This window comes from Micromonospora sp. BQ32 (assembly GCF_059358895.1).
This window is the reverse complement of the sequence record NZ_JCADBI010000020.1, coordinates 55,759-111,322: the sequence shown is the minus strand read 5'-3', so window position 1 is coordinate 111,322 and position 55,564 is coordinate 55,759. Positions and strand designations below refer to the sequence as shown.

At 71.2% G+C, this 55,564-nt stretch carries 55 protein-coding genes, 1 tRNA gene and 1 pseudogene (2 of these 57 running past the window's edge); 32 read left to right on the top strand and 25 right to left on the bottom strand.

Going from position 1 to position 55,564, the window contains the following annotated elements:
- Positions 1-661, bottom strand: partial view of a phosphoketolase family protein gene (locus AC5L30_RS29015; protein ID WP_494871134.1) — the 5' end (the start) only. It extends 1,733 nt beyond the left edge of the window; only the first 661 of its 2,394 coding nucleotides appear in the window; its start codon is at positions 659-661; its stop codon lies beyond the left edge, outside the window.
- A gap of 66 nt (positions 662-727) precedes the next feature.
- Positions 728-1,588, bottom strand: coding sequence for a universal stress protein (locus AC5L30_RS29010; protein WP_494871106.1), 861 nt, complete (start codon positions 1,586-1,588; stop codon positions 728-730).
- 152 nt (positions 1,589-1,740) lie between these two features.
- On the opposite strand from AC5L30_RS29010, the gene AC5L30_RS29005 reads away from it, so the two are divergent.
- From AC5L30_RS29005 to AC5L30_RS28975, 7 genes are all read left to right on the top strand, one after another.
- Positions 1,741-1,977, top strand: coding sequence for an HTH domain-containing protein (locus tag AC5L30_RS29005; RefSeq protein WP_007457155.1), 237 nt, complete (start codon positions 1,741-1,743; stop codon positions 1,975-1,977).
- Positions 1,977-2,555, top strand: coding sequence for a Clp protease N-terminal domain-containing protein (locus AC5L30_RS29000; RefSeq protein ID WP_494871132.1), 579 nt, complete (start codon positions 1,977-1,979; stop codon positions 2,553-2,555). The genes AC5L30_RS29005 and AC5L30_RS29000 overlap by 1 nt, the downstream gene beginning before the upstream one ends.
- 93 nt (positions 2,556-2,648) lie before the next feature.
- Positions 2,649-3,653 carry a diacylglycerol/lipid kinase family protein gene (locus tag AC5L30_RS28995; RefSeq protein ID WP_494871105.1) on the top strand — a complete coding sequence of 335 codons (1,005 nt, stop codon included), beginning with the start codon at positions 2,649-2,651 and terminating at the stop codon, positions 3,651-3,653.
- Positions 3,646-4,647: a YihY/virulence factor BrkB family protein gene (locus tag AC5L30_RS28990; RefSeq protein ID WP_494871104.1), complete on the top strand. Its 1,002-nt coding sequence runs from the start codon at positions 3,646-3,648 to the stop codon at positions 4,645-4,647. The genes AC5L30_RS28995 and AC5L30_RS28990 overlap by 8 nt, the downstream gene beginning before the upstream one ends.
- Positions 4,648-4,716: 69 nt before the next feature.
- Complete coding sequence (locus tag AC5L30_RS28985; RefSeq protein WP_494871103.1) at positions 4,717-6,207, top strand: phosphatase PAP2 family protein; 1,491 nt, start codon at positions 4,717-4,719, stop codon at positions 6,205-6,207.
- Between the two features lie 9 nt (positions 6,208-6,216).
- Positions 6,217-7,026, top strand: a complete 810-nt coding sequence (locus AC5L30_RS28980; protein WP_494871101.1) for an endonuclease/exonuclease/phosphatase family protein — start codon at positions 6,217-6,219, stop codon at positions 7,024-7,026.
- Between the two features lie 64 nt (positions 7,027-7,090).
- Complete coding sequence (locus tag AC5L30_RS28975) at positions 7,091-7,918, top strand: hypothetical protein (protein WP_494871099.1); 828 nt, start codon at positions 7,091-7,093, stop codon at positions 7,916-7,918.
- A gap of 138 nt (positions 7,919-8,056) precedes the next feature.
- Here AC5L30_RS28975 and AC5L30_RS28970 read toward each other — a convergent pair whose 3' ends face one another.
- Both AC5L30_RS28970 and AC5L30_RS28965 read right to left on the bottom strand, forming a co-directional pair.
- Positions 8,057-8,932 carry an alpha/beta fold hydrolase gene (locus AC5L30_RS28970; protein ID WP_494871098.1) on the bottom strand — a complete coding sequence of 292 codons (876 nt, stop codon included), beginning with the start codon at positions 8,930-8,932 and terminating at the stop codon, positions 8,057-8,059.
- Positions 8,929-9,891: a TIGR03557 family F420-dependent LLM class oxidoreductase gene (locus AC5L30_RS28965; RefSeq protein ID WP_494871097.1), complete on the bottom strand. Its 963-nt coding sequence runs from the start codon at positions 9,889-9,891 to the stop codon at positions 8,929-8,931. The genes AC5L30_RS28970 and AC5L30_RS28965 overlap by 4 nt, the downstream gene beginning before the upstream one ends.
- A gap of 374 nt (positions 9,892-10,265) precedes the next feature.
- On the opposite strand from AC5L30_RS28965, the gene AC5L30_RS28960 reads away from it, so the two are divergent.
- Positions 10,266-11,624, top strand: coding sequence for a cellulase family glycosylhydrolase (locus AC5L30_RS28960; protein ID WP_494871096.1), 1,359 nt, complete (start codon positions 10,266-10,268; stop codon positions 11,622-11,624).
- Positions 11,625-11,679: 55 nt separating this feature from the next.
- Here AC5L30_RS28960 and AC5L30_RS28955 read toward each other — a convergent pair whose 3' ends face one another.
- The 7 genes from AC5L30_RS28955 to AC5L30_RS28925 all read right to left on the bottom strand — a co-directional run bounded on the left by AC5L30_RS28955 (position 11,680) and on the right by AC5L30_RS28925 (position 19,501).
- The gene (locus tag AC5L30_RS28955) at positions 11,680-12,000 is read right to left on the bottom strand and encodes a DMT family transporter (protein ID WP_494871095.1); all 321 of its coding nucleotides are present in this window, start codon (positions 11,998-12,000) and stop codon (positions 11,680-11,682) included.
- A 378-nt stretch (positions 12,001-12,378) separates the two neighbouring features.
- On the bottom strand, positions 12,379-13,641 hold the full coding sequence (locus AC5L30_RS28950; protein WP_494871131.1) for an RNA polymerase sigma factor: 1,263 nt from the start codon (positions 13,639-13,641) through the stop codon (positions 12,379-12,381).
- A gap of 4 nt (positions 13,642-13,645) precedes the next feature.
- Entirely contained in the window at positions 13,646-14,038 is a 393-nt protein-coding gene (locus tag AC5L30_RS28945) for a YciI family protein (protein WP_494871129.1), read from the bottom strand.
- Between the two features lie 113 nt (positions 14,039-14,151).
- Positions 14,152-16,287, bottom strand: coding sequence for an alpha-galactosidase (locus tag AC5L30_RS28940; protein WP_494871094.1), 2,136 nt, complete (start codon positions 16,285-16,287; stop codon positions 14,152-14,154).
- A complete protein-coding gene (locus AC5L30_RS28935; RefSeq protein WP_494871093.1) occupies positions 16,284-17,198 on the bottom strand; it encodes a carbohydrate ABC transporter permease in 915 nt (304 codons plus the stop codon). The genes AC5L30_RS28940 and AC5L30_RS28935 overlap by 4 nt, the downstream gene beginning before the upstream one ends.
- Positions 17,195-18,151: a carbohydrate ABC transporter permease gene (locus tag AC5L30_RS28930; protein ID WP_494871091.1), complete on the bottom strand. Its 957-nt coding sequence runs from the start codon at positions 18,149-18,151 to the stop codon at positions 17,195-17,197. Before AC5L30_RS28930 ends, AC5L30_RS28935 begins: the two co-directional genes overlap by 4 nt.
- A 21-nt stretch (positions 18,152-18,172) precedes the next feature.
- The gene (locus AC5L30_RS28925) at positions 18,173-19,501 is read right to left on the bottom strand and encodes an ABC transporter substrate-binding protein (RefSeq protein WP_494871089.1); all 1,329 of its coding nucleotides are present in this window, start codon (positions 19,499-19,501) and stop codon (positions 18,173-18,175) included.
- A 283-nt stretch (positions 19,502-19,784) separates the two neighbouring features.
- On the opposite strand from AC5L30_RS28925, the gene AC5L30_RS28920 reads away from it, so the two are divergent.
- Complete coding sequence (locus tag AC5L30_RS28920) at positions 19,785-21,776, top strand: beta-galactosidase (protein ID WP_494871088.1); 1,992 nt, start codon at positions 19,785-19,787, stop codon at positions 21,774-21,776.
- Between the two features lie 37 nt (positions 21,777-21,813).
- Positions 21,814-22,590: a DeoR/GlpR family DNA-binding transcription regulator gene (locus AC5L30_RS28915; protein WP_494871086.1), complete on the top strand. Its 777-nt coding sequence runs from the start codon at positions 21,814-21,816 to the stop codon at positions 22,588-22,590.
- A gap of 7 nt (positions 22,591-22,597) precedes the next feature.
- Here the strand turns inward: AC5L30_RS28915 and AC5L30_RS28910 are convergent, their stop codons facing one another.
- Entirely contained in the window at positions 22,598-22,816 is a 219-nt protein-coding gene (locus AC5L30_RS28910) for a hypothetical protein (RefSeq protein WP_494871085.1), read from the bottom strand.
- A gap of 186 nt (positions 22,817-23,002) precedes the next feature.
- Here AC5L30_RS28910 and AC5L30_RS28905 point away from each other — a divergent pair.
- Both AC5L30_RS28905 and AC5L30_RS28900 read left to right on the top strand, forming a co-directional pair.
- Positions 23,003-23,143: pseudogene (locus AC5L30_RS28905) on the top strand (Scr1 family TA system antitoxin-like transcriptional regulator); the annotation flags it as partial.
- Positions 23,140-23,349: a DUF397 domain-containing protein gene (locus AC5L30_RS28900; protein WP_494871083.1), complete on the top strand. Its 210-nt coding sequence runs from the start codon at positions 23,140-23,142 to the stop codon at positions 23,347-23,349. The pseudogene AC5L30_RS28905 and the gene AC5L30_RS28900, both read left to right, overlap by 4 nt.
- Here the strand turns inward: AC5L30_RS28900 and AC5L30_RS28895 are convergent.
- Positions 23,346-23,960, bottom strand: coding sequence for a TetR/AcrR family transcriptional regulator (locus AC5L30_RS28895; protein ID WP_494871081.1), 615 nt, complete (start codon positions 23,958-23,960; stop codon positions 23,346-23,348). The genes AC5L30_RS28900 and AC5L30_RS28895 overlap by 4 nt on opposite strands.
- A 47-nt stretch (positions 23,961-24,007) precedes the next feature.
- On the opposite strand from AC5L30_RS28895, the gene AC5L30_RS28890 reads away from it, so the two are divergent.
- Positions 24,008-25,159: a glycosyltransferase gene (locus tag AC5L30_RS28890; RefSeq protein ID WP_494871079.1), complete on the top strand. Its 1,152-nt coding sequence runs from the start codon at positions 24,008-24,010 to the stop codon at positions 25,157-25,159.
- A 163-nt stretch (positions 25,160-25,322) separates the two neighbouring features.
- Entirely contained in the window at positions 25,323-26,264 is a 942-nt protein-coding gene (locus AC5L30_RS28885; RefSeq protein WP_494871077.1) for a sporulation protein, read from the top strand.
- Positions 26,265-26,328: 64 nt separating this feature from the next.
- Here AC5L30_RS28885 and AC5L30_RS28880 read toward each other — a convergent pair whose 3' ends face one another.
- A complete protein-coding gene (locus AC5L30_RS28880; RefSeq protein WP_494871075.1) occupies positions 26,329-26,706 on the bottom strand; it encodes a hypothetical protein in 378 nt (125 codons plus the stop codon).
- Between the two features lie 178 nt (positions 26,707-26,884).
- Complete coding sequence (locus AC5L30_RS28875) at positions 26,885-28,927, bottom strand: glycerophosphodiester phosphodiesterase family protein (RefSeq protein WP_494871074.1); 2,043 nt, start codon at positions 28,925-28,927, stop codon at positions 26,885-26,887.
- Positions 28,928-29,118: 191 nt separating this feature from the next.
- On the opposite strand from AC5L30_RS28875, the gene AC5L30_RS28870 reads away from it, so the two are divergent.
- Positions 29,119-29,538: a hypothetical protein gene (locus AC5L30_RS28870; RefSeq protein ID WP_494871072.1), complete on the top strand. Its 420-nt coding sequence runs from the start codon at positions 29,119-29,121 to the stop codon at positions 29,536-29,538.
- A 106-nt stretch (positions 29,539-29,644) separates the two neighbouring features.
- Here the strand turns inward: AC5L30_RS28870 and AC5L30_RS28865 are convergent, their stop codons facing one another.
- Complete coding sequence (locus tag AC5L30_RS28865; RefSeq protein WP_494871070.1) at positions 29,645-31,942, bottom strand: HelD family protein; 2,298 nt, start codon at positions 31,940-31,942, stop codon at positions 29,645-29,647.
- A gap of 147 nt (positions 31,943-32,089) precedes the next feature.
- On the opposite strand from AC5L30_RS28865, the gene AC5L30_RS28860 reads away from it, so the two are divergent.
- Entirely contained in the window at positions 32,090-32,716 is a 627-nt protein-coding gene (locus tag AC5L30_RS28860) for an SGNH/GDSL hydrolase family protein (RefSeq protein WP_494871069.1), read from the top strand.
- Positions 32,717-32,783: 67 nt separating this feature from the next.
- Here the strand turns inward: AC5L30_RS28860 and AC5L30_RS28855 are convergent, their stop codons facing one another.
- Complete coding sequence (locus AC5L30_RS28855) at positions 32,784-33,911, bottom strand: LolA family protein (protein ID WP_494871068.1); 1,128 nt, start codon at positions 33,909-33,911, stop codon at positions 32,784-32,786.
- A gap of 96 nt (positions 33,912-34,007) precedes the next feature.
- Between AC5L30_RS28855 and AC5L30_RS28850 the strand changes: the two genes are divergently transcribed.
- Both AC5L30_RS28850 and AC5L30_RS28845 read left to right on the top strand, forming a co-directional pair.
- Positions 34,008-34,664, top strand: coding sequence for a response regulator transcription factor (locus tag AC5L30_RS28850; RefSeq protein WP_124816037.1), 657 nt, complete (start codon positions 34,008-34,010; stop codon positions 34,662-34,664).
- A 74-nt stretch (positions 34,665-34,738) separates the two neighbouring features.
- A complete protein-coding gene (locus AC5L30_RS28845; RefSeq protein WP_494871128.1) occupies positions 34,739-36,163 on the top strand; it encodes an ATP-binding protein in 1,425 nt (474 codons plus the stop codon).
- A 403-nt stretch (positions 36,164-36,566) separates the two neighbouring features.
- On the opposite strand, the gene AC5L30_RS28840 is transcribed toward AC5L30_RS28845, so the two are convergent.
- Both AC5L30_RS28840 and AC5L30_RS28835 read right to left on the bottom strand, forming a co-directional pair.
- The gene (locus AC5L30_RS28840; RefSeq protein ID WP_494871066.1) at positions 36,567-38,276 is read right to left on the bottom strand and encodes a tetratricopeptide repeat protein; all 1,710 of its coding nucleotides are present in this window, start codon (positions 38,274-38,276) and stop codon (positions 36,567-36,569) included.
- Positions 38,277-38,333: 57 nt separating this feature from the next.
- Positions 38,334-38,795, bottom strand: a complete 462-nt coding sequence (locus AC5L30_RS28835) for a MarR family winged helix-turn-helix transcriptional regulator (RefSeq protein ID WP_494871126.1) — start codon at positions 38,793-38,795, stop codon at positions 38,334-38,336.
- Positions 38,796-38,844: 49 nt separating this feature from the next.
- Here AC5L30_RS28835 and AC5L30_RS28830 point away from each other — a divergent pair, with 49 nt between their 5' ends.
- Both AC5L30_RS28830 and AC5L30_RS28825 read left to right on the top strand, forming a co-directional pair.
- On the top strand, positions 38,845-39,366 hold the full coding sequence (locus AC5L30_RS28830; RefSeq protein WP_494871064.1) for a VOC family protein: 522 nt from the start codon (positions 38,845-38,847) through the stop codon (positions 39,364-39,366).
- 24 nt (positions 39,367-39,390) lie between these two features.
- Entirely contained in the window at positions 39,391-40,275 is an 885-nt protein-coding gene (locus tag AC5L30_RS28825) for a hypothetical protein (protein WP_494871063.1), read from the top strand.
- Positions 40,276-40,345: 70 nt separating this feature from the next.
- Here AC5L30_RS28825 and AC5L30_RS28820 read toward each other — a convergent pair whose 3' ends face one another.
- Positions 40,346-40,525 carry a DUF4236 domain-containing protein gene (locus AC5L30_RS28820; protein WP_030333600.1) on the bottom strand — a complete coding sequence of 60 codons (180 nt, stop codon included), beginning with the start codon at positions 40,523-40,525 and terminating at the stop codon, positions 40,346-40,348.
- A gap of 258 nt (positions 40,526-40,783) precedes the next feature.
- On the opposite strand from AC5L30_RS28820, the gene AC5L30_RS28815 reads away from it, so the two are divergent.
- The 7 genes from AC5L30_RS28815 to AC5L30_RS28785 all read left to right on the top strand — a co-directional run bounded on the left by AC5L30_RS28815 (position 40,784) and on the right by AC5L30_RS28785 (position 46,237).
- Positions 40,784-40,861 (top strand): putative leader peptide, encoded by a 78-nt coding sequence (locus tag AC5L30_RS28815; RefSeq protein ID WP_349881247.1) that lies wholly within the window; start codon positions 40,784-40,786, stop codon positions 40,859-40,861.
- 131 nt (positions 40,862-40,992) lie between these two features.
- On the top strand, positions 40,993-42,024 hold the full coding sequence (locus AC5L30_RS28810; protein WP_494871060.1) for an ABC transporter substrate-binding protein: 1,032 nt from the start codon (positions 40,993-40,995) through the stop codon (positions 42,022-42,024).
- The gene (locus AC5L30_RS28805; RefSeq protein WP_494871059.1) at positions 42,021-42,866 is read left to right on the top strand and encodes an ABC transporter ATP-binding protein; all 846 of its coding nucleotides are present in this window, start codon (positions 42,021-42,023) and stop codon (positions 42,864-42,866) included. Before AC5L30_RS28810 ends, AC5L30_RS28805 begins: the two co-directional genes overlap by 4 nt.
- Positions 42,859-43,725, top strand: a complete 867-nt coding sequence (locus AC5L30_RS28800; RefSeq protein ID WP_494871057.1) for an ABC transporter permease — start codon at positions 42,859-42,861, stop codon at positions 43,723-43,725. The genes AC5L30_RS28805 and AC5L30_RS28800 overlap by 8 nt, the downstream gene beginning before the upstream one ends.
- A 12-nt stretch (positions 43,726-43,737) precedes the next feature.
- Positions 43,738-45,072, top strand: a complete 1,335-nt coding sequence (locus AC5L30_RS28795) for an LLM class flavin-dependent oxidoreductase (RefSeq protein ID WP_494871056.1) — start codon at positions 43,738-43,740, stop codon at positions 45,070-45,072.
- The gene (locus tag AC5L30_RS28790) at positions 45,069-45,629 is read left to right on the top strand and encodes a flavin reductase family protein (protein ID WP_494871054.1); all 561 of its coding nucleotides are present in this window, start codon (positions 45,069-45,071) and stop codon (positions 45,627-45,629) included. Before AC5L30_RS28795 ends, AC5L30_RS28790 begins: the two co-directional genes overlap by 4 nt.
- The gene (locus AC5L30_RS28785) at positions 45,626-46,237 is read left to right on the top strand and encodes a malonic semialdehyde reductase (protein WP_494871052.1); all 612 of its coding nucleotides are present in this window, start codon (positions 45,626-45,628) and stop codon (positions 46,235-46,237) included. Before AC5L30_RS28790 ends, AC5L30_RS28785 begins: the two co-directional genes overlap by 4 nt.
- 12 nt (positions 46,238-46,249) lie before the next feature.
- Here the strand turns inward: AC5L30_RS28785 and AC5L30_RS28780 are convergent, their stop codons facing one another.
- Together AC5L30_RS28780 and AC5L30_RS28775 are read right to left on the bottom strand one after the other, a co-directional pair.
- Entirely contained in the window at positions 46,250-46,705 is a 456-nt protein-coding gene (locus AC5L30_RS28780) for an RrF2 family transcriptional regulator (protein WP_030333674.1), read from the bottom strand.
- A 7-nt stretch (positions 46,706-46,712) separates the two neighbouring features.
- The gene (locus AC5L30_RS28775; RefSeq protein ID WP_494871050.1) at positions 46,713-47,702 is read right to left on the bottom strand and encodes a helix-turn-helix transcriptional regulator; all 990 of its coding nucleotides are present in this window, start codon (positions 47,700-47,702) and stop codon (positions 46,713-46,715) included.
- Between the two features lie 203 nt (positions 47,703-47,905).
- On the opposite strand from AC5L30_RS28775, the gene AC5L30_RS28770 reads away from it, so the two are divergent.
- Complete coding sequence (locus AC5L30_RS28770; RefSeq protein ID WP_430500756.1) at positions 47,906-48,682, top strand: glucose 1-dehydrogenase; 777 nt, start codon at positions 47,906-47,908, stop codon at positions 48,680-48,682.
- A 118-nt stretch (positions 48,683-48,800) separates the two neighbouring features.
- On the opposite strand, the gene AC5L30_RS28765 is transcribed toward AC5L30_RS28770, so the two are convergent.
- Positions 48,801-49,232 (bottom strand): SsgA family sporulation/cell division regulator, encoded by a 432-nt coding sequence (locus tag AC5L30_RS28765; protein WP_007457244.1) that lies wholly within the window; start codon positions 49,230-49,232, stop codon positions 48,801-48,803.
- A 294-nt stretch (positions 49,233-49,526) separates the two neighbouring features.
- Between AC5L30_RS28765 and AC5L30_RS28760 the strand changes: the two genes are divergently transcribed.
- Positions 49,527-50,153 (top strand): PGPGW domain-containing protein, encoded by a 627-nt coding sequence (locus tag AC5L30_RS28760; RefSeq protein WP_494871124.1) that lies wholly within the window; start codon positions 49,527-49,529, stop codon positions 50,151-50,153.
- A gap of 50 nt (positions 50,154-50,203) precedes the next feature.
- A tRNA-Val gene (locus AC5L30_RS28755) sits at positions 50,204-50,275 on the top strand.
- Between the two features lie 908 nt (positions 50,276-51,183).
- On the opposite strand, the gene AC5L30_RS28750 is transcribed toward AC5L30_RS28755, so the two are convergent.
- Positions 51,184-51,951 (bottom strand): SDR family oxidoreductase, encoded by a 768-nt coding sequence (locus tag AC5L30_RS28750; protein ID WP_494871049.1) that lies wholly within the window; start codon positions 51,949-51,951, stop codon positions 51,184-51,186.
- A 139-nt stretch (positions 51,952-52,090) separates the two neighbouring features.
- Here AC5L30_RS28750 and AC5L30_RS28745 point away from each other — a divergent pair, with 139 nt between their 5' ends.
- Positions 52,091-52,666 carry a TetR/AcrR family transcriptional regulator gene (locus tag AC5L30_RS28745; RefSeq protein ID WP_494871048.1) on the top strand — a complete coding sequence of 192 codons (576 nt, stop codon included), beginning with the start codon at positions 52,091-52,093 and terminating at the stop codon, positions 52,664-52,666.
- Between the two features lie 420 nt (positions 52,667-53,086).
- Here the strand turns inward: AC5L30_RS28745 and AC5L30_RS28740 are convergent, their stop codons facing one another.
- On the bottom strand, positions 53,087-53,701 hold the full coding sequence (locus AC5L30_RS28740; protein WP_494871047.1) for a TetR/AcrR family transcriptional regulator: 615 nt from the start codon (positions 53,699-53,701) through the stop codon (positions 53,087-53,089).
- A 106-nt stretch (positions 53,702-53,807) separates the two neighbouring features.
- Between AC5L30_RS28740 and AC5L30_RS28735 the strand changes: the two genes are divergently transcribed.
- Positions 53,808-55,564, top strand: partial view of an MMPL family transporter gene (locus AC5L30_RS28735; RefSeq protein WP_494871046.1) — the 5' portion only. The gene runs 469 nt beyond the window's last position; only the first 1,757 of its 2,226 coding nucleotides appear in the window; it begins with the start codon at positions 53,808-53,810; the stop codon falls past the right edge of the window.

The window sequence follows — 55,564 nt, the reverse complement described above, 5'->3', positions numbered from 1 at the left end:
GGGACAGCACGGTCGGGTTGGCGATCTTGTAACCGTTGAGGTGCAGAATGGGCAGCACCGCGCCGTCGCGCGCCGGGTTGAGGAACACGTCGGAGAGCCAACTGCCGGCCAGCGGCCCGGTCTCCGCCTCGCCGTCGCCTACCACGCAGGCCACCAGCAGATCCGGGTGGTCGAACGCGGCGCCGTAGGCGTGGCTCAACGCGTACCCCAGCTCGCCGCCCTCGTGGATCGAACCCGGCACGTCCGCCGCGACGTGGCTGGGGATGCCGCCCGGAAAGGAGAACTGGCGAAAGAGCCGGGCCATCCCGGCCTCGTCGCGCGCCACGTCGTGGTAGCGCTCCGACCAGGTGCCCTCCAGCCAGGTGTTGGCCACGATGGCCGGGCCGCCGTGGCCGGGGCCGGTGACCAGCATGGCGTTGACGTCGCGCGCCACGATCACCCGGTTGAGGTGGGCGTAGATCAGGTTGAGGCCGGGGCTGGTGCCCCAGTGCCCGAGCAGGCGGGGTTTGATGTCGTCGGGGGTCAGCGGCTCGCGCAGCAGCGGATTGTCCAACAGGTAGATCTGCCCGACGGTGAGGTAGTTCGCGGCGCGCCAGTAGGCGTCCAGCCGGCGCAGCTCGTCGTCGGTGAGGGCGCGGTGCACGTCGAGAGCGGTGTCCATCATGCTGCCTCTCGCGGGTAGGTGTGGGGCGTCCGACGTTCAGCCTGGCCGCCGCGGCGCCCGAATTCAGGGCCGTTGGTCCTGCACCGGGTGGGCGTCAGGCCCGGTCAGCGGCGCCTCGGCCAGGCCGCGGACGACGACCACCGGTGCCGGGGAGTGGTAGAGCAGGGACTGGGCGACCGCGCCCAGCATGGCCCGGCCCGGTTCGTCGCCGCGGGCGGCGACCAGCGCCACCTGCGTGTTGCGGGACGTGTCGATCAGCACTTCGGCGGGGTCGCCGCGCACCACCCGGCCCTCGGTCGGCACCGCGCTGTGTCGGTCGGTGTGCCGGGCCAGTGCCTCGCTGAGCTGCTCGGCGACCGCGTCGGTGTCCTCGTCGTACTCCACCACCCGCAGCGCCAGCAGTCGGGCGCCCCGGCGGGCGGCGCACTCCACGGCCCATTGCAGGGCGAGGTGTGAGCTGGGGGAGCCGTCCACGCCCACCAGCACCGGACCCTGCGGCGGCGGCTCACGCCGGACCACCAACAGGGGGCAGCCGGCCCGTGCGGCCAACTGCACGGCGGTCGTCTCGGCCGGAACGCACTGGCCGCTGCCCGCCATGCCGCTGTCGCCGACGGCCAGCAGGAAGGCGACCTCCGAGCGGCGGATGAGGGTGGGCAGCATGGCGCTCTCGACGATCTCGGCGCGTACGGTCAGCCCCGGCTCGGTCTGGTGGGCGAGCTGGGCGGCGCGGGTGATCAGCTTCTCGGCCTGGTCACGGGGTACGGCGACGGTGTCGGCGGCGAAGGCCGCGCGCCAGTCGAAGGTGTGCAGCAGGTGCAGCGGCCGGCCGTGGCCGGCGGCCTCCTGCGCGGCCTGTTCGACGACCGGGAGGTCGAGTTCCGACCCGAGGCCGACCAGCACCGCTGCGTCGGCGGGTGCGGCCATCCGATATCACCTCCCGGGCGTCGCGCCCGGCACGACCAAGCTGTCCCTGACCGAGGGTAGTCGGATGAGCACGGCGGCGGGTCAGATCGGCTGCGACGACCTCTCGTCAACCAGGGTTGACACCCGGAGGGTCGTCAACGTATGTTGACGGCATGAGTCAGGCGACAGAACTCGCGGCGGCAGCCGGCAGCACCGACCCCCGGGTCGGGCTGCGCGCCGTCCGCGCGCTACGCCGGCTGCTCGAGCGGCTTGAGGTGGTCCAGGTGGACAACGCCCGACGACAGGGCTGGTCCTGGCAGGAGATCGCCGACGCGCTCGAGGTCAGTCGGCAGGCAGTGCACAAGAAGCACGCCGGGCGACCGGCGGTCAACTCATCCTGGGAGGCGTGATGTTCGAACGGTTCACCGACCGGGCGCGCGACGTGGTGCGCCGGGCGCTGGAGGAGGCGCGGGCCGAGGGCCAGCGGCCGGTCGGCACCGAGCACCTGCTGCTCGCCCTGCTCGCCGACGAGGCCGGGCTGGCCAGCCGGGTGCTCGCCGACGCCGGGGTGCGCGCCGACGACCTGCGCGAACGCGTCCGGCGGCACACCGCCAGCGGCGGCGCGGGCCTCGGCGACGCGGACGCGGCGGCGCTGCGGGAGATCGGCATCGACCTGGCCGCGATCGTGGCCCGCATCGAGCAGTCCTTCGGCCCGGACGCGCTACGGGAGGCGGTGCCGGCGCCACGCCGCCGCTGGGGGCGTAAGCGGTACCTCGGCGGCCCGTTCTCGCCCCGCTCGAAGAAGGTGCTGGAGCTGTCCCTGCGGGAGGCCCTGCGGCTGCGCCACCGGCACATCGGCACCGAGCACATCCTGCTCGGGGTGCTCCGGGAGGGGAACGGGCTGGGGGCGTTGGTGCTCACCGAGTCCGGGGTCGACCTCGACGATCTGCGCCGGCGAGTGGAGCTCGCATTGCGGGCGGCGGCCTGACGGGTGGCCTCGTCCTGAAACCTGTCTGTGGCACTTCCGACGCCTGCCGGTCGCCGGGTCGCTGAAGCCGTCCGGGTGCTGCACACTGACGCCGTGAATGCTGGACAGGACAGGCGGCCCTCAGGCGGCGACGGCCGGTTGCGCTCCGCCGTGGTGGTCAACCCAGTCAAGGTCGACGATCTCGACGAGTTGCGCCGTACCGTCGACGACGCCCTGACCGCGGCCGGTTGGCCCGCGCCGCAGTGGTACGAGACGACGGTCGACGACCCGGGTCGCGGTCAGACCGAGCAGGCCGTCAAGGCCGGCGTCGACCTGGTCTTCGCCTGCGGGGGCGACGGCACCGTGATGTCCTGCGTCAGCGGGTTGGTCGGCACGGATGTGGCCCTCGCCGTGCTGCCGCAGGGCACCGGCAACCTGCTCGCCGCCAACCTGGGGCTCTCCACCGACCTGGCCGCCGGGTTGCAGGTCGCCGTCGAACGCGGTCGGCGGCTGCTCGACGTCGGCGCTGTCGAGGACAAGTACTTCACTGTGATGGCCGGCATGGGCTTCGACGCCCAGATGCTCGAAGCCACCAACGAGACCACCAAGGCCCGCATCGGCTGGCCGGCGTACGTGGTGGGTGCCGCCCGTCACCTACGGGACCGGCCGATGCGGGTGCAGATCCGCATCGACGACCGGCCGCCGCTGCGCCGCCGGGCCCGTTCGGTCCTGATCGCCAACGTCGGCCGGCTGCAGGGCGGTGTCACCCTGCTGACCGAGGCCGAACCGGACGACGGCTGGCTCGACGTCGCCGTGCTCACCCCGCGCAACCTGCGGCACTGGCTGGCGCTCGGCTGGGCGGTGATCCGCCGCAACGGCCGGGTGCCGCAGCTGGAGGTGTTCCGGGGCCGGCGCGTGGTGGTCACCAGCAACCGGGCGCAACCTCGGGAGTTGGACGGCGACCTGATCTCCCCGGGCCGGCAGCTGCGGGCGGAGGTCCGGCCCCAGGCGCTCTGGCTCTGCGTCCCCCAGCCGGAGGCATCCCCGGACCTGGCCGTCGACGCGCAGGGCGCCGGAGAGCGGGGCGAGCAGCTGATCGAGGAAGCCCGCCGTGAGTAGCACCCGGATCGTGCCGGAGACCCGGCTGATGGCCGACGAGGAGTTGTCCGCCGACGATGCCTGGCACACCCTGCGCGGGCAGGGCGGCTGGCACCTGCTGCGGGACGCGTTCATCCGGTTCCGCTACGGCGACGGGTTCAGCCACTCCCGGGCCTTCGCGCTGCAACTCTGCCTCGCCGTGGTGCCGTTCCTGATCGCCCTCACCGGCCTGATCAGCGAGTTGGGCGTCGAGGAGGGCGGCCAGGTGGTCGCCGACACCGTCCTGGCGCTCACCCCCGGCCAGAGCGCACAGATGGTCGCCGAGCTGCTCGGGGAGGGCGAACGCGTCGAGGACGCGGGAGAGTTGGCGCTCACCCTCGGTCTGCTCACCGGCCTGTTCACGCTCACCACCACGATGGCCCAGATCGAGCGGGGCGCCAACCGCATCTACGGCGTCGAACGGGACCGCCCGGCGCTGCGCAAATACCTGCGCGCCGCCGTGTTGGCCGTCACCGCCGGCCTGCCCGCGCTCGCCGGCTTCCTGATCCTGGTCGGCGGCGGCGCGATGGGAGACTCGGTCCGCGAACACTACGAGTGGGGCGCGGTCGCCAACGGCATCTGGGATGTGATCCGCTTTCCGCTGAGCCTCGCGCTGACCGTCGTCGCCGTCGCCGTGCTGTTCCGACACGCGCCGCGCCGCAACCAGCCCGGCCTGTCCTGGCTGTTGTTCGGCGCCGGCATCGCCACGGCGCTGTGGTGGCTGGCCAGCCTGCTACTCGCCGCGTACGTGCGGTTCAGTGACGGCTTCGGGCAAACCTACGGCGCACTGACCGGCATGATGGCGCTGCTGCTCTGGGCCAACCTGACCGGGATGGCGCTCTTCGGCGGGCTGTCCTTCGCCGCCCAACTGGAGGCGCTGCGCATCGGTGCGCGGGAGCCCGCCCAACCGGATCTGTGGGAGCCCGACCCGGACCGCGCCGAGCTGTACGACACCGGGGACATGTCGGCGCTCTAGGGGCAGCGGCGTGTACGACGGACGCGGATCGGGTAAAGCGCCTCGCCAGACAGATAAGGGAGGTGCGGAGTGACCGCGGTCAAAGAGGTGGCGCGCCGTCCGATCGGTCATTTCGCCGAACGGAGCATTGCCGGTCTGGTGGCCGTCACCGGTGCCGGGGTGGCCTTCGGGCTGCTGTTGTTGCTCGTCCGGGTGCGGTGGAGCCCGCTGCAGGATGCCGACCACGCGCTCGCCGAGTGGTTCAACGGGCTCGTCGCCCCGCACCACGCGCTGGTCACCGTGCTCCAGGCGGTGACGGATCTGGGCGGCCGGCCGATCCTCATCTGGCTGGTCACCATCGCCGTGATCGGGCTGCTGATCCGGCGGCAGCCCCGACTCGCCGTCTACCTGATCATCACCGGGGTCGGTGGCCTCATCCTCGACCCGTCACTGAAGACGCTGGTCGGCCGGCTCCGCCCGGTCGTGGACGTGCCGATCGCCAGCGCGCCCGGCAACAGCTTCCCGAGCGGGCACGCGCTCGGCTCGTTCGTCGCGTACGGAGCGCTGCTGCTGGTGTTCCTGCCGGCGATGGCGCCCCGCTGGCGCAAGCCGGCCATCGTCGGCGTCGGTGTGCTGGTGGTACTGGTCGGCCTGACCCGGATCGCGCTGGGCGTGCACTTCGTCTCCGACGTGCTGGCCGCCTGGCTGCTCGGGGCCGCCTGGCTGGGCGTCACCGCGTACGCCTTCCGACTGTGGCGCCGGGAGCGGGGCAGGCCGGTGTCGCCGCTGACCGAGGGCCTGGAGCCGGAGGCGGGGCACGACATCGCCCCCGCCCCGGCCGAGGAACACGTGTTGGCCCACCCCCGCTCGGCGGTGGCCGAGCTGCTGGTCGGCTGGGTGATCGTGTTCGGCGCGCTGTACGGCTTCGGCATGTACGTCAGCTACCACGCCAAGGGCACCTTCTTCGACACCCTCGACACCGAGGTGCCGCAGTGGTTCGCCGAGCGGCACACCGAGGTGCTGACCGAGGTCAGCTGGTGGTGGAGCAAGTTCGGTGACACCCACGCCATCCTGTTGATCTCGCTGGTGTTCTGCCCGCTGGTGCTGGCGGTGTGGCGGCGCTGGCGCCCGGTGCTCTTCGTGGCGCTGGCGATGGTGGGTGAGCTGACCCTCTTCCTCGCGTCGGCCCGCGCGGTCGACCGGCCGCGTCCGTTGGTGGAGAACCTGGACGGGCCGATGCCCACCTCGTCGTTCCCGTCCGGGCACATCGCGGCCACGATCTGCGTCTGGCTGGCGATCACCCTCATCGTGTTCCCGCGTACCGACCGGTGGTGGCGTTGGGTCTTCGTGGCACTGGCCGTGCTCATGCCGGTCGGGGTGGCCACCTCCCGGATGTACCGGGGGATGCACCACCCGACCGACTTCATGGGCGCGATCATGCTCTCCGCGCTCTGGATCGGGCTGCTCTACCTGGTGATCCGCCCGAACGAGGACCTGAAGGAAGGCAACCAACCGGCCATCGAGTCGGAGGACGTGGACACCCTCGACGACGAGCTGGCGCGGGCCGGCCGAGCCGACTAGGGGGCCGTCGTGCTGCGGGTGATGACCTGGAACATCCGCACCGGCGGTCGGGATCGCGGCGGCCCCGACCGGCTGGATCAGGTGGTCGGGGTCGTCAACGAGCAGGCACCGGACGTGCTGGCCCTTCAGGAGCTGCGCGGCTTCGACCGGGACGGGCTGATGGCCGCCGTGGCGGGCCGGGTGGGGATGGTTCCCCACCTGGCCCGGTCCTGCTTCGGGCAGCCGGTGGCGGTGCTGGTCCGGCCGCCGTACCGGGTCGTCGACGCGGGGTCGGTGCGCCGCCCGTTCCACCACGCCGCCGCCCGCGTCGCGGTGGCCACGTCCGCCGGCCCGTTCACCGTGCTGGGCACCCACCTCTACCCGTACTCCGGGGGCCGGCGGCGGATGGAGGTCGACTGGTTGGTCGCCGCCATGCGCCGCAACCAGGGGCCGCTGACGGTGGTCGCCGGTGACCTCAACTCGCTCGACCCGACCGTCGACCACACCGCCCGGCTGGCCGGCATGCCCACCCTCTACCGGCGGCGGCACCTGCGTCGCTCCGGCAACGCCGTGGACACCCGCGCGATCGCCCGGTTGCTCGCCGCCGGCCTCGTCGACCTCTGGCCGTCGGTCAACGTCGACGCGCCCGAGGTCGCCGGCCACACCGTGCCCACCCGACTGGGCGGGGCGGAGTTCGCCGGGATGCGGCTGGACTACCTGCTCGGCAGCGCCGAGGTGGCGCAGCGGACGCACGACTGTCGGGTGATTCGCGACGGTGCGGCGGCCACCGCCTCCGATCACTATCCGCTGTTCGCCACGCTGGACCTGTCCGCCGGCTGACGCGGCCTCTCGGTCTCACGCCGCCGGCCCCCACCGCGTGGCGCGGGCCGATTACCGTGCCACCGTGACCGACCGCCGCACCCTCCGTCCGCCGCTGCCCGGTCCGCCGAACGATCACCGGGCCGTGCCACCGAAGGCTCGTCCGTCCGCCGACCCGCTGGCCTCGGGCACGGCGCAGCCGGCCGCCGTCGCGCTTCCGCCCGTCGCGGCCGTCGCGCGCGGTGTGGCGCTGGTCGTGGTGCTGCCGGTACGCCTGCTCTGGGAGCTGATCACGGCTGCTGGCCGGCTGCTGCACCGGTACCTGCTCCGCCCGGCGGGCCGGTTCCTGCGCCGCTGGTTGCTGGCCCCGCTGGCCTGGGCTCTGCACCGGCTGGTCTGGCTTCCGCTGGTGTGGGTCGCCCGGCACCTGCTGTGGCTCCCGCTGGTGTGGGTCGCCCGCGAGGTGATCTGGCCCGCGCTGGTCTGGTTGGCGCGTCGTGGGCTGCGTCCGCCTCTCGTCGTGTTGGGGCGGGTGCTGGTCTGGCTGGCCAAGTTCCTGGTCCTGTGGCCGCTGCGATGGTTGGGCACGGTGCTCACGCCCGTCGGTCGGCTGGTCGTCGCCGCGGTGGTCGGCGCGTGGCGGACGGCCGGTCGGGTGCTGCGACTGCTCCACCGACTGCTGCTGCGCCCGCTCGGGCGAGGGTTGCGCTGGCTGTGGCGGCACGCCGTACGCCCGCTGCTGTCCGGAGTCCGGTGGGTCTGGTCGGTGACGGTCGTGCCGGTGGCGCGGGGCTTCAGGGCGACGTGGCGGGCCACCGTCGCGCCCGCGGCCCGCTGGACCCGCCAAACGGTGCTCGACCCGGCCCGGCTGGCCGTCCGGGAGGTGCTCAGGGCGCTGGGCCTGAGCCGTTGAGGGGTGCGCGGGCTCAGAGCACCAGATTCAGCAGGACGGTCAGCACCACCGAGGCCACGATCGAGAAGAGGATCATCAGGAGGCAGCCGAGGCCCCCGCCGAGCGGGCGGATCTCCGTGTTGCCGAAGCGCATGATGTTCACCTGTCCGTGAGTGCGGGTTGAGGGGCGAGCATTTGCCGGATCGCGTCCGCGACCGCCGTCGGGGCGGTCGTGACCACGTTGTGCGCGGCACCGGAAACGACCACCAGGGCCGCCTCCGGCACCAGTCGTGTCGCCTCGTCCCGCCACCGTTGCGGCACGACGGGGTCGCGGTCGCCGGTCACGACGACAGTCGGCGCGCTGACGCGGACGAGGTCCGCCTCGATCGCGTTCCGCACCGAGTGCGACAGCGTGGCGAGGACCCGCCAGGGCCGGGCGTTCCAGACGTCCCGCACCAGGATCGGGGCCTGTAGCGGCGCCTCGCGCAGGCTGTCCACCAGCCAACGACCGAACTGGCCCCGCCGGGACCGGGCCGCCGGGTCGCTTGTCGGCCCGGCCAACACCAACGCGCGTACCGCGTCGGGGTGGGTGGCGGCGACCGCGGCGGCCACCTCCGCGCCGAACGAGTGCCCCAGCAGGCAGACCGGCGGCAGTTGGTACGCGGCCAGCCAGGCGGCCAGATGGTCGGCGTGCCGGCGGACGTCGTACGCGCCCCTGGGGTGTTCGGACAGCCCGAAGCCGGGCAGGTCCGGCACGTACACCTGATGGGTGGTGGAGAGCGCGACGGCCAGCGGGGTGAGATACCGGTGCGAGACCGCCAGGCCGTGTACCAGCACCGCGGGTGGCGCCCCGGTCCCCGGGTCGGCGCTGCGGCGGGTGTGGGTGCGCAGTCCGTCGACGACCCGCCACTCGCTGGTCAGTCCGCCGGCCGGCCGGGGCGCGGCCATGGCGAGCCGCAGCTCGGCCGGCCCGAACCGGCCGACGGCGCTGCGGCGCGGCGACGCTGGCGGCCGAGGTGCCGCGGTTCGGTTCACAGCTCGCGCAACCGGGGCAGCAGCTGCTCCTGCGCCCAGTCCAGGAACATCGGCTGGCTCTCCCCACCGACCTGGATGATCGCCACGTGGGTGAAGCCGGCGTCGACGAACTTGCGGAACGCCTCGACGTGCGCGTCCACGTCCGGGCCGCAGGAGATGCCCTCGGCGACGTCCTCCTCCCGGACGAACTGGGTGGCGGCGGCGAAGGACTCCGGGCCGGGCAGGTCGGCGTTGACCTTCCAACCCATCCCGAACCAGCGGAACTGGTCGTGCACGATCTTGCGGCACTCCGCCTCGTCGGGGCCGTAGCAGATGGCCACCTGGCCGTAGCGGGGCTGGCCGGCGCCCCCGGCGTCGTCGTACATCTCGATGATGTGCCGGTCGGGTTCGGTGGAGATGAGGCCGTTGCCGTACTCGGCGGCCAGCGTGGCGGACTGTCGACCGGACGCGGCGATGGCCATCGGCACCGGCCGTTCCGGGCGGTCCCAGACGTAGGCGTCGGGCACGTCGAAGTGGTTGCCGGAGAAGGTCAGCGTCTCCCCGTTGAGCAACGGCCGGATGATCTGCAACGCCTCCTCGAACATCTCGTGCCGCTGCTGGACGTGCGGCCAGCCGCCGACCACGTGCTCGTTCAGGTTCTCCCCGGCGCCCAGGCCGAGGGTGAAACGGCCGTCCGAGAGCGCCCCGATGGTGCTGGCCTTCTGCGCGACCACGGCCGGGTGGTAGCGGCGGATCGGGCAGGTCACGAAGGACATCAGCTGCGCCCGGGAGGTGGCGTGGGCGACCGCGCCGAGCACCGACCAGGCGTACGGGGAGTGCCCCTGGGAGTCCAGCCAGGGGTAGTAGTGATCGGACATCACCAGTTGGTCGAAGCCAGCCGCCTCGGCCCGTACCGCATGGTCCACCAGCTGCTTGGGCCCGGCCTGCTCGCTCATCAGGGTGTAGCCGACGCTGACCATCCTGGTATCCCCTCTCGCCGACGGATCGTTCCCGGGATACCCCGGTGCACGGCGGTCAACCCTCTCGTCCGGTTCGGCTGCCGCGATGCTTGACGGATCGCGGTCACCTGCCTACCGTCGCTCTTAACCGGTTAAGAGCCGGATGTGGCGCACATCCTGTGGTGGGGATGACCGCCCCGTGACGGCCTGCGTCCGCGTGGGCCGTTGCGGCTGTCTGGGCTGCGGGCCCGCCAACTGAACCGGTTGCGAGGGCCATCCCATCGTCCTACGCTGATGCCTGCGCCGGGAGCCGGGCGCGGCTGCCGGGCTGCAGCCGCCTTCCCCTGTCACATCCCACCCCTGTCGGGCACCGGGGGTCCTCCCTGAGGAAGGCCATGAAGACTCGACTCTCCGCCGCCGGCGCGACCCTGCTCGCGTTACTCGTCACCGTGCTGGCGTTCGGCCAGCCGGCGCACGCCGCGGCCGGCTTCTCCGTCGCTGGCGGCAAGTTGTACGACGCCAACGGCGCCGAATTCATCATGCGCGGCGTCAACCACGCCCATACCTGGTACCCGCAGCAGACCAGCTCGTTCGCCGACGTCAAGGCGCTCGGCGCGAACACCGTGCGGGTGGTGCTCTCCAGCGGCGACCGGTGGACCCGCAACACCAACGCCGACGTCGCCAACGTCATCTCGCTCTGCAAGGCCAACCGGCTGATTTGTGTGCTGGAGGTGCACGACACCACCGGGTACGGCGAGCAGAGCGGCGCGATCACCCTCGCCCGCGCGGTCGACTACTGGCTCAGCCTCGCCGACGTCCTCTCCGGCCAGGAGAGCTACGTCATCGTCAACATCGGCAACGAGCCGTACGGCAACCAGAACTACGCCTCGTGGGCCACCGACAACGCCGATGCGATCAAGCGTCTGCGGGCCGGCGGGTTGACCCACACGATCATGGTGGACGCGCCGAACTGGGGGCAGGACTGGTCGTTCACCATGCGCGACAACGCCGCGTCGGTCTTCGCCGCCGACCCGGCCCGCAACACGGTCTTCTCGGTCCACATGTACGGGGTGTTCGACACCGCCGCGGAGATCAGCGACTACCTGGGCCGTTTCCGCACCGCCGGACTGCCGATCGTGGTCGGTGAGTTCGGCTTCAACCACTCCGACGGGAACCCCGACGAGGACGCCATCCTCGCGTACAGCCAGGCCAACGGTATCGGCTGGTTGGGCTGGTCGTGGAGCGGCAACGGCGGCGGCGTCGAGTATCTCGACCTGGCCACCAACTTCAACCCGGCCAGCCTGACGGACTGGGGTCAGCGCCTCTTCAACGGCGTCAACGGCATCCGGCAGACCGCCCGCGAGGCCAGCGTCTTCGGCGGCACCCCTCCGCCGACCACGCCTCCGCCGACCACTCCACCCCCGACGACGCCCCCGCCCACCACGCCGCCGGCCGGCGGTTGCACGGCGACGTACACGGTGACCAACCAGTGGCAGGGCGGCTTCCAGGGTGAGGTGCGGGTGACCGCCGGTGCGAGGGCGATCACCGGCTGGACCGCCGGGTGGACCTTCGCCAACGGCCAGCGCGTCACCCAGTCCTGGAATGTGGCCCTCACCAGCAGCGCAACCACGGTGACCGCCCGCAACACGGACTACAACGGGCGGCTGGCCGCCGGGGCCAGTGCCAGCTTCGGCTTCCTCGGCAGTTGGACCGGCGCCAACAGCCTGCCGGCGGTGAGCTGCACGGCGAGCTGACCAGAGGACCGGTGGTCGGGCCCGCGTCGGACCCGGCCACCGGAACCTGTCCTGGTCAGTGCTCCCCGGCCAGGTTCACGACGACCACCCCGGCGATGATCAGCACGATGCCGGTGAGCTTGGCGAGCCCCACCGATTCACCCAGGAACACCGCCCCGATCGCCACGATGGCCGCGGTGCCCAGGCCCGACCAGAGGGCGTACGCCACCCCCACCGGGATCTCCTTGACGGCCTGGGCCAGCAGGAGGAAAGCCAAGGCGTAACCGCCGAGGCACGCCACGGTCGGCCAGAGGCGGCTGAACCCGGCGGTGCTCTTGATCAGGCTGGTCGCCAGCACCTCGGCGAGGATGGCGATCCCCAGCAGCACGTACGCCATGCGTCCCCTTGGTCCTTCGTGGTCGATGAACCCGACGCTGCCCAGGCTAGTGCCGGCGATCTCCCCGCCCTGCCGACCCGCCCACCCCCGGTCGACGTCCAACCACCCGTCGCGTGGCGTCCGTGCGGCCCCGGCATCCGTCACAGAACGCCTTTGGAGCTGATGTCACAAACGAATCGGATGTGGCGACGAATCAGCCGGAACGCCGTCGCCGAGGAGGCGCCGAGACTTCGCCAGCGGACTGGCCGTGCGCCCGGCACCCCTCCTGGTGGATGAATCGTTTACGGCATCAGCTCCAAAGGCAGCCCGGCCCGCCCACCCGCCCACCGCTGCGGGCCGCGCCGTCGCCGTTTCCCTCGTGCTGGTTGATGCCGGTCTTCACGGGAGATCGACGGACTGGGCGGCCAGTCGGGCGGCTCGCATGGTCAGGTAGAGCTGTTCGGGGCGGCTGCTCGTGCGGGCGGCGGCGGTCCGGTAGTCGGCGATCGCCTGGGCCTGGTCACCGGCCATCTCGTGCAGGTGGGCGCGGGCGGCGGCCAGCCGGTGGTGCCCGGCCAACTGTGGGTCGTGGGTCAACGCGTCGAGGGCGGCCAGGCCGGCCGCCGGTCCGTGCACCATGGCCGTCGCCACGGCCCGGTTGAGTGCCACCACCGGGCTGCCGGCCATGCGTTCCAGCACCTGGTAGAGCACCAGGATCTGCGGCCAGTCGGTCTGCTCGGTGCTCGGCGCCTCGTCGTGCAGAGCGGCGATGGCGGCCTGCACCTGGTACGGGCCGACCGGCCCGCGCGGCAGGGCCCTCGTGACCAGTGTGATGCCCTCGGCGATCGCCGCCGCGTCCCAGCGACTGCGGTCCTGGTCGGCCAGTGAGATCAGCTCCCCGGAGGGCCCGGTCCGCGCCGGGCCGCGTGCCTCGGTGAGCAGCATCAACGCCAGCAGCCCGGCCGATTCGCTGTCGTTCGGCAGCAGCGTGTGCAGCGCACGGGTCAGCCGGATCGCCTCCGCCGCGAGGTCCACGCGGCGCAGGTCCGGGCCGGTGGTGCTGGTGTGCCCCTCGGTGAAGATCAGGTAGAGCACCTGCCGCACAGCGATCAACCGGTCCGCCCGCTCCGCCGGCTCGGGCATCCGGAACGGCAGCCCTGATGCCCGGATGCGCTGCTTGGCCCGGCTGATCCGCTGCGCCATCGTCGCCTCGGGCACCAGGAACGCGCGGGCGATCTCGGCGGTGCTCAACCCGCCGACAGCGCGCAGGGTCAGCGCCACCGCCGACGTCGGGGCGAGCGCCGGGTGGCAGCAGAGGAAGAGCAGGACCAGCGTGTCGTCCCGCTCGGCGGTCAGCTCCTCGTCCGGGGCTGGCGCGTACCGCTGGTCGTCCGGATCCCGGCGGGCGACCAGGTCCTCCCGGCGGCGTCGGGCCTGCTCACCGCGGACCAGTTCGATCATTCGGCGGTAACCGACCTGGATCAGCCAGCCACGGGGGTTCGCCGGCAGCCCTTCGGCCGGCCACTGGGTGGCGGCGGCCAGCAGCGCCTCCTGCACCGCGTCCTCGGCGGTGGTGAAGTCACCGAAGCGGCGGCTGAGCACGCCGAGGACCTGCGGCGCCAACTCGCGCAGCAGGTCCTCGACGTGGGGACCGGTGTTCAGCCCCTCACAGCTCCTGTGCCGGGGCGGACATCACCGGGTGCACCTCGATCGGCATGTTCAGCGGCCGGCCGCCGGGGCCGGGCGCGGTGGAGATGTGCGCGGCCAGCTCCACGGCCCGCTGCGGGCTCTCGCAGTCGACGATCCAGAAACCGGCCAGGAACTCCTTCGTCTCGGCGAACGGCCCCTCGGTGACCACCGGCGCCCCGCCCTCACCAGCCCGGACGATCCGGGCCTGCTGCGGGCCGCCGAGGCCCTGCCCGTCGACCCACTCGCCGGCGGCGGTGAGCTTGTCGTTGACCTCGCCCATGAACGCGATGTGCGCCCGGACCTCGTCCTGGGTCCAGGTGTCGACGCTCGGGAAGTCGGTCCCAGCGGCGCTGAACTGCATCAACAGCATGTACTTCACGGTTGGCTCCTCACACCTGCGCACCCTCGTCGGTGCTCTCACCCTGAGGTAGAAGCAGGCCCCGCTGTTCTCGACACCCCGGCCGAAGATTCTCCAGAATCTTTTCAGTCGACGGCGTCGACCTCCAGCACCAGGCTCTGCTCCGGGTGCAGGGCGGGCAGCTGCACACCCACCCGGGCCAGCGCCGCCCCGCTGAGGATGACACCACCGGCCAGCCAGGTGGGCGGGGACAGGTCGATGGCCGCCGGGGCCGGTACGCCCGACACCTGTCGCACCCGGTAGCGCCGGCTCGGGTCGAGGCCGGGCAGTCGCACCGCGCCGGGCACCTGCGTCACCGAGGTGGCCAGCCGGGCCACCGCGTACACCGCTCGGGTGTTGTCGTGATCGACCACGCCGTGCGCCCAGACGGCCGGGTCCGGGTGGTCGACCCGGACCACCCGGCCAGCGTGCAGCAGCGGGCGCAGCCGCTTGTGCAGGGCCACCCAGGCGGCCAGCTCGGTCTGCTCGGCAGCGCTGATCGAGGCGATGTCCCACTCGATGCCGTGGTGGCCGAAGAGCGCCGTCGCCGCCCGGAAACCCAGGTCGTGTACGCGGTTGGTGGTGTGCGAACGTTCCGGGCCGACGTGGGTGCCGATCAGCTCCGGTGGCAGCAGCAGCCCGGTCCAGCGCTGGATGCTGAGCCGCTCCAGGGCGTCGTTGCAGTCGCTGGCCCAGACCCGGTCGGTGCGCGCCAGGATGGCCAGGTCCACCCGGGCCCCGCCGGACGAGCAGCTCTCGATCTCCACGCCCGGGTGTCGACCGCGCAACTCGTCGAAGAGCCGGTAGACCGCCAGGGTCTGCCCGTGCACCCCCGGGCGGCCATGGTGGCCGGCCTCGGTGAGGTCCCGGTTCTGGTCCCACTTGAGGTACCGGATCCCGGGGTGGTCGGTGAGTAGCGTGTCGAGGCGTTCCAGCACGTAGTCGTACGCCTCGGGGCGGCCCAGGTCGAGCACCTGCTGGTGACGCCAGGCCGGCGGTAGCCGCCCCGGCACGGCGAGCACCCAGTCGGGGTGCGCGCGGAACAGGTCCGAGTCGGGGTTGACCATCTCCGGTTCGACCCAGAGGCCGAACTGGAGGCCCTGACCGGTCACGTGGTCGATCAGCGGTTGCAGACCGCCCGGCCAGACGCCCTCGTCGACGTACCAGTCGCCGAGCCCGGCGGTGTCGTCGCGCCGGCCGCGGAACCAGCCGTCGTCGAGCACGAACCGCTCCACGCCGATCTGCGCGGCACGGTCGGCGAGCGCCCGCAGCCGGTCCAGGTCGTGGTCGAAGTAGACCGCCTCCCAGACGTTGAGGGTTACCGGGCGGGGGGAGCGCGGGTGCCCGGGACGGGCCCGCAGGTGCGTGTGCAGCACGTCGCTGAGCCCGTCCAACCCGGCGTCGGACCAGACCGCGTAGAGCAAAGGAGTCTCGTACGACTCGCCGGGGCCGAGCCGGACCTCCCCGGGGGCCAGCAGCTCGCCGCCGCCGAGGGTCGACTCGCCGGTGGGGCGACGCTCCGCGAACGTGACGTGGTCGCCGCTCCACGCGGTGTGCACCGCCCAGACCTCGCCGTGGCCGAAGCCGAACCCGGCGGTGCCGGCCACCAGCAGCAGCGTGGCGTCATGCCCGGTACGACCGTGTCGGCCCTCGCGGACCCAGGCGCCGTGCGGCCACGGGTGCCGCTGCGGGGACCGTTCCCGACACCACCGGCCGGTCAGGTCGAGCAGCTCGGTGGCGACCGCCGGCACCGGCAGCACCGGCGTCAACTCCCGCAGCTCGTACGCGCCGTCGCCGTCGTTGCGCAGCCGGTGCCGGACGGTCAGCAGGCCGTACGGGTCGAGCGTGATCTCGATGGTCAGGGTCAGCCCAGCGGCGGGGTCCGCCGCCCGCACGGTCACCCGCGCCGGTCCGTCGGCGGGCTGGTCGACGTCGAGACCGTCCAGCCGGAACGCGGTGGACCAGTTGGCCCCGTCGCGGTGCCCGGCCAGGCCGGGCCGTCCGCTCCAGCCGGCGCTCGCCTCCGGCAGCAGGGACAGCACGGTCGGTTCGTCGAAGCTGCTCGGCACCACCGGCGGTACGGTCGCGTCGACGAGCTGGCGCAGGCCGTCGTCGTCGAGGTCGCCGATGTCGCCGCCCCAGTGCACGACCCGGGGCAGCCCCGGGCCGCGCGCGTCGAGCACCAGGCTGGTCCGCGCGCGGCGCAGGTGCAGGATCGTCATCCCTTTGAGGCTCCCAAGGTCAGGCCCCGAACGAAGTGCCGCTGGAGCATAAAGAAGATCACCAGGGTGGGGATCGCGACGAGCACACTGCCCGCCGAGACCAGGTTGTTGTCGGTGAAGAACTCACCGCGCAGGTTGTTGAGCGAGCTGGTCACCGGGAACTTGTCGCCGGTTCGCATGAGGACGGTGGCCCAGAAGAACTCGTTGTAGATCCAGGTCACCTCCAGCGTCGCCAGCGCGGCCAGGGCCGGCCGGCACAGCGGCATGGTGACCTGCCAGTACTGCCGCCAGATGCTCGCCCCGTCGACCATCGCCGCCTCGTACAGGTCGCGGGGCAGCGCCTTCATGTAGTTGCTGAGCACGAAGACGCAGAAGCCGCACTGGAAGGCCACGTTGATCAGGATCAGGCCCCAGTAGCTGTCGTAGAGCAGCTCCGAGTCGCTCATGAACTCCGGCAGCGGCACCTCGGTGAAGAGCCGGAACAGCGGGATGAGCAGCGCCTGCTGGGGCAGCAGGTTGGCCGCGGTGAAGATCCCCAGCAGGACCAGGTTGAGCTTCCAACTGAACCGGGCGATGACGAACGCCACGCAGGAGGCGAGGAAGAGGGTCAGCAGCACCGCCGGCACGGTGATGTACACCGAGTTGAGGAAGTGCTGCCCGAACTCCGCCGTCCGCCAGGCGGTGACGTAGTTGTCGAAGGTCCAGCCGCCGAAGGAGACGTAGCCGTTCGCGGCGGTGTAGTCGTACGAGCGCAGCGAGGTCAGCACCGCCCAGGCGATCGGGAAGAGCCAGGCCAGCGAGACGACGATGAGGAAGCCGTGCAGCAGCATCCGTAACGGGGTCAGCTTGCGGCGGCGCGGCGGCGCGTCGGGCCCGCCCTCGGTACGCCGGGTGATGGTCGCGGTGCTCATTCCCGGTTCTCCCTCATCACGGTCGCCAGGTAGATGGTGATGAAGACCAGCGAGACGACCAGCATGATCGTTGCCAGCGCCGAGCCGAAACCGATCCGACTCGCCTCACCCACCACGTTCTGGGTGACCAGTGCGGAGATCAGCTCCAGCCCGTTGCGGCCCTTGTTGACCACCCAGACCAGGTCGAACGCGCGCAGCGACTCGATCACGGTCACCACCAGCACGATGATGTTGATCGGCCGCATGACCGGGAACACGACCCGGAAGAACGTCCGGCTCTCCGAGGCGCCGTCGACCGCCGCGGCCTCGCGCAGCGACGGATCGACGCCCTTCAGGCCGGCCAGGTAGAGCAGCATGATGTACCCGACGTGCCGCCACCCGGAGGCGACCATCACCGCCCAGATGTTGACGTTCGAGTCGCCGTACCAGTCGATGCTGCTGCCGAAGACGGCGTTGATCAGGCCCTGGTCCCGGGAGTAGAGCAGTTGCCAGACGAAGCCGATGAGCGCCAGCGAGAGCACCACCGGCAGGTAGAGCGCGGTCTGGTAGAAGCGGCTGCCGCGCAGCTCCTTGTCCAACAGCACGGCCAGGAACATGCCGAACGGGGTGGCGACCACGAAGAGCGCCGCCAGCCAGAGCAGGTTGTGCTGGACCGCCGGCACGAACGGCGGGTAGATGTTCACCACGTCGCTGTAGTTGCGCGCGCCGACGAACTCGATCTCGTTGAGTGGGCCGATGCCGTCCCAGTTGGTGCCGGAGAGCAGCACGGTGGCCGCCGCCGGCAACCAGATGAACCCGGTGACGAGCAGCAGCGGGACGAGCACCATCAGCGTGATGACCACGCGGTCGGTGCGGGACAGGAGCCGTAGCCGCCGGCGACGACCACCCGTGGAGGTGGTCGCGGCCGGCGGCGGCACGGCGCGATCCGCTTGGATCAGGGGCAGGTCGGACACGATGTCCTCCCCCTTCCGCCGTCAGTCAGTGAAGATCGACTTTTTCTGGTTCTCGATGGACGAGGTGAGACCGTCGATGTCCTTGGGGTTCTTGATGAACTGCTGGATCGCCGGGATGATCACCGTGGAGGCGAAGTCCGGCCGGGTGTCCCGGTCGAGGAACTGGGCGATCTCGGTGGCCGAGCCGACCAGTTCGGCGGCCTTCTTCTGTAGTGCGGTGTAGCCGCTGAGGTCCGCGTTGGTGTTGGCGACCAGGGTGGCCGGGTCGTTCTTGACCGTGATGTCGCCGGCCTCCTTGCCACCGAAGTACTCCAGCAGCTTGCGCGCGTTCTCCTCGTTCTTGGGCTTGCGCGCCATCATGTAGCCGTCGATCGGGGCGTCCAGTGCCTTGGCGCCGATGGCCGGGTCGATCTCGGGGAAGGTGAAGAAGTCGAGGTCGCTCTGCTCCTCGTTGCTGAACTGCTGACCGACGAAGAGGCCGAGCAGGTACATGCCGCTCTTCTTCTGCTGCAACGACTGCGCGGCCTCCTGCCAGGTGCGGCCGAGGCTGTCCGGCTGGTGCAGGGGGAGCAGGCCGGCCCAGGTGTCGAAGACCTTCTTGACCTTGTCGGAGGTCCATGCCTCCTTGCCGGCCATCAGGTCGATGTGGAACTGGTAGCCGTTGATGCGCAGGTTGAGGATATCGAAGGTGCCCATCGCCGGCCAGCCGTCCTTGTCGGCGAAGGCGATGGGGATGAGGCCGTCCCTCTTCATCTGCGCGCCGAGCGCGGTGAGCTGGTCCAGGGTGGTGGGCACCTGGTAGCCGTACTGCTGCCACACCGACTTGCGGTAGAAGACCGCCCACGGGTAGTAGGACGCCGGTACGAAGTACTGTTTGCCGTCGTCGCCGGTGGATGCCTTCTTGAAGGCGTCGGAGTAGCCGGAAAGCTTGCCCCACACGTCGCTGATGTCGCTGGCCAGGCCCTTTTGGGCGAAGAAGCGCATCCGGTAGCCGGCGAACCAGGTGAACACGTCGTCCGGCTTGCCCTGTAGGTAATTGTTGATGTTCTCCTGGAACGTGTTGTGGTCGACCGTATTGACCGCGACCTGCACGCCGGACGAGGTCTTGAAGCCGTCGGTGACCTTGACCAGGACGTCCTTCGGCTTCGGGTCGGACTGGTTCGAGCCGAGCGACACGTCCTTGCTGGACCCGCCGGAGCCGGAGTCGTCGCCGCAGCCGGCGAGCAGGCCGGTGCCGAGCAGCGCGCCCGTGCCGGCCGCGCCGGCCAGCAACGACCGTCGGTTGATGCCGGCGACTGAGGGCGGTACGAGCCGAGCCAGGTACTCGGCTTGGGATTGGGGACGGGACATCTGTGCCTCCTGCGGATGAGAAGGAGCTACGCCCAAGGGCCTCAGGGGTGGTGAAGGCAGGTCCAGCGTCGTGATCACACATTGAGATCCACCGAGAATCCACATTGGCGAACACGAACGGCCATTGGGGCCTCAAGCTACCCTGCGGTCGGACGCTGTCAAGAGGGCAGTTCGCCTCTGATAACCCAGTCGTGACGCGGCCGTTACCTGGTAAACGTTGGAAAGAACCTCGATGTTGGAACCTGTTGACTTCGGCGTCCCAACGGGTGCACCCTCAGCTGTCATGCGGCGATGGCAGGGTGACAGCATCTATTTCGGCGGCGACTACAACCCCGAGCAGTGGCCCGAGGAAACCTGGTCCGAGGACGTCGACCTGATGCGCCAAGCCGGGGTCAACCTGGTCTCCGTCGGCATCTTCTCCTGGGCCCTGCTGGAGCCCACCCCGGGGCGGTTCGAGTTCGGCTGGCTGGACCGGGTGCTGGACCTGCTGCACGACGGCGGCATCCAGGTCGACCTGGCCACCGCCACGGCCAGCCCGCCGCCGTGGTTGGCCCGCGCGTACCCGGAGGCGCTGCCCCGCCGGGCGGACGGCGCGATCCTCTGGCCGGGCGGACGACAGGCGTACTGCCCCAGCTCACCGGTCTTCCGCGAGCGCTCGCTGGAGCTGGTACGCGCGGTCGCCGGCCGGTACGCCGAACATCCCGCCGTGGTCATGTGGCACATCTCCAACGAGCTGGGCTGCCACAACGTGCACTGCTACTGCGACGTCAGCGCCGAGGCGTTCCGCGGTTGGCTGCGCGAGCGCTACGGCGACCTGGACCGGCTCAACGACGCCTGGGGCACCGCGTTCTGGAGTCAGCGCTACGGCGACTGGGTCGAGATCAACCCGCCGCGCACGGTGACGGCCTTCGCCAACCCCACGCAGCAGCTGGACTTCCTGCGGTTCTCCTCCGACGAGCAGCGGGCCCAACTGCGCGCGGAGCGCGAGGCTTTGCAGACGCTGGTCCGACAGCCGATCACCACCAACTTCATGATCGGCTTCGGCGTCAAGCACATGGACTACCAGTCCTGGGCGTCCGACGTGGACCTCATCTCCAACGACCACTACCTGACCGCCGCCGACCCGCAGGCGCACCTCGGGCTGGCGCTCGCCGCCGACCACACCCGGGGCGTCGCCGGCGGCGACCCGTGGTTGCTGATGGAGCACTCCACCAGCGCTGTCAACTGGCAGCCGCGCAACGTGGCCAAGCTTCCCGGGCAACTGCGCCGCAACAGCCTCGCGCACGTTGCCCGCGGCGCCGACGGGGTGCTCTTCTTCCAGTGGCGCGCCTCCCGGGCCGGCGCGGAGAAGTTCCACTCCGCGCTGGTGCCGCACGCCGGGCCGGACACCAAGGTGTTCCGCGAGGTCTGCCAGCTCGGCGCGGATCTCAAGGCACTGGCCGAGGTACGCGGCAGCCGGGTGGACGCCGACGTGGCGATCCTGTTCGACTGGGAGGCGTGGTGGGGTGTCGAGTTGGATTCGCACCCCAGCGTCGACATCACCTACGCCGACCGGCTGAACGCCCTGTACGGCTCGCTCTGGCGGGCCGGCGTGACCGCCGACATCGTCCACCCGTCGACCGACCTCACCGATTACCGGCTGGTCCTGGTGCCGACCCTCTACCTGGTCCGGGACGCCGACGTCGCCGCGCTGCACCGGTACGTCGCGGCCGGCGGCACGGCGGCGATCACCTACTTCAGCGGCATCGTGGACGCCAACGACCACATCCGGCTGGGCGGCTACCCGGGCGCGTTCCGGGAGTTGCTCGGCGTCCGGACCGAGGAGTTCTTCCCGCTGCGCGAGGGCGAGCAGGTCCACCTCGACGACGGCAGCACCGCCGACGTGTGGACCGAGTGGGTGCACCCCGACGGCGCCGAGGTGCTCGCGTCGTACACCGACGGGCCCTTGCCGGGCGTGCCGGCGCTGACCCGCCACCGGGTGGGCGACGGCGCCGCCTGGTACGTCGGCACCCGGCTGGACGTGCCGGCCACCGACCGACTGGTGGCCCGGCTGCTCGCCGAGGCCGACGTCCGCCCGGCGGCGTCGGCGCCGCCCGGGGTGGAGGTGGTCCGCCGCCGCGACGGTGACCGGACCTGGCTGTTCGCGATCAACCACACCGACACCGAGGTACGCCTGCCGGCGCACGGCGTCGAGCTGTTGACCGGAGGACAATGCGCCGGTGAGCTGGCACTGCCGGCCGGTGAGGTGGCGGTGGTCCGTGAGGATCGGACCTGATTCTGACGACAGTCACGGCGCGAAGGAGGTTCCCCACATGCTCGCCCAGCAGCGGCAGACCGCCATCCTCGATCTGATCCGCCAACGCGGCGGGGTGCGGGTGAGTCACCTGGTCAGTCGGTTCGGCGTGTCCGACATGACGATCCGGCGCGACCTGGAGGTGTTGGCCGAGCGCGGCCTGGTCGACAAGGTGCACGGCGGCGCGACCCTCGCCGGGCCCGGCTCGGCAGAGGAACCCGGCTTCGCCGCGAAGTCGATCCGCCAACAGGCGGAGAAGCGGGCCATCGCCGAGCGGGCGGCGACGATGGTGGAGCCGGGGATGGCCATCGCGCTCTCCGCCGGCACCACCACCGCCGCGCTGGCCACGCTGCTCTCCGACGTACGCGGGCTGACCGTGGTGACCAACTCGATCCCGGTGGCCGACGCGCTCTATCAGAACCCGCGCGCGGACCAGACCGTCGTGTTGACGGGCGGCATCCGCACCCCGTCGGACGCGTTGACCGGGCCGGTGGCCGAGGCGGCGATCAGCGCGCTCAACGTCGACCTGCTGTTCCTCGGTGTGCACGGCCTCAGCCCACGGACCGGGTTCACCACGCCCAACCTGCTGGAGGCCGGCGTCAACCGCTGCCTCATCGGCGCGGCCCGCCGGCTCGTGGTGCTCGCCGACCACACCAAGTGGGAGACCATCGGTATCGCCACCATCGCCCCGCTGGAGGCCGCCGACGTGCTGATCACCGACGTCGGGCTGCCGGCCGAGGCGCGTACCGCGATCGGCGAACAGGTCGGCGAGCTGGTGGTCGTGGAACCCGACTGACGGCCTCTCAGCCTGGCCGCCCGGCTCGCCGCCTCTTCGCGACGTACGGCAGGGCGAACAGGTACAACCCGGTGAACAGGAGCAGGGCAAGGGGAAGTAGGGGCACATAGGACACCCAGATGACGGGGTCGTCCTGTGCCAAGGCGACGAAGGTGACGATGACGGTCACCGTGAAGGCGATGGCCAGCCACCGATGGATCTGCCGAATCCATGCGTTCGCACTCATGGCAACCTCCTGGGAAGACGAGCATCTTCCGGTCCGGCGGTCTGCCGGTCGGGACGTCGATGGCGGTCACGCTAGTTGCGGCTCGATGACCAGAGCTTCTCGATTCCTGACCGATTCGCCGCTCTTGTCGTGCTGCCCCCTCAAGATCCGAGCAAGAACAGGGAGGGTGGCCCCTCGCACGTTATGGAGTCTTTGGGAGGGCGGCTCTACCTGGAGTCGCCGAAGGCTGAGCGCTTTGTTCGCGCCTATGGTCGTCTGCTGGATTTTGCGCTCAGCGAGAGCGAGTCAACGAAGTTGATCGTGAGCATCGCAGAGGAGTTGTCATGAGCGAGAGCATGCCCAAGGTCGCTTGGCACATCAGCAGCAAGAGTGACAGCAACGGTGGCAGCTGTGTCGAGGCAGGGCCCATCCTCGACGGTTCCCGTCGAGTGGCGGTACGGGACAGCAAGGACCGTGCGGCGGCAACCCTCGTCTATCCCGTTGCTGGGTGGACCGCGTTCGTCCTCGGCGTCAAGGACGGTGAGTTCGGCTAGGGCGCAAGGAGTGCCTCGGTGGCCCGGTCGACCAGCCAGCGCTCGGCCTCGTCGTACGACCAGCCACCCTCGTCGACGAGTTGTGGCCAGGAGTGCAGCCCGAAGTAGAACCAGAGCACCTGGGTGGCCTGTTCGACGGTGAGGCCCGGACGTAGGGCGGAGAGGTCGTCGAGGCGTACCGCGCCGACCCGTAGCGCCTGCCGGTACGCCGCCGCGCCGTCGCGCGCCGCTTCCGCCGCGCTCGCCGTCATGCCCGGCGCCGCCCTCATCAGTTGGATCGTGTGCGGGCGGCTCTGGTGGCCGTACCGTGTCCCGACGCCGATCAGCCGCACGACCTCGCCGGGGTCGGCGGCGACCGCGATGGCCGCCACGTTCTGCGCGGTCTCCGGGTCGTTCACACCTGCCTCGATGAGCGCCCGCAGCAGCGTCGGCTTGCCGCCGACGCTGGTGTAGACGGTCGCTACGGCAACCCGGGCGCGGGCGGCGATGTCGTTGACCGTCGTAGCGGCGTACCCCCGGGTGATGAACAGATCCTGCGCCGCATCCAAGATCAACTGCCGCGTTTGCTCGGCGCTCTCCTGGCGCCGGCTGGCGCGCGGTTGAGCAGCCACCAGGGCACTCTACCGACCCATCTCGTCAGAAGGGTATTCTGATGAACATGCGAGTCCTCTTCTCGAACGTGCCATCTTTCGGGCACTTCCTCCCGCTTCTGCCCCTGATCCGCGCGTTCCGGCGTCAAGGCCACGACGTTGCCGTAGTGACCGCTGCGGGCATGGCCCCGCTCCTCGCTCCCGAGGGCATCGAGCTGCTGCCGGCTGGCCCCATGCCGGATGTCCTCTTCGCCGAGGTGGGGCGAAAGCTGGGCATCAACCCCGCGACCGAGCCGATCCCAGAGGCGGTCGCCGAGTTCTTCGCCGGGGTCCGGGTCGACCTCACCGCTGACGAGGCGTTCGCGCAGGCAAAGAGCTGGCAGCCGGATCTGATCGTCAACGAGATGCTCGACTTCGTGGGGCCGCTGGTCGCCGCCGGTCTCGACGTACCGCTGGCCACCCTCGCCTTCGGCCCGGCGGTGCCGGCCGAGTTCACCGACCCGCTGATCGCGGTGGTCCGCTCTCGCTACGAGGAGCGCGGGCTGCCCGCGCCGCAGCGCGTCCAGGCCGGGCGGTGGCTGCTGGACACCTGCCCACCGGGGCTGCAGTTCGAGGGCTTCGCCGTACCGCAAGGGGTGGAGCGGATCGCGCTGCGGCCGGAACCGCACCAGGCACCCGACGCTTCGACGGGCGCGCACACGCCGCCGGCCGGCGGGCGTCCCCGGGTGCTGGTCAGCTTCGGTACGGTCTTCGCCGACCCCGCCGTCGTTGGCCCGCTGCTGGGTGCCCTCACCGACGTGGACGTCGACGTGCTGGCCACGCTCGGCCTGGACGGCAAGCCGGAGGACTACCAGCTCGACTCCGACCGGGTGGAGTTCAGCCCCTTCGTGCCGCTGGCCCAGTTGCTGGAGAACGTCAGCGCGGTCGTCACCCACGGCGGCGCCGGCACCACCCTCGGCACGCTCGCCCGGGGCGTCCCGATGGTGGTCGTACCCCAGGGCGCCGACCAGTTCATCCAGGCGGACCGGGTCGCCGCGTCCGGAGCGGGTCTCGCACTGATGCCCGGGCAGGCCGACCCGGCCGCCATCGCGGCGGCGCTGCGCCGGCTGCTCGACGAACCGACGTTCGCCGAGGCCGCGCGCCGGCTCAGCGCCGAGATCGTCGCCATGCCGTCGCCCGACCAGGTCGCCGAGCGGATGCGCGCCGAGTTCATCGGCTAAGACCCGCTGCTGGGCTAAGGCTCGCCATTGCCACCCGGCTCGACACGACACCGCTGTGAAGCGCGGGCGCTTCACAGCCACCTCACAGGGGTCCTGGATAAGGTGCCGTTCGAGTCAACGTCCGACTCCAGCCTGGAGCGGTCGGCGTCGCACAGGAGTTTCGATGGTCTTCAAGAAGATGTTGAGCGCGTTCGGTGTGGGCGGTCCCAGCGTGGACACCGTGCTGACCAACCCCAACACCCGGCCCGGCCTGACCCTCGACGGGCAGGTCAACCTCGTCGGCGGCGACGCTGAGGCAGCCATCGAGCAGGTGGTGATTGGCCTGGTCACCCGGGTCGAGGTCGAGGGACACGACACCGAGTACGCGGGCACGATGGAGTTCCACCGGATGGTGGTCAGCGGCCCGCTCCAACTCGCCCCGAAGCAGCAGCTCTCGATCCCGTTCCAGCTGCCGGTGCCGTGGGAGACCCCGATCACCGACGTTTACGGTCAGCGCCTGCACGGCATGACGATGGGCCTGCGCACCGAGCTGGCGATCGCCCGGGCGGTCGACAAGAGCGACCTGGACCAGGTGGCGGTGCACCCGCTGCCGGTGCACGAGCGGATCCTGGAGGCGTTCCAGCGGCTCGGCTTCCGGTTCAAGCACGCCGACCTGGAGCGGGGTCACATCCGGGGCGTGCAGCAGACGCTGCCGTTCTACCAGGAGATCGAGTTCTTCGCCTCCCCGCAGTACGCGAGCACCATCCGGGAGGTCGAGCTGACTTTCGTGACCAGCCAGCGCGGCGTGGAGGTCATCCTGGAGTGCGACAAGCGCGGTGGGTTCCTCAGCGCCGGGCACGACGCGTTCGGTCGCTTTCAGGTGTCGCACACCGACGTTGACCGGGTGGACTGGGCGCAGGTCGTCGACGGTTGGCTGCGCGAGACCACGACCCGCTACGGCAGCCTGCGCTCCCAGTACGGCGGGAGCCACGGTCACGGCCGTGGGCACGGCATGGGCGGCATGGTGGCCGGGGCGGCGCTCGGCGTCGCCGGCGGCATGGTCGCCGGCGAGATGATCGGGGACGCGTTCGAGGGCGACTTCGGCGACTTCGGCGGCGACGAGTAGTCGGTACAACACGATGGTGGCCTCCGGGAGGATCTCCCGGAGGCCACCGTGCGCTGTGAACCGGTCAGTGCCGGGCCTTGCGCTCCTCGCTGCTGCGCCAGTTGCTGCCGGCCTTCGCGAGGCCACGGCTACCGAGGTAGCCAAGCGTCAGCAGGGTGACCAGGAACCAGGCGTTGTCGGCCCGGAAGATGTCCACCCCAGTAGTGTTCCGACCAACGACCTGCGACGCGCCCAGTACGGCGGCCACCGCGATCAGATAGATCCAGAACTCGGTGGTCTTGAAAGCCTGCTTGGTCTCCGTACCGGGTGCCTGCATGTCGTTGCGGCGCCCGTCATGCATGACCGGCATCTGCTGGGTCTGCATGTCCCGCATCGCTGCGGGATTCTGCGGGTCGTTCATGGGCCGGTTCATCGGCCGGGTGGAAGCAGCCTGCGTGCTCATCTGGTCCTCCTCAGGATGCGATGAGTCGTACCTGCATTCCCTCGCCCCGCTACCGCGTTTCGGCCACGGCACGGTTCGCTTTCGTGGCGGGGACAACCCCCGACTACCCGAGGCCCCGGAGCAGGTAACACCGATCGCCGGCCGGAAAAATCCGGCCGGCGATCGGATGGTCGACGGGTCAGCGCAGGCCGTTGCGGATCGCCACGCTCACCAGAAGGCTCGGGTCGTCGGTGATGATGCCGTCGACGCCGAGGTCGATGACCCGCTGCATCACCGTGGCGTCATCCACGGTGTACGGGATCACCTTCAGGTCGTAGCGGGTCTGCAGGGTCCGAACGTCCGGTCCGTGGAAGTATGCCGGGTTTTCCCGCAGGTACCAGTCGGTCGAGGCGACCTTGCCCTGCTTCGGGTCGTGCACCTGCCAGTTGGCGGAGACCGTGCCAGCGCCCGCGGCCCGGGTCAGCTTGCCGAGGTCCTGGTACTTCCACCAGTCCAGTCCACCGGTCCACGGGCTCTTCACCGACGGGTTGCCGTAGACCGCCTCCAACGAGCACTCGTCGGCGAGGGTCGCGCACTCGGCCGGACCGTACTGCCAGACCAGGCCGACCGTGCCGATCCGCCGGTCGAGCTGCCGGGCGTACGTGATGGTGCGCCAGTCGAACGACTGGATGGTGGCCCGGCTGGTGAAGCCGGCCCGCTGGATCGCGTCGACGAGCTTGCGGGTGAAGCTGCGGTACGGCTCGGTGTCATTCACCACCGGGCTGATCTTCGTCTCGATGTTCATTCCGATGTCGGTGCGGCCACTCGCCTTCACCAGGGCGAAGACCTCATCCAAGGTCGGGATCCGGGCACCGGGGGCGGGTACCTGAGCGGGCAGCTCGGGCAGCGTCTTGGTGCCGCAGTCGACGGTCTTGAGCTGCGCCAGGGTCAGCTCGTGCACCGGCTTGCCCACGTACGGGAACTTCCGGTCTCCCGGGCGCACCGGGGCGGTGTCGACGCAGTGTGACCCGTTGACGGTGCGATCGTGCAGCACCACGAGCTTGCCGTCGGCGGTCACGTTGGTGTCCAGTTCAAGGGTGGAGATGGCCCGGTTGGACAGCGCGTTCGCGAACGCCGGCAGGGTGTTCTCCGGCCGGGTGGCCCGACCGCCCCGGTGCGCCTGGATGTCGAACGGCGCGGTGTACGCCTTCGGCAGCCGGTAACCGCGCTGCGCCAGCAGGCCGCGCAGCCGGTCCGGGTAGTCGGTGATGATGCCGTCCACACCGTCGTCGATCAGCTTGGTCATGGTCGGCACGTCGTCGACCGTCCACGGGATCACTTTGATCCCGTAGCGGTGCGCCTGGGCGACCATCTCCTTCGTGACGTACGGCTTGTAGGCCGGGTCGGTGACCGTGCCGTTCTGCGGGAACCCGTGCACCGGCGAGAACGCGCTGGCGCCGAAGCTGCGGATCGCCTTGATCGGGTCGCCACCGAAGTCGTCGATGTCCAGTCCGCCCAGCCACGGCGACGCACCCGGCTGACCGGTCTGGAGGAAGTCGTAGTTGGTCAGGGCGACCAGCGGCAGCTTCGGCTCGACCTGACGCATGCGCATCAGCGCGCCCCAGTCGAAGCTCTGGATGGTGACCTGCTTGAGCAGTCCGGCGGCGCGGATCTCGGCAGCGGTGACCCGGACGAACTGCTCGCGGGGGGCGGTCTCGGTCGGCGCGCCCGCCTCGACCTTGGTCTCGACGTTGAGCTTCACGTCCTTCGCCCGGTAACGGTTGACCAGCGCGAAGACCTCACGCAGCAGCGGCATCCGGGCACCCGGGACGGCGAGCTGGCCGGGCTTGTCCGACAGCGTCCTGGAGCCGCAGTCGAGCGAGCGCACCTGGGCCAGGCTGAGCGTGTTGATGTACTTCCCGACGTACGGGAACTCCGGGTCGCCGGGCGTCACCGGGGTGGTGTCGACGCACTTGGCGCCACTGATCTTCCGGTCGTGGGTGACGACGGCCTGGCCGTCCTCGGTGATCTGCACGTCCAGTTCGAGGGTGGTCACCCCGAGCTGCAGGGCGTTGCCGAAGGAGGCGAGGGTGTTCTCCACCCGCAGCCCGAGGCCGCCCCGGTGGGCCTGCACGTCGAATGTCCGGTCCGGTCGCGGCTTCGCCTCGGCGGGCACCGCGAGCCCGGTCGTCACCGTCGCGGCCACCAGGGCCGCGACGGCGGTACGGCGTACTGTGCGCACGCTGTCATCCCCTCCTGCCGGCGGGCATCTCCCACCGGTCGCGGGACAGCATGGACATCTCGGGCTGCGGGCAGGCGGCCGGCGGGCGGCGCGACGGTGAACCGCTGTGGACGACCTCCCGGTCACACCGGGTTTGGTCGGCCGGTGGTGGGGCACGCAGTCAGTTCCACAGCTTCTGCGAGGTGATGGACGTGCGTGAGGACGACATGCGGCAGGACGCCGCCCGCGAGGCCGAGGATCGGATCGCCGGCGGCGTGTACGGCAAGGGCGCCCTCGACGAGGTGACGGTGCCCCGCACCGATGTGGAGAGCCAGCTCCAGCGCGATGACCCGCTCGATCCGGCTCATGAGCGGATCGACCCACAGGTGCTGCGCGACGGTGGCCCCGTCGGCGGGCAGGGCGCGGTGACCACCACCGGTGGCACCGCCGGGCCGGCGAGCGTGCGCCGGGTGGCCCGACAGCCGGAGCGGCACCCGGGCAAGGTCGCGCCGACCACGACCGGCGATGCCACCACCGGCGGCCTGAGCACCCCGATGGGCGGTGGCACCAGCGACCAGTCCACCTCCGCAACCGGCCCAGCGAAGTCCATCAGGGACAAATCCACCGACTAACCCGACCCACCCGCCGCCCCCTTGGCGACGTGATCATGAGGTTGACGTGGCTGTGGAAGATCACCGTCCACGTCAACCTCATGATCGATTCAGCGGGTGGGGCGGGTTAGCTCGCCGGGCGCAGGACGCCCAGGCGTTGGGTGGCGCGGGTGAGGGCTACGTACAGGTCGCTGCGTCCGCGGGGGGACTCGGCCACCATCCGGTCCGGGTCCACGACCAGCACCGAGTCGAACTCCAAGCCCTTGGCCTGCGCGACGGTCAGCACCACCACCCGGCTCTCCAGCTCCGGATGCTCGCCGACGACGGCGGCCTCGGGCAGGGCGGCGGTCACCGCCGCGCCCAACTCGCCCACCCGGCCGGCCGGCACGAGCACCCCGAGCCGGCCCTCGGTCAGCCCGGCCGCCTCCCGGGTGGCCTCGGCGACCAACTCGGCCGCCAACCGTCCGTCGGGCACCGTCCGGTCCCACGGGGGTACGCCGCTCTCCCGCACCGAGCGCGGCGGCCGCAGCGCCGGGTCGATCTCGGCCAGTACGTCGGCGGCGACCGCCATGATCTCGGCCGGGGTGCGGTAGCTGACCGTCAGCTCGGCGAGCCGCCACCGCTGCTCGACGTACGGGGCGAGGGCGTCCGCCCAGGACGGCGTACCGCTGAGCGCGCCGGTCTGCGCCACGTCCCCGACGATCGTCATCGACCGGCTCGGGCAGCGGCGCATCAGCAGCCGCCAGGCCATCGGCGACAGCTCCTGCGCCTCGTCCACGATCACGTGGCCGAACGCCCAGGTGCGGTCGGCGGCGGCCCGCTGCGCGGTGGTGAGCCGGTCGGCCTCCTCCTGCCGTTCCAGCAGCCGATCCGCGTCGATCAGGTCGGTCACGCCGAGGATCTCACCGCCCTCGGCCTCGTCCTCGACGTCGATCGAGCGGGAACCGCGGGCGATCTCCAGCACGCCCTCGGCGTACTCCCGTTCCATCATGCGGATGCGGTCCCGCCGGGCGGCGGCGGCGCGTTCGTCCTCGCCGAGCAGCTCGGCGGCCTCGTCCAGCAGCGGGACGTCGGCCGGCGTCCAGCCACCGCGATCGCGCCGCAGCAGCGCCCGCTCGTCCTCGCTGAGCATCGGCGCGGCGGCGGCGATCCGGTCCGGGTCGGCGTACAGGTCGGCGAGCAGCCGCTGCGGGGTGAGCACCGGCCACAGCTGGTCGAGGGCGGCTTGGATCTCCGACTCCTCGCGCAGCTCGCGGCGGATCTCGGCCCGGTCCGCCTCGTCGAGGAGGTTGTCCCCGCCGAGCGGGTCGGCGCCGATGCGTTCGGCGACCTGCTCGGCGAGCGCGTGCACGATCTCCACGTCGAACAGCGCGCGGGCCAGATTGTGCGGTCGGTCGGGGCGGCGGACCCGGTCCCGGGCGGCGCGCACGATCTCCGGGTCGAGGGTCAGCGTCTCCCGCTCGACCTCGATCTCCAGCGGTTCGTCCGGCACCCACTGCCGGTCCCGTACGGCCAGCGCCAACACCTCGGCCAGCACCGCCCGGCCCTTGAGCGCCGCGGTCTCGGCCGGCTCGGTCCGTTGGGCGCTCACCCCGGGAAAGAGATCACCCTGGGTACGCAGCAGCACACCGGTCTCGGCCAGCGTCGGCAGCACCTGGGAGATGTAGCGCAGGAAGGTCGCGTTCGGGCCGACCAGCAGCACGCCGCGGCTGGAGAGTTCGCGGCGGTGTGTGTAGAGCAGGTACGCGGCCCGGTGCAGCGCGACAGCGGTCTTGCCGGTGCCCGGGCCGCCCTGGACCACCATCACGCCCGGGAGTTCCGCGCGGATGATCTCGTCCTGTTCGGCCTGGATGGTCTCGACGATGTCGCGCATCCGGCCGGTACGACCCGCGTTGAGGGCGGCGAGCAGGGACGCCTCACCGGTTAGCTCCTCGTGGGCGCCGGGGGAGGCGGTGTCGATGTCGAGCACCTCGTCGTTGAGCCCGGTCACCTTGCGTTGCCGGCTGCGCAGGTGCCGGCGACGGCGTACGCCCTGCGGGTTCGCGGCGGTGGCGAGGTAGAACGGGCGGGCTGCGGGGGCCCGCCAGTCCATCAGCAGCGGGTCGTAGTCACCGGTGGTGTCGAAGATGCCGATCCGGCCGATGTAGCGGCGGGAGTCGTCGTCGCCGTCGAGACGGCCGAAGCAGAGCCCGTTCTCCACGGCGGAGAACTGTTCGACCTGATCGGCGTACATCGCTACCGAGCTGTCGCGCTGCGAGCGGTCCTGGAGGGTGCCGCCGGTGTTGTGCAGCTCGGCGGTGAGCCGGTGGGCGGCCTGCTCACGCAGCTCGTCCAACCGGTTGTAGAGCATCGAGACGTACTCCTGCTCGCGACCGATCTCGTCATCGAGCGGCAATTCGCCGGAACCGCCGGAGTGCCTTGACAAGCCGTCTCCCTAAAGATTAGAATCCTTTGCAGGAACGGCTTTTAGCCGTTCTTTTTTGTGCCCTTCGAACTGTTGAAGATAGCGCGTTCCGCCGGTTCTCACCAAGCCGGGCGGTCCGGCGCGCCGGTGATCGCGAGGTGGCGGCGGATGATCCTGCGGACCGGCCAACGGGTGGTCTTCATCGGGGACAGCATCACCGATTGTGGTCGACGCGACGTCGCCGCGCCCTACGGCAGCGGATATGTGAGTCTCGTGCGCGCCCTGGTCGGCGCGCGGCACCCGGAGTTGGACCTGGAGTGGGTCAACCGGGGTGTGGGCGGCGACACGGTGCGGGACCTGGCGGCCCGCTGGGACGACGACGCCATCGCCGAGCGCCCCGACTGGCTCGCGGTGCTGATCGGCATCAACGACATCTGGCGGCACTACGGTGACCGGCCGGATGAGGCGGTCGGCATCGAGGAGTACGAGCGCACCCTGCGTGACCTGCTCCGCCGGGCGGTCGCCGCCACCGGCTGCCGACTGATCCTCGGCGACCCGTTCCTCATCGAGGCGGACCGCGGCGACCCGCAACGCGCCGACACCGACCGGTACGCGGCGGTCGTGGCGGGGCTGGCCACCGAGTTCGACGCGGTGCACGTGGCCAACCAGGCGGCGTTCGACCGGGTGCTGGCGGTGAGTCCGGCGACGCGCTGGGCCGACGACCGGGTCCACCCGCACCTGCCCGGGCACGCGGTCCTCGCCGACGCGTACCTCAGCGCCCTCGGCGTCCGCTGACCCGGGCCCGCCCACAGCGAAGCGCCGGGCCGACCCTCAGGTCGACCCGGCGCGATCACCGGGTGGATCAGCCGCGCGCGGCCTGGTAGAGCCGCTCCGGAGTGACGGCGCCGGCGAGCACCCGACCGTCATCGGTGAGCAGCACGCTGAACAGTTTGCTGGTGAGGAGCCGACCGCTGCCCCAGTCACCACTGACCGCCGCCAACCCGCCGAGCAGCTTCGACATGTCCACGTCCGGGGCGGAGCCGCCGGGTGCCGCAGCCGGCTTCGCGGGGGTCTTGCGGCCGACGTCGGCCCCGTCGAGGCGGCCGATCAGCACGGTCGACCAGCCGGAGCCCACCGCGCGTACCTGCGGGTCACCCGCCGGCTCGACGTGACCGGGCTTGCCCGTCGGCCGCTCGGCCTTCTCCTCGTTGACCGTCACGCCCGGCGGCGGGTTGAAGGTGAACTGGTCGGCGTCCGGACGGCGGTAGTCGACCTGGGTGAAGGCCACCTCGAACGCCGGCCGGTCACTGCCCTTCGCGAGCACCTCGAAGCGCAGTGGAACGTGCTGCTTGGCGTCGATGGCGATCCGCAGCTGGTGCACCAGGGAGTCACCGTCGCGCGGCTGGAGCACCAACTCGTACGCGTCCTGGCCGGCGACGGTCGCCGACCGGCCGACGCTGACCTCGGTGCTCGGGTCGATCGCGCCCAACGCAAGGTCGGCGGCCTGCTGCGGGGTGGCCGGCAGGCTCGCTGCCGGATCGGGGGCGGGCTTCCAGGCTCCGGCGTCGCCGCCCAGCGTGCGGTGGGTGGCGGTGTTGCCGCGGCTCTGCCAGGTCCACAGGTCCCGGCCGTTGCGGATGATGTCCTGCTCGCCCAGGGTGTCCACCAGCGCGACCCGCTGCTGGTCCGGCCCGGAGTACCAGACCCGCAGGGTGTGGGTGCCGGTCAGCAGGGTGGTCAGCTCGTTGCCGGGAACCAGCCCGACGAGAGGCGGCAGACCGAGATCGGCGCGTTGCACCACGGTCCCGGACAACCCCTCCAACCGGGATGTCTGTAGGTCGACCAGGAGCTGCGCGGCGGTTCGGGGCGGCAAACTCGGCTCGGCCTCGGCGGCGAACGTGCCGATCGCCGCGCCCCCGCCGATGACGGCGACGGCCGCGGTGGCCGGGACCAGCCAACGAAGGACGGGACGGCTTCTCAGAACGGACATGGTGGCACCTCCTGCGACCCATCCTGCCCCCTCCGTGCTGTGAACGCGCTGAGGACACCGAACCGCGCCGATTGACCCGGGTGGCACCCTTGAGCTGTGCGCGTGCTGGTGGTGGAGGACGAGGCCCGGTTGGCGGCTGCCCTGCAACGTGGCCTCCAGGCGGAGGGGTTCGCGGTGGACGTGGCGGCAACCGGCCCGGCCGGCCTGGACGCGGCCCGGCACGGCGGGTACGACGCCATGATCCTCGACGTGATGCTGCCCGGCCTGTCCGGGTACGAGCTGGTTCGGCGGCTGCGCGCGGAGCAGCACTGGTTGCCGGTGCTGATGCTGTCCGCCAAGGACGGCGAGTACGACCAGGCCGACGGCCTCGACTGCGGCGCCGACGACTACCTGACCAAGCCCTTCTCGTACGTCGTGCTGCTGGCCCGGCTGCGGGCGTTGCTGCGTCGAGGCGCGCCGGAACGGCCGACCGTGCTGGCGGTCGGTGACCTGCGGCTGGACCCGGCCCGTCGACGGGTGACCCGGGCGGACGCCGAGGTGGCGCTGACCGCGCGGGAGTTCGCCCTGCTGGACTACCTGATGCGCCGGCCGGGCCAGGTGATCTCCAAGATCGAGTTGTTGGACCACGTCTGGGACGCGAGCCTGGAGACCGCGCCGAACGCCGTCGAGGTGTACGTCGGCTACCTGCGCCGCAAGCTCGGCCGGGACCGGCTGGAGACGGTCCGGGGTGCCGGCTACCGGTTGGCGACGTGACCGCCGACGGCCCGTCACCCAACCGTCGGGTCTGGTCCGGTCGGATGCCGGTCCTCGGGCTGCGCGGGCGGCTCATGGCGCTCGGTGTGGTCGGCCTCACCATCGGGTTGGCCCTGGGTGGGGTGGTGCTGCTCGGCGCGCTCGGCTTCGTGCTCCAGCGCACGGTTGACACCGAGGCGTTCCGCACCGCCGACGCGGTCGCCCTGCTCGCCGCCGAGGACGCGCTGCCCGACCCGCTGCCGGTGGCCGGCGGGCAGGTCCGCGTGCAGGTCGTGGACGGGCAGGGGCGGATCAGGGCGGCCTCGATCGACGCCGACCGCCTGGTGCCGATGGTCCGCCCGGAGCGACTGAACCATGACGGCCGGCAACGGTTGGAGGTGCCGGCCGAGCGGGTCGGGCTCGTCGGCCCGGTCCGGGTGGTCGCCGTACCCGCCGGCACCGCCGCCGACCCGCTCACCGTGCTGGTCGCCCGCTCGATGGCCGACGTGCGGCACAGCACCCATGTGGTCCGGACCATTCTGCTGGTGGCGTTCCCGCTGCTGGTGGCCGTGCTGGCCGGGGTGGCGTGGCGGGTGGTGGGCGCGACCCTGCGGCCGGTCGAGGCATTACGTCGAGGCGCCGAGGAGATCACCGGGAGGGCCGGCACGGGCCGGCTGCCGGTGCCGGCGTCGGCCGACGAGATCCATCGCCTGGCGGTCACCCTCAACGGCATGCTGGACCGGCTGGAATCGGCCCGCGTCCGGCAGCGGGCCTTCGTCTCCGACGCCGCACACGAGCTGCGCAGCCCGTTGACCAACATCCGGACGGAGCTGGAGGTGGCCCAGCGCCTCGCCGACCGGACGGACTGGACGGCGGTGACCGCCAACCTGCTCGCCGACACCGAGCGGCTGAGCCGCCTGGTCGACGATCTCCTGCTGCTGGCCCGACTGGACGAGACCCCGCTGGCCCGGGGGACCGCCCCGGTGGAGTTGGGCGCGTTGCTGACCGAGGTCGCCGCCCGCTACCCGTCGCCGCCGGTGCGGGTGACGCCGCCGGCGGGCCCGCTCTGGACGATCGGCACCGTCGAGGAACTGCGTCGCGTGCTGGCCAACCTGGTCGACAACGCGGTACGGCACGCGCACGGCAATGTGGTGCTCGCGGCCGAGGCGACGTCGACGGCGGGGCCGACGTCGACAACGACTGCCGGGGCGACGGCCGGGACGACTGGCGGGTCTGGCGTCGGGACGTACCACCTGGTGACGGTGACCGACGACGGCCCGGGCGTCCCGGTGGCGGACCGGGAGCGGGTCTTCGACCGGTTCACCCGGTTGGATGACGGACGGGCCCGCGACGACGGGGGCGCCGGCCTGGGGCTGGCCATCGTCCGGGAGCTGGTCCGACGCGCGGGCGGCAGCATCACTCTGACCGACGCGCCGGAGCAGCGGGGGCTACGGGTGTGCCTGCTGCTGCCGGCGTTGCCGGCCGAGGAGAGCGGTGGTCCAAAGATTGACGGCCCGTGACGGCGACCTGCCCCCAACCGCCCACCGATGACCCTTTGCTCTGCACCCGCGGGTGCGACAGCTACGTAACGTGATGCTCGCCGGCCCGGGTCGAAGCGGGCGACCGCGACGTTCCGGCTGGTCACCCGAGGTGGTGCGTATAGGTAAGCAGAGCAAAGCCTGGGCGGAAGTGCGCGGCGGGGTGCGTCAGCTGTGACGGCCTGTCACGGTGGGCTGGTTGAAGAGTAAGCCCACGCTGAGTGAGATCGGCGGGGCGGGGGCGTGGCTGGCCGGCAGGGCTGTGGGGCGGGCCCTAGTGGGGCGGGCCCTAGTGGGGCGGGCCCTAGTGGGGGGCGGGGCTGGCGGGGCGTCGCTGACGGGGCACGGCTGACGGGGCAAGGCTGGCGGGACGTGGGCGGGCGGGTCAGCGGCGGCGGGTGCAGACCTGCTCGGAACGGGCCACCGTGTCGGTGGACCAGGCGACGGCGACGGTGAAGCAGAAGTCGTTGGTGCGGTTGAGCGCGTAGATGACGAAGCTGGTGGTGCCGGCGGGCAGCGTCGCGAAGATGTTGTGGGCCTGGCCGGTGCGACCGCCGGCGATGACCACCGGCCCCTCGCTGCCGGCCGGGTAGGTCCAGTTCAGCGCGATGCTGTCCCGGGTGTCGCGCAGGGTCACCGCGCTGGGTGGGGTGCCGGGCGGCGCCGCGGCGGCAGCCGACGTGGATGCCGAGCCGCCCGGGGCGGGCGCGTTGCTGGCCGGCGCGTCGGCGGTGGGGGAGGTGCTGGCCGGCGGCGGGGTCGGCTCGTCGTCGCCGTCGACCCGGGCCACCCCGGCGATCACCGCTGCCGCGCCGAGGAGCACCACCACCACGCCGGCCACCAGCACCGGCACCAGCCGGTTGCGCTGCTCCGGCGGCGCGCGGTGCACGGGCACCGGCAGCAGCCGCGACGGCGTGTACGGCTCGACCGGCCCGTAGGGGTCCGCCCGCGGAAACGGGTCGGACGGCGCGTACGAGTCCGATCGCGCGTGCGGGTCGGACGGCGCGTACGAGTCCGATCGCGCGTAGTGATTGGACGGCACGTCGTGGTCGGAGGGCGCGTGCGGGTCGGGCGACGCGTACGGGTCGGTGGGGGTGGCGGGTCGGTGCAGCCGGTAGACCCCGGGCCGCTCCTCCGTGCCGCCGGCCAGCCCGACCACCGACGGCGGCACCGGAGGGTCGGTGGGGTGAGGCGGGGGCTCGTCCACCGGTTCGGTCGACCATCTGCCGCCCGTCGATCCGACCGCCTCGTCGGAGGGCAGCCGGGGGTTCGGAACCGACCCAGCGTGGTGGGTCGCGGCTGCCGGCGGGTGGTAGCCGGATTCGGCCGGCCCGTCGCCGTGCGGTGGGACGCGGGCGGCCGGCACGACCGGCGTGTCCCGGGCCGTGGGCGGGTTGTCGGCGCAGGCGTGGTCGGGATTCGCCGCCGCCCGGGCCAGGGCCGCCACCTGGGTGGCCAGCGGGTCGTCGGCGGGCAGGTGCTGCCGGCACAGCTCGCGGGCGAGCGCCAGGTTGTCGTGTGCCTCGGCGAACTGCCCGCAGTCGCGCTGCATCGCCCCGAGCCGCGCCAGCATCTTGATGCCGCTGGGGTGCCCGTCTCCGTACACCTCGCGGTGCAACTCCCAGGCGTCCTGGAGGCGGTCGCGGGCCACCGTGCACTGGCCGCGCGCGTACTCGACGGTGGCCAGGTCGGCGTGCGCGGCGAGCACCCGCAGCGACTCCGGGCCGTCCTGCGCGGTCAGCTCGATGATGACTTCCTGGTAGAGCCGCGCCGCCCGGGAATGACTGCCGACCCGGTGCAGCACCGCCGCCAGGGTCGCCGCCGCGGCCACCGTGCGCGGGTCGGCGCGGCCGTGCAGGCGGGTGGTGGCCGCGTACGCGAAGGCGGCCCACCCTCGGGCCGAGTGCGGCTCACCGAGGGCGATCAGCACCCGCGCCTGGAGGCTGGCCGCCTCGGCCAGCTCGGGGGTGGCGTTGGCCGGGCGGGGGTCGGCGTCGGTGAGCGCGTCGGACAGTAGTTGCTGTGCGCCGGCCAGATCGCCGGAGGACACGAGGTGGTGCGCCTGATCAGTCAGTTCACCGAAGCCGGAAGACACGCCCCATCGTGCTCATCCGACGACGGTAAGTACAAGACCCGCGCCGGTGTCGATTGGTCAGGATCCGGTCAGGTGCTCGGCCAGGGTCTCGCTGATCCGGCGCAGCTGGTCGACCTGGGCGGGGCTCAACGCGTCGAACAGGTGTCGGCGTACCCCCTCGACGTGGCCGGGTGCGGCGGCCGCGAGGGTGGCGAAACCCTCGTCGGTGAGGAGCGCGATCTGCCCGCGCCGGTCGGTGGGGCAGTCCTCGCGGCGCACCCAGCCGGCGGCCTCCAGCCGGGCGACGGCGTGCGAGAGCCGGCTGCGGGACGACCCCGCCGCCTGGGCCAGCTGGCTCATGCGGAGTTGGCGGCCGGGGGCCTCGGAGAGCTGGACCAGGATCTCGTAGTACGCGTGCGGCATGCCCACGTCGCGTTGCAGCTCGCGGTCGAGAGTGTCCATCAGCACCCGGGAGGCGGTGAGATACGCGCGCCAGGTGCGTTGCTCGTCGGGGTCCAACCAGCGGGTCATGACGGCCATCATACAACCGATGGTTGAAGGCTCAACTAAATCGCGCTAGTCTCGGGGCATGGGTATCCACCGGCTCAACCACGCGGTCCTCTACGTCAGTGACCTCGCCCGCAGCGTCGCGTTCTACCGTGACGTGCTGGGCTTCCGCCCGGTGGCGATGACCCCGGACGGCTTCCGGGGCGCCACCTTCCTCCAGGCCCCCGACTCCACCAACGACCACGACCTCGGCCTCTTCGAGGTCGGCGCGGGCGCCGGCCGATCCACCGCAGGCCGGTCCACCGTCGGCCTCTACCACCTCGCCTGGGAGGTGGACACGCTCGACGAGCTGGCCGCCACCGCCGAGCGGCTCGTCGCCGCGGGCGCGCTGGTCGGCACCTCCGACCACGGCACGACCAAGAGCCTCTACGGCAAGGACCCGGACGGCCTGGAGTTCGAGGTGGTCTGGCTGATCCCGGCCGACCTTCTCGACGACACCGCGCTGGCCGCCCGCAAGCAGATCGGTCGGCTCGACCTGGACGCCGAGCGGCAGCGCTACGGCGGGCAGACCCGGGGCGGGGTGGGGATCTCCGTCTCGGCCTGACCGCCCGTACGGTAGAACGGACCGATGCCGACCGACCGGACCACTGATTTCCTCCGCGAGCTGCTGGTCCGCCAGTTGACGACCTGGCTGCCCGCGGCCCTGCACCGCTCCCGGCGGGCCACCGTCGCCCTCGCGGGCGCCGACGCGGGCAGCGCGGAGGCCGCGCTGCGCCTGGTCGCCACGCACGGCGACCAGGTGCGCGGCCGGCAGGTGACGGTGCTGATGCTGGCCGACGCCGCCGCCGACCTGCCGGCCCGGCTCGGCCCGATCGAGGCGGAGCTGCCCGCCGAGGTCACCGTGCACCTGCTGCCCGGCGACGCGTACCGGCTACCGGTCGCCGTGAAGGCCGCCGGGGCGGCCGGCGCGCCGCTGTTCTCTTTCGTGGACCTGCCCGGCGCGGTGACACCGAAGGTGCTCGCCGCCGCGACCAACGGCCGGACCGGAGAGCTGCTGCTGCACACCGCCGACAGCGCCCGAGACGTGCTCGTCTCCGCCGGCTTCCCCCTGGTCGCCGAGGTGGCGCCGGTGCTGCCCGGCGGCGAGGCCGCCGGCGTGGTCGCGTTCGGCAGCCGCTCCGACCGGAGTCTGGAGGCGGTCCGCGACGCGCTCTGGGCGGTCGGCGCGGAGTTCGACCTGCGCTACCGCGACCCGCTGGACCCGACCGGCACGACGGTCGACGTGGTCGGCGATCCCGACCTCGAACCGCTGGCCCGTGAGCTGCTGGCCGAGTTGGGTGCGGGCGGGTCGCGGCCGGTCACCGAGCTGCGCCGGCACACCCTCACCGCGACCGTCTACCGGGCCGCCGACGCCAACCAGGCGCTCGCCATCCTGCTCGACGCGGGTGACGTGCGGCGGGACCGCGAGTCCGGGCGGCTGGCCGGCGACGAGATCATCTCCCTGACACGCTGAGCCCTCCACCCCGCAGACGCCGAGCGGGGTGCCGGTGAATCACCGGCACCCCGCTCGACTCCCGGGATGCTTACGACCGGGACTTGTCCTGCTTCCAGGACAGTGGACCCGGCAGGTCGACCCGGTGCGCACGAGCCTTGGAGTTCCAGGACCAGCGACCGATCTTGATGCTCCACGAGGAGAAGCCGTTCTCGGTGAAGTTCAGGATGATCGGACCGTACTTCTTGCGCTTGCGAAACATGAGGCCCATCGGAGGTCTCCCCTCGTCACCGTTCCCTGCCGTGTCGAGATCGAACATGCCCGAACCGACAACTTTTGAAACCCTCTCGCTGTCCGTCCGCTGTCCGTCCTGGACGGTGAGCGCCGGGCACCGCAATCTCTATCAACCAGATAGGTGTTGCGGCATGGTAAACGCTGCTCGGAGTGCTTCGTAACATCGGCAGCGATAGAAGTCTCATCTTCTGGAAGGTCGTTGACCGCTCGTTCCGATCCCCGGCAGCATGGGGTCATGTCGCAGCGGGATGAGCTTCTCCTCACCGCTCGTGTGCACGTCGACCTGGTCCGGCACGCGAGCGCGCTCTGTTGAGCTGACCGGTCCATCCGGCTCGGCTCCAGCGCCGCACTCCCACCGCCCGCCCGCTCAACGCGGAGCAGCGTGCCCGTACGCCCCTCATCCGGCGTCCCCGCTCCCATCCTGGACAGATCAGGAGACTCCTCATGTCCCCACCCCGTCGTGCCATCCCGCGTACCCTCGCCGCCGTTGCCGCGCTGGTCGTGCTCACCGCCACCGCCGGCTGCGGCGGTGACGCCGCAGCCGGCGGCGCCCAGGCCCGCGAGCTGCGCTACCAGGGCTCGGTCGGTCAGGTCACCCTCCCCGAACTCGCCGCCGACCTCGGCTACCTCGGCGACGTCAAGCTCAACTGGATCGGCAACGTCACCGGTGGTCCGCAGGACATTCAGGCCACCGCCACCGGGCAGAGCGACTTCGGCGGCGCGTTCAACGGCGCCATCGTCAAGCTCGCCGCCGCCAACGCCCCGATCACCGCCGTGGTCAGCTACTACGGTTCGGACGCGCAGACCTTCCAGGGCTACTACGTGCTCGACGACAGCCCGATCCGCGGCCCCCGCGACCTGATCGGCAAGAAGGTCGGCATGAACACTCTCGGCGCGCACGCCGAGGCAGTGCTCAAGACCTGGCTCGCCCGTGGCGGTCTCACCCCCGCCGAGATCAAGCAGGTCGAGCTGGTCGCCCTGCCACCGGTCAACATCGAGCAGTCGCTGCGACAGCGGCAGGTCGACGTCGCGGTGCTCGGTGAGGTGATCCGGGACAAGGCGGTCGCCAGCGGCGGCATCCGCATCATCTTCACCGACTACGAGCTGCTCGGCGCCTTCAGTGGCGGCACCTACGTCTTCCGCGACGACTTCATCAAACGCAACCCGGAGACCGTCAAGGCGTTCGTCACCGGGGTTGGCAAGGCCATCGAGTGGGCCCGCACCCAACCCCGGGAGACCGTGGTCGCCCGGATGCGCGACATCATCGGCAAGCGGGGTCGCAACGAGGACCCGTCGCTGGTCGCGTACTGGAAGAGCAGCGGCGTCGCCGGCCGCGGCGGCGTCATCGGCGAGCAGGAGTTCGGCACCTGGATCGACTGGCTCGCCGCCGAGGGCGAGCTCAAGGGCGACCGTCCGAAGCCCGCCGACATCTACACCAACCGGTTCAACCCCTTCGTGGACGGGGGCAGCGCATGAGCGCCGACAAGATCCTCTTTGATCGGGTGAGCAAGACCTTCCCGGTCCGCGCCAGCCGGCGTGGCGGCGCCGGCGCGGTCACCGCGCTGCACGAGGTCACCCTCGGGGTACGCCCCGGCGAGTTCCTGGTCGTCGTCGGCCCCAGCGGCTGCGGCAAGTCCACCCTGCTCGACCTGCTCGGCGGGCTCACCGAGCCGACCGCGGGGCGGGTGCTCGTCGACGGTCGGCCGGTCACCGGTCCCGGCCTGGACCGGGGCATCGTCTTCCAGCAGTACGCGCTGCTGCCCTGGCGCACCGCGGCCGGCAACGTCGCGTTCGGTCTGGAGGCCAAGGGGGTGCCCCGGGCCGAACGCGCCGCTCTGATCGAGCACCACCTCGACCTGGTGGGCCTGCGGGGGTTCGCCGACCGCTACCCGCACGAGCTGTCCGGCGGGATGAAGCAGCGGGTGGCCATCGCCCGCAGCCTCGCCTACGACCCGGACGTGCTGCTGATGGACGAGCCGTTCGCCGCTTTGGACGCACAGACCCGCGACTCGTTGCAGGACGAGCTGGTGCGGATCTGGGCCCGCACCGGCAAGACCATCGTGTTCATCACGCACGGCATCGACGAGGCCGTCTACCTGGGTCAGCGGGTGGCGGTGCTGACGTCCCGGCCCGGGCGGCTCAAACAGGTCATCGACATCGACCTCGGCGACCGGGACGCGGTCGAGGACGTGCGCTCCACCGACGCGTTCCGCCACCACCGCCACCAGATCTGGACCCTGCTGCGGGACGAGGTGCGGGCCGCCCAGGCGGCTGAGGGCACCGGCGTCCGCCACCCCGAGGAGGCCCGCGTTGGTTGACATCGCCGAACGTCCGACCCGACTCGTCGGCCCACCCACCGTGCCCCGAGCTGCGGCCGACCGGGCCGTTCCCGGTCGCGCCGGTCGACTGCTCGGCGTCGGTGCGAAGGTGCTGCACCGCACCGTCGCCATCGCCGCGCTGGCCGCGATCTGGGAGGGCGCACCCCGGCTCGGGCTGGTGGACCGGGTCTTCCTGCCCCCGCTGTCGGAGGTGCTGGTGGCCTGGTGGGAGTTGCTGCGCAGCGGGCAGCTCGCCGAGCACGTGGGCGCGAGCCTCACCCGGTCGCTGGCCGGGCTCGGCCTGGCGGTGCTCACCGCCATCCCGCTCGGGTTGCTGATCGGCTGGTACCGGCCGCTCGCCGAGCTGCTCAGCCCGCTGCTGGAGGTGTTCCGCAACACCGCCGCGCTGGCCCTGCTGCCGGTGTTCGTGCTCATCCTCGGCCTGGGGGAGACCTCCAAGATCGCCCTGGTGCTGTACGCGTGCTCCTGGCCGATCCTGCTGAACACCATCGCCGGGGTGAAGGGCGTCGACCCGCTGCTGATCCGGTCGGCCCGCTCGATGGGGCTCAACCACCTGCGGCTGTTTCAGAAGGTGATCCTGCCGGCCGCGGTGCCGACCATCTTCACCGGCGTCCGGCTGGCCGGGGCGTATTCGATCCTGGTGCTGGTAGCGGCCGAGATGGTCGGCGCGAAGGCCGGGCTCGGCTACCTCATCAACTACGCGCAGTACAACTTCGCGATCGCCGACATGTACTCCGGGATCATCACGATCTCCGCCATCGGCCTGGTCGTCAACCAGCTCCTCGTCGCCCTCGAACGTCGCTTCTCCACCTGGCGCGTCGACGTCTCTGCCGGATAGGACGGACACCACATGACCCGTACCCTGCACCTCAACGCGTTCCTGATGGGCGTCGGCCACCACGAGGCCGCCTGGCGGCACCCCCGCACCGACCCGCGTCGGGTCACCGACGTACGGCACTTCCAGGAGCTGGCCCGGATCGCCGAACGCGGCACCCTCGACTCCCTGTTCCTCGCCGACGGGCTCTCGGTGGGGCCGGACCCCCGGCACAACATCCAGGCCGTCTTCGAGCCGCTGACCCTGCTCGCGTCGCTCGCCGCGGTGACCGAACACATCGGTCTCATCGCCACGGTCTCCACCACCTACAACGAGCCGTTCCACGTCGCCCGCAAGTTCGCCTCGTTGGATCACCTCAGCGGCGGCCGGGCCGGCTGGAACATCGTCACCTCCGCCCAGGAGCGGGAGGCGGTCAACTTCAACCGGGACAGCCACCCCGCACACGCCGACCGGTACCGGCGGGCCGGCGAGTTCGTCGACGTGGCGATCAAGCTCTGGGACAGCTGGGAGGACGACGCGCTGGTCTTCGACACCACGGCCGGGGTGTTCGCCGACACCGACCGGGTGCACGAGGTGGCGCACCGCGGGCCGGAGTTCCAGGTCCGTGGCCCGCTGAACATTCCCCGGGGGCCGCAGGGCCGACCGCTGCTGGTGCAGGCCGGCTCGTCACCGGACGGGATCGCCTTCGCGGCCCGCTACGCCGAGGCGGTCTTCACCGCGCAGCAGACCCTCGCCGACGGGCAGAGTTTCTACGCCGAGCTGCGCCGCCAGGTCACCGCCGCCGGCCGGGACCCGGACCTGGTGAAGGTCCTGCCCGGCATCGCGCCGGTGCTCGGCGGCACCGAGGCCGAGGCGCAGGCGCTCGCCGCCGAGCTGGAGGAGCTGATCGTCCCCGACTACGCCCTCGCCCAGCTCTCCGGGATGCTCGGCATCGACCTGACCGGCCTGCCGCTGGACGGGCCGCTGCCGGATTTGCCGGCCGCCGGCACCGTGCAGGCGCACCAGAGTCGCTACCAACTCGTCACCGAGCTGGCCTGCCGGGAACAGCTCACCGTCCGGCAGCTGATCGGCCGGCTCGGCGGCGGCCGGGGTCACCGGGTCGTCGCCGGTACGCCGGAGCAGGTCGCCGACCAGATCGAGCTGTGGTTCACCCAGGGCGCCGCCGACGGGTTCAACATCATGCCGCCGCACCTGCCCGGCGGGCTCGCCGACTTCGTCGACCATGTGGTGCCGGTGCTGCGCTCCCGCGGGCTGTTCCGCACCGAGTACACCGGTCGGACGCTGCGCGAGCACTACGGCCTGCCCCGACCGGCCAGCGCGTACGCCACGTCGACCCTGGTGCCGGCATGACCACCGTGGAGCGACCCTCGGCGGACACCGCCGAGCTGCGACCGGTGAACAGGGACCTGTTCCGCGCTCTGCTGCGACGGCAGGCCACCAGCGTCACCGTGGTCACCGCGGTGGCCCGCACCACCGACCCGGCCTGCCTGGGTGGGATCGGCGCGCCCATCCGGGCGGGTTTCACCGCGACCTCGTTCACGTCGGTGTCGCTGGACCCTCCGCTCGTCTCGTTCTGCCTGGGGACGGAGTCGTCGAGCTGGCCGGTGCTCGTCCGCGCCGAGCACGTCGCCGTGCACCTGCTGAGCGCCGGGCAGCGGGAGGCCGCCACGGTCTTCGCGACCAGCGGCATCGACCGGTTCGCCGCGTACCCGGACTGGACGTCCGGACCGTTCGGGGTGCCGCTGCTCGACGGGGTGTTGGCCCGACTGCTCTGCCGGGTGGTGCACCGGGTGCCGGCCGGCGACCACGCGCTGGTGATCGCCGAGCCGTTGGCGCTCGGCGACGGCGGCGATGGCGCACCGCTGGTGCACCACCGGGGCGGCTACACCACCGCCGTCCAGACGTGACCGCGGCCACCACGCGGGACCTGCTCGTGTTGGACCGGGCCGCCCAGGACCTGCTGTTCCGGGCGGCCCGCACGGCCAACACGTTCACCGACGAGCCGGTCACCGACGCCCAGGTCGCGGCGATCCACGACCTGATCCGGTACGGGCCGACCGCGTACAACGGTCAGCCGCTGCGGGTGCTGCTGCTCCGCTCGGCGGCGGCCCGGGCGCGGCTGCTGCCGTACGTCTCGTCGAGCAACCGGGCGAAGACGGCCAGCGCGCCACTGGTGGCGGTGCTCGCCGCCGACGTGGACTTCCACGAGCGGCTGCCCGAGCTGTACCCGCACCGGCCGCAGGCCCGCGACTGGCTGAGCGACCGGCCGACCCGCGCCGAACAGGCCCGGTTCAGCGCGACCCTCCAGATCGGCTACCTGCTGGTGGGCGTACGCGCCGCCGGGCTGGCCGCCGGCCCGATGGCCGGGTTCGACGCGGCCGGGGTGACCGGCGAGTTCTTCCCCGACGGCCGGCACGAGGCGCTGCTGCTGCTCAACCTGGGCCACCCCGGCCCGGACGCCTGGGAGCGGCGGCTGCCCCGGCTCAGCACCGAGGACGTGGTGTGGACGCTGTGAGCCGGCCCCGGGTCAGCGGGGCTCCCACGCGTCGGGCAGCGCGGTGAGCTTGCGGACGTGCGCGGGCAGTCGACCGCTGACGATCTCGGCGAGGCTCACCTCGTCGACGACCCGCCGCACGGCGGCGCGGACCGCCACCCACAGGCCGGGCAGGTTCTCCGCCGAGCCCTCGTACCGGGTCTCCTCGGGGCGCAGCCCGCGTACCCCGGCAAGTGGGCCCTCGACGGCGCGCAGCACCGCGCCGACGGTCACCTCGCGTGGCGGGCGGGCCAGCGTGTAGCCGCCCTCGGCGCCGCGTTGGGCGCGGACGATGCCGGCCCGGCGCAGATCCGCCAGGACCGCCTCCAGGAACTTGCGGGGCATGTCCTGCTCCGCGGCGATGGCCTGGGTGGACAGCAGCGAGGGGTACGCGGTGGCGAGGCTCAACGCCGCCCGTACCGCGTAGTCGCCGCGCGCGGAGATCTGCACCCTGCCATCATGCCCGGCCGGTGCCGCCCAGCCCTCCGGCGGGCGGCCCGGGTCTGGTGGCGTGCCCCCCGTTGGCGGGTTCGCCGGGGGTGCCGGAGCGGAACCGGCCGCCGTTGGTGCCCGTCGACTCGGCCGGCGGTCGAGGTCGGACCACCCGGCCGGCCGGGTGGTCCCGGGCGGCCCGGAACGCCCCGGGGCTGACCCCGACCTCGCGGGTGAAGAAGCGGCCGAAGTTCGTGGGTTCGGAGAAGCCGAGCCGCCGGCCGATCTGGGCGATCGGCTGATCCGTCGCGGCGAGAAGCCGGCCGGCCTGCAACGCGACCCGCTCGTCGATGACCTGTTTGGCGCTGCGACCGGTGACGGCCAGGCAGGCCCGGGTCAGGGTCCGCACCGAGCAGCCGAGCTCGGCCGCGTAGTCCTCCACCCGCCGGGTGTACGAGTAGCCGTGCTCCACCTCGCGGCGGAACCGGTGGAACGTCTCGTCCTCGGGGCGGGCCGGCGACCGGTCGGCGTGGGCCAGCGCCAGCCGCAGCAGCAGCACGGCCAGTTGGTGCCGGAGCAGCGCGCGGGCGGTGGGGCCGTCGGGGTGTCGCTGACAGTCCACCGCCAACTGGCTCACCTCGCTGATCACCGCGTCCTCGTCCTCACCGGCCAACTGCCGCCAGGTCGCGGTCGTGGTCAGGTCGACGTCGAGGTCGCGCAGCGCGTCGGCGTCCCAGGCGACCACGGTGGCGTCGAACTGGGGGCCGGCGCAGCGCAGCACCTGGCCGGGGCGCACCCGCAGCAGCGTGCCTGGCCGGCACGGCAGCAGATGAAAGTCGAGCTCCGCGTCGCCGTGCCCACGGGTGGTGAGAATCAGCAACTCTCGTTCGACGATCACCGGTCGACGCCAGCCCGGGTCACCGGCAAGATCGGCCAGCGCGAACGTGGCTATCTCGTCGGTGACGGGAGACGCCGTTCCGATCGATGGCGCGGGGGAGGGATCGGTGGAGACCATCGCCTGCGACGGTAGCCCGAACCGCAGGTCACCGCATCCCGATCGACGTTCGTAGCGGAATCCGCGGCGCGCCACGGGCTTGTCCCGGTCCCGGCGGCCGGGCTACGTTACCCGGCGGTAGCGCCGCCGGTCCGCGGTCCACCCGGCATTCACCGGTCACCCCGACCGGCCGGCGGCCCCCGCCGACTCGCGATGGGATGGGTATGACGCAGCTGTTCTCGGTCGAAGGTAAGACGGTCCTGGTCACCGGCGGCTCCCGGGGGATCGGGCTGATGATCGCCCAGGGCTTCGTTCGGGCCGGCGCGCACGTGATCATCTCGTCGCGCAAGGCGGACGTCTGCGAGGCGGTCGCCACCACCCTCTCCGCCGAGGGCCGCTGCGAGGCCATCCCCGCCGACCTCAGCGACGACGCCGGTGCCGAAACGCTGGCCGCCGCCGTACGCGAGCGCTTCGACCGCCTCGACGTGCTGGTCAACAACGCCGGCGCGACCTGGGGCGCGCCGCTGGAGGACTACCCCGAGGCCGCGTTCGACAAGCTCTGGGCGGTCAACGTCAAGGCCGTCTTCCGACTCACCACCGCGCTGCTGCCGGCGCTGCGCGCCGCCGCCAGCGCCGACGACCCGGCCCGCGTGATCAACATCGGGTCGATCGACGGCATCCGGGTGCCGATGATGGAGGTGTACGCGTACTCGGCCACCAAGGCGGCCGTGCACATGCTCACCCGCAGCCTCGCCCACCAGCTCGCCGGTGAGCAGATCACCGTCAACGCGATCGCGCCCGGCCCGTTCGAGAGCAAGATGATGGCGTTCGCGCTCGACGACCCGGCGAGCCGGGCCGCCATCGAGCAGCAGGTGCCGCTGGGTCGCATCGGACGCCCCGACGACATGGCCGGCACCGCCATCTACCTCTCGTCGCGCGCCGGCGCCTACCTCACCGGCGCGGTCATTCCCGTCGACGGCGGCATCACCACGCACGGCTGAGCACCGGCCGACCCGGGGCGGGCTGTCCGCGTACCCCTGGGGGCTGGTGTGCCGGGGCCGCGCGGACTCGGCAGATCCGCGCGGCCCCGGTGTGGCCGGTGTTGCTCGTTCTGGGCGGTCAGCGACCGGCGAGCAGCCGGTTCACCGCCGTGTCGACGTCCAGGTGCTCGGCCTCACGGCCGCGCGGGACGACGACGTAGGTCCGTCGAAGGAAACGCACCAGGACGCTGCGCGGCACCTCGAAGAGGGCGTTGCCGTCCGGTGACGAGAGGGCCAGCGCGACGAAGTCGCCGCGCGGTGTGGCCCAGGGCCAGACCCGCACATCCCCGATGCCGGCCGGCTCGTCCAGGCCGGTGACCAGAAGTTCGCGTGCGAACGACCAACTCACCGCCTCGCCCCCGGCCGATTCGGCATGGAACAGGACATGGACCGCATACGGGTCAGCAGGGTCGTAACGCAGACTGGCACGCACCGGCAAGGCGGTGGCGTCAGGTGCGACGAGCCTTAGCGACGTCTCGACCTCTACGGTCGTCGGTCGGATGACACTCATGGACGTTCTCCCCCCGGCACCGCTGCGGAACGCGCGTGTCCCGCTTTTCCCATACTCAGGTGCTACTCCTGGCTACGCTCCGCCATACGCTGACTTCACCCAGTGGTGGGAAGGGGGACGGAAAGGCCGCGTGAATGTGAGCATTCATGTAGGATTTCCGGTTCTGCCCAGTGCGTGATCCCGCCCGGTATCGGGTGGCTCAGTCGTCGACTTACTCCGGTAACGTCCAGTCGGCCGTTGCAGTGACGGGCCCGAGCGACACTGGGGGGTGAAATGGTGACGAAGCAATCCTCAGTGGATCCGGCGGCGGCACCCGGCCCGCCAAAAGTCGCGGTCCGAGCAGCCGAAAAGCGGGGGTACGGAGTGCCGATGGAGCAGCCCGAACGGGCCGGTCGGCCGGCGTCCGACGCCGGTCGTCCCGGCGGCGATGGCGCCGGTCGTGGTGACGCCGGCGCAGGTCGCGGTAGCGGTGCCGATGCCGGTGGTCGTGGCGGCGGAATCGCCGTGCAGGATCAGCCGCGCCGCCCCCGCTGGCGCGAGCGGATCTCGCTGACCCTGGACCTGATCCGCGCCAACCCCACCGGCCGGATCGCACTCAAGATCTTCATCACGATCGCCGGGGCGCTGGTGGTGACCATCGGCATCGCCCTCATCCCGCTCCCCGGGCCGGGCTGGCTGCTGGTGATCGCCGGCCTGGGCATCTGGGCCGTCGAATACCACTGGGCGCGCCGGCTGCTCGGCTTCACCCGCCGCCACGTCCACGGATGGACACGCTGGGTGACGGGACAGTCGCTACTGGTGCGAATTGTCCTCGGCTCCGTCGGCCTGGTCTTCGTGGCCACGGTGGTCTGGCTGTCCCTCAAGTACAGCCTCGGCATCGACGTGGTCGCCGAGGCGATGCGGTACCTCGCGACGCACTGACCCCGGATTTCCGGTCCGGTTCCACGATCGGGTAGAGTCATGGGCGCTGAGGGCGATTAGCTCAGTGGGAGAGCGCTTCGTTCACACCGAAGAGGTCGCTGGTTCGATACCAGCATCGCCCACTCTCAGTTTGTGCTGGTCAGAAGCCCGTTACCGAGATAGTCGGTAACGGGCTTTGCTGCATGTGCCGCTTATATTGGGAGCAGATTGGGAGCAGCGCGGTTGTGTCTCGGCGCGACCGGTGTCCACATCACGAGAGGGTGCCCCGGGTCCCGGCTCGCGGGCCGACTGATTGCAGACGGTCCGGTGGTCCGCCCACTCGCCGGTCCCTTTGCGAGGTCGTGTACCCAGGTCTCGGTGCTTTGCCGGGACCTGGCGGACCACGTTGTTGTGATCCTTGACGCGAAGTCGTCCAAGACCTGATGGTCCGTCGCGGTCCATCCGGGAAGCTCATTAAGCCACTGCTCTGCCTGTTCGGCGCTGTGCCTGCTGCCGATCAGCCATGGGATGAGCAACTGACCCATGCCGCGGCCTTTGTTGAGTGAGGCCGCCACGGTAGTTTGTGAACCGTCCACGCTGTCCGGACCAGATTCTGTGATGCCAGCCAGCAGGTGCGGCAAATAGTCAGGAAGTGCGGTTCAAGTGGCGGGCGTGGGTTCGGGTCGGCCGGCGTTCGCGTCGTGGGTCCGCGACCGGAGCTGGTAGTGCAAGCGCCATGATTGGCCTGCCTGTGCTCGCGAAAGATGACCGTCCAGCGCCCAGGGCTAGAGCATCGGTTTCCTAACCCGATGCTCCCCTTGTGTCCGCAGGCAGGCGACCTGCGGCCGCCGTGCGCGCAATGTTACGACGCTGGCTGTCCTCGACGTCCTCCTCGACGCAGTCCGACCAGGATCACGAACCGGGTCGCACCTGATCGAGCGTGCGTGTGGGCGCAAGAATCACGAAGTGCCGGGTACTGAGGGCCGGCCGGACGTGCTGGCCGACGGATCTCCACAGTCCTCGCAATGCGGCGTCTCCGCATAGGGATGTGTCACAGGTGTGCGCCGCCGGTGGCGTCGAGATGCTGGCCGGTGACCCAGCGGGCTTCGTCGGAAGCGAGGAAGGCCACCACGTCGGCGATGTCGGCGGGTTGGCCGACCCGGTCGAACGCGGAGAAGGAGCCCCAGAAAGCGAGTTGTTCAGGGTTGTCCCGCAGCCAGACGGCGTTGCTGTCCACGTCGACGATGCCGGGGACCACCGAGTTGACCGTGATACCGCGTTCGCCGAGCTGTTTGGCGAGGGTGAAGGTGAGAGTGTTGATGGCGCCCTTGGTCAGCGAGTAGGTGATGATCGCGGGTGCGGCGATGCGGGTGGTGCCGGAGGAGATATTGATGACCCGGCCTTTGTCCCGCAACTGGTTCAGGGCCTGCTGAAGGATAAAGAACGGGGCTTTCACGTTCACGGCGAAGATCTTGTCGAATTCGGCCTCGGTCGTGCTGGCCAGGTCGTTGGAGCTCGCGATGCCGGCGTTGTTGACCACAATGTCGACGCCCGGTTCGGCGCCGGATTCGGTGAGGCCGGCGTCGAAGGCGGACCACAGCGCCTGCGCGTCGCCGGGTACACCCAGTTCAGCGCGGACCGCGAACGCGCGGCCGCCGGCTTCGGTGATGGAGGTGACGGTGTCGTTCGCGGCTGCCTCGTTGGTGCCGTAGTGGACGGCGACGAGAGCGCCGTCTGCCGCGAGTCGTGTGGCGATTGCCCGACCGATGCCTCGGCTGCCGCCCGTGACCAGAGCGGTTTTGCCGTTGAGCAGTGCCATGATGCCGTCCGACCTTTCTGTAGTAATCACTATGTATTTCTTGGCATCAGGCTAGCGAGCGCTATAGAATGTGTCAATGGCCAATGATCGTCCCCGTCGGCGTGGCCGACCCCGAGCCTTCGATCGGGACCAGGCCCTGTTGACGGCGCTGCACGAGTTCTGGCAACGCGGCTTCGAGCCGGTGTCGGTGGCCGAACTCACCGCAGCCATGGGCATCACCCCACCCAGCCTCTACGCGGCGTTCGGCGACAAGAAGACTCTGTTCCGCGAGGTGGTCGAGCGCTATCAGCAGACTCACGGCGCGTTCTTCGCGACGGCACTCGCGGCGGAGGAGTCCGTGCGCGACGGTGTCGCCCGCGCGCTACGCGCCGCCGCGGTGGAGTACACCCGGCCCGAGCATCCACCTGGTTGCCTCGTCATCAGCGCGGCCGTCAACTGCACCGCAGCGTCGGCTGACATCACCGACCTGCTGCGCGCCCAACGGGCCGCCAACATCACCGCGCTGCGAAAGCGGATCAAGGCCGACGTCGCCGACGGCCGGCTGCCCGCCGGCACCGACGCCGACCGTCTAGCCGTCCTCGTCGGCGTCATCCTGCAGGGCATGTCCCAGCACGCGCGCGACGGCGCCAGCACGGATGAGCTTCTCGCCGTCGCCGAAGCCGCTATGCTCGCCTGGCCCGCGAAGATCGACGCGAAACCGATGACGGCTGCTTAACCGCCACCTGGCCAATACTCGATCGTCAGCCCTCTGACAGCCCGCTTGTCCAGAGCCGCAAGGGGCGTCGACAGCCTCACACGCTGCGCATGATCCAATATCCGCTCATCGGCATTATGTGGGTGATCTTCGATCACCTTCGCCCTGGCGGGCCGCATAACGCCTGATATGCAGAGTGATCGGGGCGCTTCGCGCCACAATTTTGAGCCTCACGATCACCTGCATATCGAACATAAGCGGATATCGGCACGGCTGGCGATCGGGTCAGCGTCGGTCCTGGGCCGTGACGAGAGCGGTCGGGCGTTGATGGGCCTCGGGTGCGCGAACAGCCTGTCGGGCGGCGGGTAGTCGTCGGGCCCTCCGGTGCGGTGAGCGGAGTGGAGAGCCCTTGGCTGAGGTGCGGGGCATCGTAGCTCTGCGTCAGGGGGCCTCGACCGGGAGGACGTAGCCGTGCAGCGCCTTCTTCAGCTCCGCGATCAGGGCGTTCCGCTCGGCTCCCTGTGCCGCCACGATGGGCGGCATCATGGCCACGACGATGCGCACCGCCACCATGGCGGCGAGGTTCCGTTCGGCGGCGGGCAGCTGGGGGGAACGGGCTCCGATGATAGCCGCTACCCTGTCGACCACCGCCTGTTGCAGCGGACGCGCCGCCCCTTGCAGGCGGGCCGGCAGGTCGGTGTTCGCCATCAGTGCCTTCGCACCCGGGTTTGCCAGGTTGAACGCGATGAGCGGGTCCACCATCCGATCGATCAGCTCGGGCAACGTCAGGTCGGCGACCTGCGCCAGGTCGAACGCCGAGGAGTGCGCGGCCCGCATCTGCTCTAGCAGCCGGGCGGAGAGCGCCTCCGCGATCGCTTCCTTGTTTGGGAAGAACTGATACAGCGAACCGGGCGAGATGCCGGCACGGGCGGCGATGGCGTTGGTACTCGTCCCCTCGTACCCGTTCTGTGCAAACAGGGCGAGCGCCGCGTCGAGGATGTCGGCGATCCGCTGCCGCCCCCGTGCCTGCCGCTTGACCGAATGCGCCTCAGTCACCCGTACCCCTTCGCGTTGCGACAGTGCCTTGACTAACGCGAGTGGTCGCTCGTATTGTCAAAATACGGGCGACCGCTCGTGTTTTGACTTTAGCAGAGGACCGTGCATGTCACCACTGCACCGGCTGGGCGCGTACGTTGCCCGCCATCGTCGGCTCACGCTCGTCACCGGTCTGATCGTGACCCTGGCGTTTGCCGCTGTCGGGGCCGGCGCCATGGGCGTCCTGGTGCTCAGCCGTTGGGAGGCGCCCGGCACCGAGTCGGTTCACGCCCAGGAGGTGCTGCGCCGGGACTTCGACACCGGTAACGCGAACCTCATCCTGCTGATCACCGCCCACAGCGGTACCGTAGACGACCCGGCGACCCGCGCCGCCGCTCAGCAACTCTCCGACGACCTGCGGAGCCGACCACTCGTCGCCGACGTGTGGTCGTACTGGACGGAGGGGGGCGACCCGATGCTGCGCGGCTCGGACGGCCGGCAGGCGCTGGTCCTCGCTCACGTCGAAGGCGACGCCACGACCGCGCGCGCGGAGATCAGGGAACGGCTGCTGCCCGCATTCACGCACACCTCAGAGACGATCGACGTGCAGGTGGCCGGCGCGGAGGCGGCGTCCGCCCAGATAAGCCAGCAGGCGACGACGGACTTCGTTCGAGCGGAGATACTGATCATTCCCCTGATGGTCATCCTGCTGTTCGCGCTGTACCGGCGGGTACGGCTGGCCCTGCTCACCCTCGGCATCGGACTGTTCGCCGTGTTCGGCACCCTGGCCGGGCTCCGACTGCTGGCCGGAGTCACCGAGGTGTCGACGTTCGCCGCCAACATCACGCTGGTCATGGGCATCGGTCTCGGCGTCGACTACAGCCTCTTCGTCATCGCGCGGTTCCGCGAAGAACTGGCCGCCGGCGCGCGGACACCAGACGCGGTGGCGACGACGGTCCGCACCGCCGGCCGTACCGTCATCTTCAGCGGGCTCACGGTCGCCGCCTCCCTGTCGGCGCTGCTCGTGTTCCCGTACCCATTCCTGCGCTCCTTCGCCTACGCGGGCGTCCTGGTCGTCGCGATGGCGGTGCTCGGCGCGCTGACCCTGCTGCCCGGGGCGCTCGCCGTGCTCGGCCCCCGGGCGATGCCCCGCGGCGCTTCGCCCGGCGCGGCCAGTGGCCGGCGTTGGTACGGCTTCGGTGCCCGCGTGATGCGACGGCCGCTGCTGTTCGGCACCGCCGGGCTCGTCCTGATCGCGGTGCTCGGCGCGCCGGCGCTGGGGCTGCGGATCGGCCTGCCCGACGACCGGGTGTTGCCGCCGTCGGCGTCCACCCGCCAGGCGTACGACGAGCTACGCGCCAACTTCGCCCAGGAGGCGAACGACGCCATTCACATCCTCGCCCCAGCCGGACGCCCGGACGCCAGGGCCGCCGACTACGCCGCCCAACTCTCGCGCATCGACGGCATCGCGCAGGTCAACTCGGCCGTCGGCGTCTTCGTCGACGGTACGCTGGCACGCCCGGCACCGAAACCAGAACGGCTGACCAGTGCCACGGGCACCCGTCTGGAGGCGATCCCGACCCGCCACGTGCTCGCCGGCACCGAGGTCTCCGAACTCGTCGAGCGGATCCGGGCCGAGCCGGCGCCGTTCGAGCGCGTGCTGGTCGGCGGGTACCCGGCCGAGTTGACCGACTTCCGCTCCACCTTGATGGAACGGGTGCCGCTGGTCGCCGCGCTGATCCTCGCCATCACGTTCGTGCTGCTGTTCCTGATGTCGGGCAGTCTGCTCATCCCGGTCAAGGCCACCGTGCTGAACCTGCTCAGCCTCTCCGTCATGTTCGGCGCGCTGGTGTTCGTCTTCCAAGGGGGAGCGTTCTCGTCACT

Bases quoted from the DNA above. Each gene is read 5' to 3' on its own strand.
- AC5L30_RS29010 (WP_494871106.1), bottom strand. From the start codon at position 1,588: ATGGCCGCACCCGCCGACGCAGCGGTGCTGGTCGGCCTCGGGTCGGAA.
- AC5L30_RS29005 (WP_007457155.1), top strand. From the start codon at position 1,741: ATGAGTCAGGCGACAGAACTCGCGGCGGCAGCCGGCAGCACCGACCCC.
- AC5L30_RS29000 (WP_494871132.1), top strand. From the start codon at position 1,977: ATGTTCGAACGGTTCACCGACCGGGCGCGCGACGTGGTGCGCCGGGCG.
- AC5L30_RS28965 (WP_494871097.1), bottom strand. From the start codon at position 9,891: ATGGTCAGCGTCGGCTACACCCTGATGAGCGAGCAGGCCGGGCCCAAG.
- AC5L30_RS28960 (WP_494871096.1), top strand. From the start codon at position 10,266: ATGAAGACTCGACTCTCCGCCGCCGGCGCGACCCTGCTCGCGTTACTC.
- AC5L30_RS28955 (WP_494871095.1), bottom strand. From the start codon at position 12,000: ATGGCGTACGTGCTGCTGGGGATCGCCATCCTCGCCGAGGTGCTGGCG.
- AC5L30_RS28945 (WP_494871129.1), bottom strand. From the start codon at position 14,038: ATGCTGTTGATGCAGTTCAGCGCCGCTGGGACCGACTTCCCGAGCGTC.
- AC5L30_RS28940 (WP_494871094.1), bottom strand. From the start codon at position 16,287: ATGACGATCCTGCACCTGCGCCGCGCGCGGACCAGCCTGGTGCTCGAC.
- AC5L30_RS28935 (WP_494871093.1), bottom strand. From the start codon at position 17,198: ATGAGCACCGCGACCATCACCCGGCGTACCGAGGGCGGGCCCGACGCG.
- AC5L30_RS28925 (WP_494871089.1), bottom strand. From the start codon at position 19,501: ATGTCCCGTCCCCAATCCCAAGCCGAGTACCTGGCTCGGCTCGTACCG.
- AC5L30_RS28920 (WP_494871088.1), top strand. From the start codon at position 19,785: ATGCGGCGATGGCAGGGTGACAGCATCTATTTCGGCGGCGACTACAAC.
- AC5L30_RS28915 (WP_494871086.1), top strand. From the start codon at position 21,814: ATGCTCGCCCAGCAGCGGCAGACCGCCATCCTCGATCTGATCCGCCAA.
- AC5L30_RS28910 (WP_494871085.1), bottom strand. From the start codon at position 22,816: ATGAGTGCGAACGCATGGATTCGGCAGATCCATCGGTGGCTGGCCATC.
- AC5L30_RS28900 (WP_494871083.1), top strand. From the start codon at position 23,140: ATGAGCGAGAGCATGCCCAAGGTCGCTTGGCACATCAGCAGCAAGAGT.
- AC5L30_RS28890 (WP_494871079.1), top strand. From the start codon at position 24,008: ATGCGAGTCCTCTTCTCGAACGTGCCATCTTTCGGGCACTTCCTCCCG.
- AC5L30_RS28885 (WP_494871077.1), top strand. From the start codon at position 25,323: ATGGTCTTCAAGAAGATGTTGAGCGCGTTCGGTGTGGGCGGTCCCAGC.
- AC5L30_RS28880 (WP_494871075.1), bottom strand. From the start codon at position 26,706: ATGAGCACGCAGGCTGCTTCCACCCGGCCGATGAACCGGCCCATGAAC.
- AC5L30_RS28860 (WP_494871069.1), top strand. From the start codon at position 32,090: ATGATCCTGCGGACCGGCCAACGGGTGGTCTTCATCGGGGACAGCATC.
- AC5L30_RS28855 (WP_494871068.1), bottom strand. From the start codon at position 33,911: ATGTCCGTTCTGAGAAGCCGTCCCGTCCTTCGTTGGCTGGTCCCGGCC.
- AC5L30_RS28845 (WP_494871128.1), top strand. From the start codon at position 34,739: ATGGCGCTCGGTGTGGTCGGCCTCACCATCGGGTTGGCCCTGGGTGGG.
- AC5L30_RS28835 (WP_494871126.1), bottom strand. From the start codon at position 38,795: ATGGCCGTCATGACCCGCTGGTTGGACCCCGACGAGCAACGCACCTGG.
- AC5L30_RS28830 (WP_494871064.1), top strand. From the start codon at position 38,845: ATGGGTATCCACCGGCTCAACCACGCGGTCCTCTACGTCAGTGACCTC.
- AC5L30_RS28825 (WP_494871063.1), top strand. From the start codon at position 39,391: ATGCCGACCGACCGGACCACTGATTTCCTCCGCGAGCTGCTGGTCCGC.
- AC5L30_RS28820 (WP_030333600.1), bottom strand. From the start codon at position 40,525: ATGGGCCTCATGTTTCGCAAGCGCAAGAAGTACGGTCCGATCATCCTG.
- AC5L30_RS28815 (WP_349881247.1), top strand. From the start codon at position 40,784: ATGTCGCAGCGGGATGAGCTTCTCCTCACCGCTCGTGTGCACGTCGAC.
- AC5L30_RS28810 (WP_494871060.1), top strand. From the start codon at position 40,993: ATGTCCCCACCCCGTCGTGCCATCCCGCGTACCCTCGCCGCCGTTGCC.
- AC5L30_RS28805 (WP_494871059.1), top strand. From the start codon at position 42,021: ATGAGCGCCGACAAGATCCTCTTTGATCGGGTGAGCAAGACCTTCCCG.
- AC5L30_RS28795 (WP_494871056.1), top strand. From the start codon at position 43,738: ATGACCCGTACCCTGCACCTCAACGCGTTCCTGATGGGCGTCGGCCAC.
- AC5L30_RS28790 (WP_494871054.1), top strand. From the start codon at position 45,069: ATGACCACCGTGGAGCGACCCTCGGCGGACACCGCCGAGCTGCGACCG.
- AC5L30_RS28775 (WP_494871050.1), bottom strand. From the start codon at position 47,702: ATGGTCTCCACCGATCCCTCCCCCGCGCCATCGATCGGAACGGCGTCT.
- AC5L30_RS28770 (WP_430500756.1), top strand. From the start codon at position 47,906: ATGACGCAGCTGTTCTCGGTCGAAGGTAAGACGGTCCTGGTCACCGGC.
- AC5L30_RS28765 (WP_007457244.1), bottom strand. From the start codon at position 49,232: ATGAGTGTCATCCGACCGACGACCGTAGAGGTCGAGACGTCGCTAAGG.
- AC5L30_RS28750 (WP_494871049.1), bottom strand. From the start codon at position 51,951: ATGGCACTGCTCAACGGCAAAACCGCTCTGGTCACGGGCGGCAGCCGA.